Below are 40826 nucleotides of genomic sequence, written 5' to 3' on the forward strand. Positions count from 1 at the left end.
TGCTGCGCGACAAGAAGGCCTCGACGAGCTACATCCAGCGCCGGCTCCAGATCGGCTACAACCGCGCCGCCTCGCTCATGGAGCGCATGGAAAACGAGGGCATCGTCGGCCCCGCAAACCATGCCGGGAAACGCGAGATTCTGATCAACCATCTCGATCTGGACGATTGATGCCCGATCCCGCGGCGAAACCGAAAGGCGGCTCTCACGAGCCGCCTTTTTCTTGTTCGGGCGTGCCTTCGGATTACTGGATGACCTGCACGACCGTCCGGGTCTGCGGATCGACCAGCACGGTCCTGTCGTTCACGATCGTGTAGCTGTAATTGTCCCGAAGGCCGACGCTCGGGGGAACATCGTAGAGCCGCACGCGCGGCGGCAGCGGCTGGCCGACGACCACTTCCTCGGTGACCCGCATCGTTGGGCGGCGCTGGGCCACCACATAGGTGCGGACCCTGGTCGATTCCTCAGCCGAGAGAACGCCTCCCACGGCAGCCCCGGCGACGCCGCCGACCACCGCCCCGACAGGCCCGCCGATGACCGCGCCGGTCACGGCTCCGCCCGCAGCGCCCGTGGCGGCGCCGGTTTCAGTGCTGCTCTGGCAAGCGGCCAGGGGAAGAGCCAGAAGAGTCAGGATGGCGGCCGAATGGAGGACGTGATTGCGCATGGCGGATTCCTTTCCGGTTAGCACCATGCGAACGCGGGAAAGCTTGGCCGGTTCCCTTCCTGGCCCAACAGGCACGCTCCCCGGTCGAAAGGTGTGTGCAGGTGCGGCTTTTGTCCTTGCCGTTCCGGCCCTCAAATGCATCTCTCATGACAGGCGCAAAGCACGGGTTGGGAGGACAGGATGGCGGAACGTTCCAAGGTTGCGATCGTGACCGGGGCCGGAACGGGCGTGGGCAGGGCGATCAGCGCAGGGCTCCTGACGGCCGGCTACAGCGTCGTGATGGCCGGGCGCCGCCGGGAAGCCCTGGAAGCCGCGCAACGGGAGATCGCCGGGGCGGGTGCCTCCACGCTTCTGGTTCCGACCGACGTCACGAATCCGGCCTCCGTGGCGGCGCTCTTCGCCGCCACCCGGCAGGCCTTCGGACGGGTCGACCTTCTGGTCAACAATGCCGGAATGGGGGCTCCGGCGGTTCCGCTCGAGGACATTCCGTTCGAGCAGTGGCAACAGGTGGTGGCGACCAACCTGACCGGGACATTCCTGTGCACGCAGGAGGCCTTCCGGATCATGAAGGACCAGACCCCACGGGGCGGACGGATCATCAACAACGGTTCCGTCTCGGCCTACGCTCCGCGCCCGCTGTCGGCTCCCTATACGGCCACCAAGCATGCCGTTCTGGGCCTCACGAAGTCCACATCCCTCGACGGCCGGGCCTACGACATCGCCTGCGGGCAGATCGATATCGGGAACGCCGCCACCGACATGACGGCCCGCATGACCGAAGGCGTGCTCCAGCCCAACGGAACGCTCGCTCCGGAGCCGAGGATCGACCCCAAGCATGTGGCGGATGCCGTGGTCTACATGGCCGGATTGCCTCTGGACGCGAACGTGCTGACCATGACCGTCATGGCGACGAAGATGCCGTTCGTCGGCCGGGGGTGAGACACATTGCCGTGAAGGGGGTGGGCTCACCTGGGAAGTAAGCTCGACCGCCCCATCTGACCGGGGTGGCGCGGCCGATATCCGGCCCGCCGTACGGTTCCCATTCAGCTTGTCCCGGGCAGGATCGGAACCGGCAGTGCGGCTTGGCCTGAACGGCCGTGCCGGCCCCTTTGCGCGGGAGAGTGTTTTTCCGATGACGGCGGTGGAATGAGCGCGATCCTCGTCAAGATCTTTGCGACCGCCCTGACCCTGAGCCAGGTCCTCGTCGACCCGGACATGGTCAGGACGAGCTTCGATCCCGCGCGGGATCAGGAGCAGGTCACGCAGCTCCTCAAGGACGGATGCGCCCACATGCGCCGGGCCTTCGACATCGAGGACATCAACCTCGACGACCTCATCGCCACCGCGATGGACGATCCCCAGGCCATCGCGGGCGAGATGAAGGTGCTGCAGGGGTTGAGCTTCAACGACCTGCACGCGAGCTATCGCCAGTTCTGCAAGAACGAGAAGGTCGAGCCTCCGCCGGTCGATCTCGCCGAGGTGATCTCCACCTACAATGCGGCGGTCGCCGGGCTCCCCGACGCCGGAAAGCTGAAAGGCCTGAAGCTCCCCGGGGTGAGCGTCATCCTGGATGGAAACGGCAAGCGGTTCGCCGAGGTCTACGAGCCTGACCACCGGCGCGTCTGGGTTCCCCTGTCCGAGATCCCGAAAAGCGTCCAGCAGGCTTTCGTCTCGGCCGAGGACAAGCGCTTCTATCAGCACAAGGGCGTGGATGAGCGCGGCGTGATCCGCGCCTTCGTGGGCAATCTGGCCAATCCCGGCCGTCCGGCGGGCGGCTCCACGATCACCCAGCAGGTGGCGAAGAACCTGCTCGTCGGCGACGATGTGACTTACGATCGCAAGATGCGCGAGATGATCGTCGCCTCGCGCATCGAGCGCGTGCTCAGCAAGGCGGAGATCCTCGAGATCTATCTCAACTCGATCTATCTCGGCCGCTCGTCATGGGGCATCGAGATGGCGGCGCGGAGCTATTTCGGAAAGAGCGCCAAGGCGCTGTCCGTCTCGGAAGGGGCGCTGCTTGCGGGTCTCGCGAAAGGACCGAACTACTACAATCCCGACACGAAGCCGGACCGCGCCCAGGAGCGCATGGCCTACGTGCTCAGCCGCATGCAGGACGACGGATTTCTGAAGGCCGATCAGGTTCAGCAGGCCGTCGCGGCCCTGCCGTCGAGGGTCCCCTTCGAGCGCATCAAGCGGACGTCGGGCTTCTACTTCGTCGATCATGTCAGTCGGGATGCCCGCACGCTCGCCGACATCGATAGCCTGAGCGCGGGCGGTTACACGGTGCGAACCACCCTCAACCCGGCTCTGCAGCAGGCCACCGAGGCGGCCTTGCAGGAGGGGCTCGCCCGCTATGAGCTGAGCATCGGGCGGCAGCGCTACCAGGGGGCCGAGGCGAACCTCGCCGGGGCCATCAAGGCGCTCGAAGGCGTTCAGGATCCGGCGCCCGCCTGGAAGCGGGCGCTCGGGGCGGTGCGCCTGCCGCTCTACGACGTCCAATGGCCCGCGGCCGTCGTGATCGAGAAGGGGAAGGACCGGAAGACGGGCGCCAACGTCCTGCGCGTCGGTCTGGCGGACGGGCGCGTCCTGCCGCTGAACGCCTGGGAGGCGGCCCGTCGCGATCTCAAGCTCCATGACGTGGTGCGCGTCCAGGTCATCGAGCAGAAAGGCAAGGGCGCCGTTCGCGCCGATCTGCGAACCCCGCCGGCAGTGCAGGGCGGGGCGGTCGTCCTGGAGAACAAGACCGGCCGCATCCTCGCGATGGCCGGCGGCTTCTCCTACCCTTTGAGCCAGCTCAACCGGACAACGCAGGCGCAGCGGCAGCCGGGATCCGCCTTCAAGCCGCTGACCTATCTCGCCGCCTTGTCGAAGGGGCTGCAGCCCAACACGCTGATCTGGGATGCCCCGGTGACGCTGCCGCCCGTGGGCGGCGACGCCAACGCCCGAGGCGGCGCTTCCTGGAGCCCGAAAAACTTCGACGGCGGGGGCTCCGGCATCGTCACCCTGCGCCGGGCCCTCGAGAACTCGAAGAACCTGGTGACCGCGCGCCTCCTCGACGGCGGCATCGAATCCTCTCCGGAACAGAGCCTGAAACGGGTCTGCGAGCTTGCCATCGAGGCGCAGCTCTATCTGGAATGCACGCCGCATTATCCGTTCGTGCTCGGTGCGCAGCCGGTGCGGATGATCGATCTGGCGGCGTTCTATGCGGCCGTGGCCAACGAGGGGGCTATGCCGGTGCTCCATGCCATCGAGACCGTGGAGGAGAACGGGCGCACGGTCTACAGCCGGAAGGCCGGTGCGCTGGTCCGGCTCGGTTCCGCCGATCCCGCCGCCTTCTTCCAGCTCAAGTCGATGCTGCAGGGGGTGCTGGAGCGTGGAACGGCCCGCTCCCTGAAGGCGCTTGCACCTTACGCCGCAGGAAAGACCGGAACGTCCGACGATGAGAACGATGCCTGGTTCGTCGGCTTTACCAACGACGTCACCATCGCGGTCTGGGTCGGGCACGACAATGCTGACGGCAAGCGGCGGACCCTCGGGCGCGGACAGACGGGCGGCAAGGTCGCAGCTCCCATCTTCCAGTCCATCCTCCAGGCCGCGTGGGATCATCATGCGCCCAAGACCCCGCTCAGCCCGCCTTCGCCTCAGGCGGCCAAGCAGCTCATCGCCCTGCCGATCGACCTGAACACGGGCGACCGGCTGACCGACGGGCAGGGGCGGGGCTTCACGGAGTATTTCCGGCTGAACTGGTTCGGCCGGTTGAGCGAGACGCAGTTCCGTCTCGTGCCGCAATCGGAGGTCTATGCCTTCCGTCATCCCGATCCGTGGAGCGACGGGGAGGCGAATGGCGGGCCCGATTACCCCGAAGAGGGGCCCTATGCGCAGGGCCCCGGCTGGCTCGACAGCTTGCGGCAGAACGTTCCGTCACGCCGCCAGGCCGAGCCCGAGCGGGAGTTCCGCTGGTGGTGGGAGGACGAGGCTCCCCGGCGACCCCGGCGTGTGGATCCGGACTACTTCTGGCGTAACGGACAGGTTTACTGATGACATCGACGAAGCCTTTCGGACGGATGATGGCCGCCTTCGCGGCCCTTTTGTTCTCCGCCGGGGCCCTGTGGGCTCAGGAGTTCAAGATCGACGAGGTGCCGTCCGTAACGGCGGTCGCACCGGCAAGGCTGAAGCCCAGGACCATCCTGTTCAGCGATCATCGTGACGACAAGCTGGCCGATCCCGGCACGGGGCTGATCCGGTTCGAGGACTGGGCCCGCGAGCGGCCCATCCAGAAGCAGCTCTTGAGCCCGTTTCCGGACTATGCCGAGCCGGTCATCAGGGTCTCGGTCCATGGGATTGCGAAATCCTATACCGAGAAGCTCCACATGTATGTGGTGGAGGCACGCTTCCTGATCGACAAGGCGCCCGATGCCATCGATCTCGGGCGCTACACCCATCTCGACGTGCTCGAGAAGATCGACCCTTCCATCAAGCATCGCCGCATCACGGCGGACCAGGCTGCCCCGCAGGCCGATCCGCAATACGCGTACAGCCGCCGTCCCGGACGCCGCTGGTGCGAAGCCGAGGACAGCCTCTGCATCGAGTCCCGCTATCCGCTCGAGGGCAAGCTGCCGGTCGGGATCAGGCTCGCCAACAAGCTGGAGGAGGGCGGCAAGAAGATCTCGGAGTTCATGGAGTTCCAGACGGAAATCCGCACCCTCGGCCGGGACGAGATCGACCGGGGCGGCTTTGCCAGGCTCACCGGCCTGGATGCTCCCGTGGCCGGGGTTCTGGAGCAGACGATCTTCTACGTCAACCAGGTCATGCAGTTCGGCAAGCTGCTCACGGTCCTGCAGCCTTCGCCGGCCGATGCCGGCCAGACCGTGGCGACAATGTTCATGACCCTTGCGGTGGAGACCGACGTTCTGGAACGTAAGAAGGAGTTCGAGAACGTTCCCGTGCTGCGGAACCTGATCCCCGCCCAGGTTCTCATGGGCAAGAGCTCGTTCAATTCCGGCAACTCCATCAGCGCTGGGCTTCCCGACTATGTCCGCAACCGCATCCGCGCCCTTGCCGAGCAGTTCGAACGCTGAACCGACCCGCGCAGCCCATGAAAAAGCCCCGTTCCAAGCAGGCTGAACGGGGCTGCTAAGTGTGCGGAGGCGACAAGGGGTTGCGGGGAATGGTGCCTCCGTACCAAACCAAGCGTTTAGCTTGATCAATGTTCCTTGGGAAATGTCGAATTCGAAGCTTGGCAGGCATCAATTTTCCTTGATTGCGCCACGATCCGACGGCTCACTCGTCCTTTGGATTACCGGCAAAGGATGTGGTGGAACGCCGCAGGCCGGTAACAAACGGCCCCAGGCATTGTTGGAGGCCAGCAGTCAGCGTTTCTTCCTCCCGAACTTGCCTTCCCTGGCCCGCCCAGGGAAGGCTTTTTGTTGGAGCCCGGGGCTGTCGGGATCGATCATGCGACGATGCCCTTCCGTTCCCCTTCCTGCACTGTTATCTGCCTGAGCGTCCTGCCTGTCCCAGTCGCACCCGCCGAACCAGCGGACGACTCATGCCGAAGAGGTGTCGTTACATGGCCAAAGCCATCCACTCCATGATCCGGGTGCTCGACGAGCCGCGCTCCGTGGCGTTCTACGACACGGCATTCGGATTGAAGGTCGCGGAGCGCTTGGCGTTCGAGAGCTTCACGCTCGTCTATCTGAGCAACGAGGATGGAGAATTCGAACTGGAGCTGACGATCAATCACGACCGGACGGAACCCTATTCGCTCGGCGACGGGTATGGACACCTGGCCTTCTCCGTGGACGATCTGGAGGCGGAGCATGCCCGGTTCGCGGCGCTCGGCCTCGTTCCGACCCCGTTGAAGGAGCTGAGGCTCGAGGGTAGGCCTCCGGCGCGCTTCTTCTTCGTGCAGGATCCGGACGGGTACAAGATCGAGGTTCTGCAGCGCGGCGGGCGCTACAAGTAGTCGAACGTTTCCGTCGCTCCGCTTCCAAGAGAGGTCCCGTGGCCATCCGTCCCATCGTCCGTTTTCCCGATCACCGGCTGCGCCAGAAGGCGCAACCGGTCGGCACGGTCGACGAGGCGGTGCGGGAGCTCGCCCGGGATCTCGCTGACACGATGCGGGCCGCCCCCGGCATCGGCATCACGGCGCCGCATGTGGGGGTTCTCGCGCGGCTCGTGGTCATCCAGCTGGAATCCGATCCGGCGCCGCACATCTATATCGATCCGGACATCACGTGGGCCTCTCCGGAGAGGATCCGGCACGTGGAGGGCAGCGTCTCCATGCCGGGGGTGACCGATGAACTCGAGCGTCACGCACGGGTGCGGGTGCGCTACAGGGACCTCGACGGTTCGGAACGGGAAGAGGAGGCGGACGAGCTGATGGCGATCTGCCTCCAGCATGAAATCGACCAGCTCGACGGCGTCTTCTGGATCGACCGTCTGTCGAAATTGAAGCGGGACCGTCTGATCAAACGGTTCGAGAAGCTCCAGCGCATCAGAGCGTGATGGTGGAGTTGCTCTGAGAGTGGAGTTTGAAAGTCTTGTTCGAGATCTATCGTATCGAAACCGTCGCGTCGGAAGAGGCGGGCGGGGGAATCATCCGTCGAATCATGGTGCGCGTCGATTCCCTCGAAAAGGCCAAGGAACGCGCCTTGAAGGTGTTTTCCCTGGCGCGACGCCCGCAATCGCGCGATCCCGAGGTGGAAGCCGTGCGCGTTCTGAACGGCGCCGGGCACGAGGTCTTCTCGATTAGCACGAGAGACTAGAGCACCGTGCGAAAAAGTGGACCCGGTTTTTCGCGTCGAACGGTGCGCCAGCCAAGAGTGGAGCATCGGACAATCGGGATCACCGGGACGAGCCCGGTGATGACATGGAGGGTGACCATTGCAGTGGCGCGACCCTTCCCACGACCCTCCACACGTCATGGCCGGCCTTGTGCCGGCCATCCCGATGCGGAAAAGCGCCGCGCCTCTCGTATCGGGATCACCGGGACAAGCCCGGTGATGACGGGGTGGTGGATCGACCGGGCGATCAAGACAGGGTCCCGGACGATGCGCCGCTCAAAGGCTTGAGCATCGGGATCGATGCTCTTGGTTCCTGTTCCCGCAAAAGGCGTCCTGGGGATAACCCAAACACCATTTGACACTGCGCGCATTCACCGGTACTTGCGCGCCTCCATCGCGAAAATCGCTTCCTGCGAGCGCGCGATGCGAGGAAATGCGCGGGCGTAGCTCAGTCGGTTAGAGTGCCGGCCTGTCACGCCGGAGGTCGCGGGTTCGAGCCCCGTCGCCCGCGCCACTCTCCTCCCGCTGCCGGGATGGCAGCCTCCACCCCAGCGCAGAAGCACCTGAGCGTCGTAGCCCTCGGCCAGCGCATCGGACGGACCCAGAGGGCCGCCTTTCGGGGACGACAGGCGCCACGGAACCGTTCCATGTCGGCGCCGTGACAATGCCGCCCGAGCGGGGATAGCCACGGGACAGCCCGCGGAGGATCATGTATGGTTGGAGCATGAGCAACGATAATCCCGAGCTTCGCGTGCAGCTGTCCGACCAATGGCAGAAAGTCGCCATCGACTTGATCCGCAAGGGAATTCCGGCCGACATGGTCTTCGAGTCGCTGCTGACCGTCGGGCTCGCCGGTCATGTGGAGCTCCAGGGCAAGGACCAGACCGCCAGCAAGCTCGTTGCCATCGCCGAGCAGTTGTCGGAACAGGTCAGGCGGGAGAAGGAGGCGCTGCAGGAGGCCTCCGGGGCGACGAAGAACTAGCCAGACTTCGCAGCAGATTCAACTTACGGCTAAAGCGCCACTAAAATCGCACTTCAGGCGTTTTCCAGGTGCAACATCTGGAGTTATTGTTGCGTTAGCTCGGCGAAGTCCCCGAAGCAGCCCGAGCTGCTTCTCCGACCAACAGATACAATAGAGTCGTGCCCTCATGCAGCCGGCGCTCGACAGCAGCACCTTAGACCGTTTGATCGCCCTCGGACGGGAGCAGGGACATCTCACGAATCAGGATCTCGAGGCCAATCTTCCGATCGCCTCCATGAGTGCGGAGGAGATTGCCCTCATCGTGGTTCATCTGGAAGAGACCGGCGTTCCGGTCGAGCTCGACGACAGTCTCGCATCGCCCAATCCCAAGCCCAACCCGGCGCCCGTCAGAAGCGCCGAGATCATTCCGTTTCCGGATCGCGCCGCGGCCGCCCGGGTGAAGCGTCGGAACGCGCCTCTTCAGAAGGCCAGTCCGACGGCGTCTGAAGCCCCCAAAGCTGCACAGCCCGGGCGGGGGGCCACGCACTGGGCCGTCGCGATCTCGGGGCTCCTGGTCCTGGTGCTCCTGGTCGGCCTCGTCATGATGCTGGGCGTCTGATCTCACCACCCGTCAAAAGTTCCGCCTGAGCCTGCCCACCGACGACCGGAAGCGGTTTGACGGCGGGTCCGCTGAAATGCGTGACGCTGAGGTCATGCCGCGCGTCCGACGTGAAGCCGAGGTCGAGGAACGCCGTCCTCGGGTCGAAGAGGGACTTGGCTGCTGCGGTCGCGTCGTACCCGATGATGGCGTCGAGCTCGGGCGTGACCCTCGCGGCTGCCCGCGGAACGGTCGCCTCACCCGCGCCCATTGCGGTTGCCGCCATGGCGACAGCCGCCAGCTTGATCTCCGGTGGGCGCTGCGGCGGCAGGGGAACCGCCACGGCGAGTTCCTTGACGCTGTCCGGATCAGCCGAAGCCACCATCGTCGACGGGCCGGAGGCCTGCGTCTCCTGCTGCGGCGCCGGCGCGGCATTCTTGCGACCGAACAGACTGGCGAAGAGATTGCCGATGGAAGGACCGCCGCCGGCGGACGCCTGGGTGGCGAGGGCCGCGTTGCGCGGAAGGATCTCGGCTTTCGCCAGCTCGTAACCCGGAAGCGGCTTGCCATTCGAGGGAAGGTGCAGGGTCTTCCCGTCAGGGAACAGCTGAACCAGCTGCTGCTGCGTCATGCGCGGCCAGGCCCGGACGTTGCCGGTGTCCACATGGACGAAGGCGGAGGACGAGTAATAGCCTACGCCGCCGTATTGCATCTTCATCGCGATGGCGCGCAGGCGGGCCGTGTCCACGTCGGGCAGACGAATGTCCATCGCCTTGCCGAGCATGTGCTGGCTGTGCTCGGCGACCCCGCTCGACCGACGGCGCAAGGCGCCGTTGGTTTCCGGCGACCGGTAGGCGGAGATGATGTTGATGGGCTGTGACGAGCCGGATTCCCTGTACACTTCCCAAATGATGTCGAACAGGCGTGGGTCCATCTGCGCGGGCCTCTCCACGCGCCAGTCGCGGAGGAACCAGTTGAGTTGCTGCAGAGCGCCCGAGTCGTACTCCCCGTTGCGGCGGAAGGTGACGGTCAAGCTTTCCCGCGTATGCGTGTGATAGAAGGTGAGGGTGCGGTTCTCTCCGAACGCGGCGGCATCCTGAACGCGGGCCGTCGCCAGGAGAAGAAAGGACGCCGCGCCCAGGAGGCCGAGGGCCAGACAGGATGCGCCCGTCCTGACAGGCCGGTAGCTCCGTTCGGAGGCAGGGGCTGACCTGCATCCGCCAACCGATCGCTCGGATCGGGCGAGTAATCGCGCCATGGTTCGTTGGTTCCCGCGTCCCTTTAAGCGACGTGTGATCGTTAACCATGGCAAAAATAGGCGCGAAGCGTGCCTTTTTGCTTAATCGGGCAGGGCCGCCGTCTGATTTCGCTTCGGGCGTCCCGATGGCGACGACAGGACGACCACCTTCGTGCCCACGGGCGTGTGGTTGTACAGGTCGATCACGTCCTGGTTGATCATGCGGATGCAGCCCGATGAAACATTGGTGCCAATGGTCCAAGGCTCGAAGGTGCCGTGGATGCGGTAGAGCGTATCCTTGTTGCCCTGCCACAGGTACAGCGCCCGAGCGCCGAGCGGGTTGCCGGGGCCGCCGGGCATACCGGGACCGCCGGGCAGTTCCCCCATCTGCTCCTTGAGGTCCGGCTGTCGCCCGAACATCTCCTTGGGGGGATACCAGTCCGGCCATTCCTGCTTGTCCTTGATGACAGCGGTTCCGGACCAACTGAACCCCGACCGGCCGACGCCCACGCCGTAGCGCACGGCCATGCCGTCGCGCATGACGAGGTAGAGGTAGCGCGAACGCGGGTCCACCACGATGGTCCCGGGCGCCTCGGCCGTCTGGTACTCGACGACGCGCCGCAGGTAGGCCGGGTTGATCCTCGACAGTTCGATGCCCGGTACCGGGTAAAGGTCGTCGACGGGAGCGTACATGCGCTGGTAGGCGGACATGTCCCGCATCGACTGGGCGAGGCTGCGGTCGGTCGGCAGCCCGGTGCCGACGACGGCGGCTGAGGCTCCAAGCAGGAAGGTTCTGCGGCTGAGGTCCATTGTGCTCTCCCCGGCGGACTTAACTCGACAATAAGAAGACGCAGGACCATCCGTCTCGGTTTCATGGTAGCTGCTATGCTTCACGGGCAGAGTGAAGCCTGGCCGTTCACATTCGGGCGAGTACGGAGCAGGGGCAATTTGGTGTGATGATCGAGAACCTCCCATGGTCGTGGCTCGCGGGCGTAGGCCTGCTGGGCGTCCTGTTCGTTCTGGTTCTTCTCTGGACCCGCAAGCCGCGCTACCGGCGTGCTGCGATCATGACGGACAACGAGCGCGAGTTCTATCAGCGCCTTCTCGCCGCCTGCCCCGATTGTCAGGTCTGGCCGCAGGTCCCGATCCTGGCGCTCGTCCGTCCGGACGCGAAGGAAGGCAGCCGTGCCTTCTGGATGGCTTTCAAGAAAATTTCGAACACCCGCGTCGACTGGGTCGTCGTTCGGGACCTGGAGGTCGTGGCGGTCGTCGAACTCGACGACCGCTCCCATGACGCCCGCAGGGACGCCCAGCGCGACAAGGTCCTGAAATCCTGCGGCTACCGCGTGGTCCGCTTCAGCTCGAGCCGTAGGCCCGATCCCAGGCAGATCCAGGCGGCGGTTTTCCGGCCCGATTAGCGGCCCGAGGCCCGCATCGTGCTCCCTTGGTGCGCACCCAAGCTGGCGAACACTTCCTCCCGCAGGAGGTTCGGCTCGGACAAATAACGGGCCGAATGGTGGAACGGCGTGACCGACCTGACCTCCGCCTCCCGGGCGATCGATCCGGCGTCCCGGGCGGTCAAGTGCAGAGACGCGACGGCCAGGGGACGGTCGCACTCCAGGAAGACCGCTTCGATGAAGAGCTGATCGGCCCGGCGGGCGAGCCGAACGATTTTCTCGCGGTTTTCGGGATGCGGCGCCGCGTCGGTGACATAGGCGACGCTCTGGCCCGGCGCGATGCGCAGGGCCTGACCCTTCAGGTCAGCAAGGCGAATGCTCCCTCGGCCAGGGACGGCAACGGGATGATCGTCGGGCATGCCGAGGCGGATCGCCCGCTTGGCTTCGTTGAGCCAGGGGCCCGGCGGGAGATCGAGTTCGTTCAGGACGCCTCGCCACACATTCACCTGAAGGACCTCCCTCAGGGCGAAGGCGAGGGACGGGATGCCGTGATCGAGGGCGACGGCCTCGATCCTGAACTCGCCCTCCATCCAGGCGACGCCCTCCGGGAAAACGGGCGGCTCGACGTCCCGCCGGGCGAAGGCTTCACGGGCTTGGAACTCCGCCGCCTGAGTCACCCGGCGGCCGTCGTAGTCCATGGCGGTGAGGCGGAAATCGACCGAATTCTCGTCCAGAAGGTTCCAGGTGAAGCCGCGGATCCGATGTTCGACCTGCGCGGCGAAGCCTGGCGGTCCGATGAGGGTCAGAGGGCGCGGACGATGCAGGCAGAGCCGAAGCAGCCGGTCGAACCCGGCCATGTGGTCCACATGCGTGTGAGAGACGAAGACGTGGCTCACGCGCAGCAGTTCGCGGGAGGAGAGGGCGCTGACGTCGCCGAGATCGAAGAGGATCGCCCGGCGGCCGTAACGAAAATCCAGGTAGACGCCCGGATCGCTGAACGGATCGTTCACGAGGCGGGGTTGCACAAGCCAGCTCATCCGGTGCCAACGGGCCCGATCCGGGCATGTTCCGCAGTGAAAGGCCGGGTCCGCATGGAGCGGACCCGGCCCGGAATGATCACGACGCGGGAGCGCCCGACAAACGGATGAAGCGGGTCAGGCTTCATCCTCCACTTCGTCGGGATCGGTCACGTCGACCAGGAACATGATGTAGGGACCTTCGTCCTCGTCATCGTCATCCTCGTCCTCATCGAAATCCGCGTTTTCGAACTCGGTCTTCTCCTCATCGGTCGCCGGCCTAACGTTGAGGGTCGCGAAGCCGTCCCACAGGGGAGCTCCCTCGCTTTCCAGGACCTTGAGATCGTCCTTGAAGTCTTCGCTCATGAGGAGATCGCGGGCCTCGTCCTCTCCGGCATTGGTAATGGCGACAGGCTTGTCGCTAATCGTCAGCGTGAACATGATTCGTCCTTTCCATTCGCCCGCAAGGGATACCCACTAACGCACGACCCTGCACGTTCGTGGCAGGGATATGCACATGAAGCGACATGAAGATGACCGGGTGGAGGCCCGGTCCGTCGACGGAACCAAACGGGCCTACCGGCCCCCCTTCGTCTTCAGCCAGGCTTCCATTTCGGCGATCTCGCGCTCCTGTTCCCGGATGACGTCGGCGGCCCATTTCCGGATCTGCTCGTCCTTGGCGTGCTGAAGCGCCACCTTCGCCATGTCGATGGCGCCCTGGTGATGGGGAATCATGCCGCGCACGAAATCGACGTCCGGGTCACCGCTGAACGGGATGTCCATGTTCCGGTGCATGGTCTCGTTCGCCTGGCGGTAGCCTTGGGTGGAGGGCGCCTCTGCGGCCTGCGCTGGTGCTGTGGCGGGCTGCCCCGCGTGACCTCCATGGTGGCCTCCATGTGCGCCCTGCGCCCGCGCACCCGCGGGCAGGGCGCTCAGCAGGGCGGTCAGGACAAGAGAATAGGTTTTCATCGGTGTTGCTCGCGAAAAATGGGAACGCGTGGGAGGGGTGCAGCGCCCTGTCCTGGGCGCGCGATGGCCCAGGCTGCTCCGTGATCGTTCGGGCGTCAGGCATGCTGTTGCGAGAGAGGCCTGGCGGCGTAGCCGGCCCTGTGCAACGCTGCCAGGATCGCAGCTTCCTCGCGGTCCGTGGCGACCGCGACGACGCGGCTTTCCAGGTCGGCCTCAACCTGGGCTTGCGGATCGAGTGCTTGGAGAGCCTGCCTGATGCTCCTCAGGCAACCGCCGCACTGGATGTCCGGCACGTGAAAGTGATGCATGGTCGGGATCCTTTCTCGAGATCCCGACACTCTTGAACCTTTCCACGATGGCAAGGTCAAGCCGCCTAGCGCATCGGACGGAAAAGTGGCTCCACTTTTGGGATCGATTGCGATGCTCCCCTCTTGGCTGGCGCATCGTTCGACGCGGCCCTCTGGGTCCGCACGATGCGCCAAGGCGGTTATTCGGGCTATCTTCCCGTCAGCATAAAGGATGTGATTGCAGCAGCTTATCTTCTTCGAGTAGCTCTGTTATCGCGGATCGAGATGCAGAACTGGTCAGGAGCAGCCGACGGTGGTCGGGACGAGTCAGATGAAGGTTGTCACCCATAGCGGCACATTCCATGCCGACGATGTCTTCGCCTTCTCGATTTTGCGGGAAGCCCTGGGGATTTTCGATTTCACCCGGACCCGAGACACGGCCTTGATCGACGCCGCGGACCTCGTCTTCGATGTCGGCGGCGTCTACGATATCGCGCGCGGACGCTACGATCACCACATGCGGGATCTGCCGCGCCGGCCCGATGGGACGCCTTACAGCTCCGTGGGCCTGATCTGGCGCGACTTCGGGCGCAATGCCCTGCCGAACCTGGCTCCGGGGATCGATGAGGACCTGCTGGACGTGGTCTGGAAGGACATCGATACCGGCTTCGTTCTTGCCATCGACCAGGCCGACAACGGCGTCGCGTCGGTCAGTCAGGGTCACCTGTCGCTCCTGATCGAAGCCTTCAATCCCACCTGGGCCAGCGACCAATCCTATGACGATGCGTTCCTCGAGGCGGCCGATTTCGCCAGAGGGATCCTGGCCCGGGCTTGCCAGCAGGCGCATGCGGAAGCGCAGGCGCAGTCCTCCGTGCTCTCCGCCGCCCGGAGGACGCAGGACCCCCGGATCATCGTTCTCAATCGAAAGCTGCCTTGGGAGAAGGCCGTCTTCGAGGGGGGGTTGCGCGATCTTCTCTTCATCATATACCCGAATGAGGACGCCACATCCTGGTATTGCCGGACCGTTCCGCCGGAGCCTAATTCCTTCGGCCAGAGACTGTCCCTGCCGGAGGCGTGGCGGGGCTTGCAGGAAGAGGAATTTTCCCGCACCGCCGGGATCGCCGACGGCGTCTTCTGCCATCCTGGCGGGTTCATCTGCGGGGCGCGGTCGCAGGAATCCGCCGTCAGGCTGGCCGAGAAGGCGATCGCGGTCGGCCAATAGACGGGCTTGATCCGGAAGGGGCGGGACATGAAGCAGGTGCCGATCGTTTCTCATCCCGCCTACCAGGCCGCCCTGCCGGACGGTCATCGGTTTCCCATGCGAAAATACGGGCGTCTCGCCGAGGTGGTCGCGGATATGGGGCTTGCCCGGAACGGCTTCGTCGAACCGGAGGAGGCCCCAGCCGACCTGATCGCCCTGGCGCATGACCGCGCCTATGTGGATCAGGTCCTGTCCTGCTCCGTTCCCCGGGAGATCGAGCGGCGGATCGGCCTTCCCGTGAGCGAGAGCGTGGTGCGCCGTGCCCGTGCATCCGCCGGCGGGACACTGCTTGCCGGGAGGCTGGCGCTCCAGCACGGGCTTTCAGGGACGACGGCCGGCGGCAGCCATCATGGGCAGCGGGAGACGGGTGCGGGCTTCTGCGTCTTCAACGATGTCGCCATCGCGGCGAAGGCGCTCCATGCCGAGGGCGCGATCAAAACCGCGCTCGTCGTCGATCTCGACGTGCATCAGGGCGACGGCACGGCCGATTGCCTGCGCGACGAACCGGATCTCTTCACCTTCTCGATGCATGCGGAGAAGAACTATCCCGTGCGCAAGATTCCCAGCGACCTCGATATCGGGCTGCCCGATGCCCTCGAGGACGAGGCCTATCTGCAGGCTCTTCACGCCCATCTGCCGCGCCTGCTCGATGCCATCGAGCCGGACCTCGTGTTCTTCAACGCTGGGGTCGACCCGCACCGGGACGACAAGCTCGGCCGGCTCTGCCTTTCCGACGATGGGCTGCGCCGGCGCGACGCCTATGTGATTGAGCAGGCGCGCAGCCGCCGGATCCCGCTCGTCGCCGTGATCGGCGGAGGCTATTCCGCCGACATCGACCTCCTGGCTCGCCGGCACGCCATCGTGTTCGAGGCGATGGCGGCCTGGAGCGAGAAGGAATAATGCGGTCAGCGCGTCAGGGCTGAGGCAAGCTGCGCGGCCAGTGCCGCGTTGTTCTTCACCAGCGCGATGTTCGTGGCGAGGCTTCGACCGCCCGTCACCTTGAACAGGTGAGACAGAAGGAACGGCGTCACGGCCTTGCCGGTCACGCCGCGGTCCTTTGCTTCCGCGATGGCCGCGTCGATGAAGCTCTTCATCTCGCTTGCCGGAATTTCATCGGCGTCCGGAACCGGGTTGGCCACGAGGACGCCGCCCTCGAGACCGAGGGCCTCCTTGGTGCGGATGAGATCCGCCATGGCGTCCGGAGAATCGACCCGCAGGGGAACGGGCAGGGGGCTGGTCCGGCTCCAGAAGGCCGGGAAGCGGTCCGTCCGGTAGCCGATCACGGGCACGCCGCGGGTTTCGAGATATTCGAGGGTCCGCGGAAGATCGAGAATGGCCTTCGCGCCGGCGCAGACCACCGCCACAGGCGTTCGGGCCAACTCGTCCAGATCGGCCGAGATGTCCATGGTATCCTCGACGCCCTGGTGAACCCCGCCGATGCCGCCGGTGGCGAAGACCCGGATGCCGGCGAGCCTTGCGCAGATCATGGTCGCGGCCACGGTGGTGGCGCCATGCCGTCCCGACGAGACCGCATAGGGAAGATCGGCGCGGCTCAGCTTCATCACGTCCCCGGCCGTGCCGAGCCATTCGAGCTCCGCGTCCGACAGGCCGATCTTGATGCGCCCGTCGATGATCGCGATGGTGGCCGGGACGGCGCCGTTGTCGCGTACCACCGCCTCCACGTCGCGGGCCGTGGCCACGTTCTGCGGATGGGGCATCCCATGGGTAATGATGGTGGACTCGAGCGCGACGACCGCTCCGCCCGCGGCCAGCGTGGCCTGCACCTCGGGAGCGATGTCGAGAAAGCGCTTGGCGGTATCGTGCGTCATGAGGGCTCCCGTTCCACATCCGAACCGGCTCTAAGCGACAACGTGGATTCCAGCAAGGCGAACGACAGATCCGGCCGCACGCTCACCGGGCTTTCGACCGTCAGGGCCGCGGCGACCGCTCCGAGCCGCGCCGCTTGGTCCAAGGGCGCATCCTTGAGCATGGCCACGAGCGTCGCGGCGATCAGCGCATCCCCCGCTCCCGTGGCGTCGACGATCCCGGCCTTGATCGCAGGAACCTTCCGGATCCCGAAAGAATCCGCCGCGACGAGGCCCTTGCCCCCGAGGGTCAGGACGACCTGTTCCGCTCCCCGGGCGAGCAGGGCTTCCGCCGCGGATTCCGGCGCCACCTCAGGGCGGTTGAGATAGACCCGCGCTTCGTCTAGATTGAGGAAGAACACGCCGACTCCGCTCAGATCCGGCGGCAGGCGCATCACCTTCGGTGTCGAGACCGCATCGAGGGCGAGCATGAGGGCTCTTTGCCGTGCAAGCCCGATGAGATCGCTCAGGGTCTCGGCAGGCAGGTTGCAGTCGGCGAAGATCCAGGCTGATCCGAGTTCGGGCTCGGCCTCGTGCAGCAGGGCCGGCGTCAGGGTGTCGAAGATCGCCATATGGGCAAGTCCGACTGCCAGCTCCCCGTCGGGTTGCAGCACGGCCACGTATTCGGCGGTCGCGTGTGCGTCGGAGACGGTCACGCGCCGGGTGTCGATGCCGAGGCGCTCGAGGTCTTCGAGCAGGCCGTGCCCGTTGTCGTCGTCGCCCACGATCGACACCAGCGCGGCCTGGGTTCCGAGCCTGGCGATGGTCTCGGCGACATTGCGCGCGACGCCGCCGAACGAGCGCTCCGCCACGACCGGATTCGACGTGCCGGGACGGATGGTGGCCAAGGCGCGGTACTTGCGGTCCACGGCCGCTCCGCCGATGCAGACGACCCTGCTCATTCCCGGCTCCATGGCGTCGACTCATCCTCTTGCTGCCCGAACGGTATGCCGAAAGGGCGCCCGGGCCGCAATGGGACCGGGGCTTCCTTGCGCCTCCAGGCCGCACTTCCAAGCGGCCCTTCCAAGCGGCCCTTCCAAGCGGCCCTTCCAAGCCGCCCTTCGCAATGGTCGGGGCGAATTGCGCTGGATCAATGCCGGAACGGGTCGATCCGATAGGCTTCGGGCAGCATGGAGGCGGTCATGGATCCGGGAGCGGCGATCAAGCGATGGTGGGAGACCTGGAAGCAGCGGCATGAACTCGAGGCCCTCGACCGGGACCAGGGCGACGCGCTGGCCCGCGACATCGGAGTTTCGGCCGACATGCTGCCGATCCTCGCCGCGCGCGGTCCCGGCGCGGCGGAGAAACTGCCGCGCCTCATGGAGGCTCTGTCGCTCGATCCCGACCGGATCAGGCGCATCCACGCGGCCTTGATGCGCGACATGAGCCTGACCTGCTCGGGATGCACGGCGGCGGTCCGCTGCCGGCAGGATCTCGAGCACGAGCGAGCGCCCGCCCGCTACGACTCGTACTGCCCCAATGCCGCGACGCTGGTGGAGCTGCAGGAGGACGCTGCGTCCCAATCGACGCGACCCTGAGCCGAGATCCTCAAGGCGTGAGCGTGCCCTGGACCGCCTGGCCGAGCCCCTCCACGTGCCCCCGGAAATTCTCGCGCGTTCGCGGGTCGACCACGGCCACCGGGGCCGAGACCGCGAGGCCTGCCGCGGTGCCGACGGCGGCCGCGGCGCCCGCCGTGACCTGGATGATCCGGTCGCCGACGCCGACGCGGGAGTCGGTCAGGGTCTGGCCCTCGGCCAGCTCGCGCCCGATGATGCGCACGACCTCCGGGCTTTCGGCGAACTTCGAGTGGTTCAGGGGATCGCCCGTCCTGAGCTTCGACAGGTTCAGGACGGTGATGCCGGACGTCTCGAGCTCGCTGCGATAGGGCTCCTGATCGGGATCGATCGCCCCGAGCCGCACCGCATCGCCCCAGAGGCGCCGCGAGATCGCCAGGGCCCGGTCGTCCTGCGAGACGAAGAGGGTGAAGCCCGGGCGGGTTTTCCCCATGTCCACGACGGCCTCGCGGAACAGGTCGACGTCCACGTCCGGGGCGGCCAGCAGCACGTTGCGGATCTTGGGGGCGACGCGCCCGTCCCGGATCGCCATCTGGCGCAGGGCCTCCAGGGTGACCCAGTTGCCCATGGAATGGGCCAGGATCGAGATCTCCCCGACGGCCGGATCGGCCGCGAGGGTCCGCAGGGTGGTCTCCAGCGCGTTGCGGGAATAGGTGTTGCTCTCGCGGTCGTAGCCGTAGGCCAGGATGCTGCCGCGGGACGGCCAGGTGAACAGCACGGGGACGACGGGCGTGCCGGCATCGTGCACGATCTGGGCGAAGCGGAAGACCGCATCGTCGAAGCGGTTGTTGAAGCCGTGGATGAACACCAGCACGCGCCGCTGCGGCACGGTCCGCACCGTGCGGTGGAACCAGGCCGTCGCCTGCTTCCGGTCGACAAGATCGGCCTTGAGGGTCACGAAATCGGTCGCGGGATTGCCCGGGATCCGCTGCGGCCATTGCACCTCGCCCGGCGTGCGGTTGGCCGCGGGCGGGATGGAGACCGTGAACTCGGCGAAGGACAGTTCGGGGCCGCGGCCGCCCGAGAAGAAGTCCTGCGGGTCGCTGGCCCGCATCCGGGTCGTGGCGACCAGCATGTCCACCGTGCTGGCGCCCGGCACTGTCGCGGCCACGGGCAGGAGGGCGCCCTTGTTGCTGGCGCATCCGCCCAGGCCGAGAGCGACCGCGAGGGCCATGAAACGGCGGGCGCAGGAGGCGAGAGGGCGCGGATTGGCCCGCCGCACGCCCGTCCCGGGCGACGCGCCATCCGCCGGAACCGGACCGCCCCCCCATGCGGGGCCGCCCTCCAGGGTCGAGGCCATGACGCCGTCATCGTGTCCCGATCGTCGCATTCGCCCCGCTTTCCCGCTTGTTCCGCCCGAGCCCTATCTTCATCAGGTCGGCGTGCTTGTCGAGCACCGAAACAGCAGGCGTCGACTGATCCGGGCCGAGTCCCGCTCCCGTCCTCACCGGCCTTGTGCCTGTGATCTCGATACGGTGGAGCGCTGAGCTTTTCCGTATCGAGATGGCCGGCACAAGGCCGGCCATGACGTGAGAGGGTATCATCATCCGCTCACACCACCCTCCACGTCATCACCGGGCCTGTCCCGGTGATCTCGATTGTCTGAGGCGCGGTGCTTCTCCGTATCGGGATGGCCGGCACAAGGCCGGCCATGACGGGGGAGGGTGGCGGGAGGGGCGGAGAGCGGCCATGACGGGGGAGGGTGGACCAACAGGCGGAGGGTGGCCATGACGGGCGAAGATGGCCGACGGGCGGAGTCGCGGGAACGGCCGCGGGATGGCCGGGACGGACCCGGTGATGACGGGGCGGCTCGGAACGCGGAGCGGTGCCGGCCGCGAGGGACGGGCGTCCGTTCGGATCGAAGCTATGCTTTTTTCACCGAACGGACAGAATTCCTGACGGCATTAACGGAATAACGACAAATCGTGCCGGATGGTAACCGAGAGCGTCGCGTGGAATGAATCGAAGCCCGTTGTGCCGGATTATGTGATCATCTCTCTCAGCATCGTGGCGGCGGTGGCCGGGATCCTCGGCGCGATCTTCCTTTTCGTGCGCGGCTACAACGACGACCTCGCCCAGGCCGAGGCCGATCTGACGAATCTCGCTCTCGCGCTCCAGGAGCGGACGGACGGCGTCTTCCAATCCACCGAGAACGTTCTGCGCGACGTGGTCAGCCGCATTCCGCAAGCCTGCCTTCAGGCGCACGAGTTCGACGGCTTCGCCGCCGCGCAGACGACCAAGGCCACCTTGGTCGGCGCGTGCCACTCGCTGCCCCAGCTCGTCCGGATCGACCTCGTCAATGCCCGTGGAAGGATCGTCGGCTCCTCGACGCCGCGCCCCATGACCGATCCGATCTATGTGAAGGACACGTCCTATTACCGGGCGCTCGCCACCGAGCCGGCCCTGACCCTGTATCTCGGCGAGCCGATGCGAATCCGGGCGATGGACAAGAAGGTTCTCTCGCTCGCCCGCAAGATCCTGGACACCGACGGCAATTTTCTCGGCCTCGTCGTGGCCACGATCGACATCGGGCATTTCGAGCAGATCTTCAAGGATCACCTTCGCACTCATTCCCAGGCGATCACGCTCTATCGCCGCGACGGCATCATCCTGGCGCATTGTCCGGTCTCCGAGAGGGCGCTCGGCCGACGCGTGTGGAGGCCCAACACCCCGCTGCAGCGCCTGATTGGAAAGAACATCCCGACCCTCATCCGAGACGTCAGCTGGATCGACCGGAAGGAGCGCGTCATGGCTCTCCATCCGCTCGCCCATTATCCGGCCGGCCTCGCGGTCAGCAGGACGGTCGCGGAGCTGATGGCCGGACGGCGCCTCGAGAGCCGGGTGGTGGCATTCTTCGCCTATCTGATGGACATCGGGATCGAGGCCGCCACCCTGCTCGGCCTGCGGCATGTGCGGACCGGCATCCTGCGCGCGGCGAGCGAAAGCTACCTGTCGCGGCACGACGTGCTGACCAAGCTTCCCAACCGGCTCCAGTTCGTCGAGGACCTCAAGCGGACGTTCCTCGCCTCCCAGCGCTCGAGCACGGACTTCGCGCTGCACCTCGTCGATCTCAACCGCTTCAAGGACATCAACGACAGCTTCGGCCACGCGGTCGGCGACGAGATCGTCCAGGCCGTGGCGCGGCGCCTGCGCGAGCGCTTGAGGAAGACCGACCTCATCGCGCGCATCGGCGGCGACGAGTTCGCGATCATTCAGCGGCCGCTCCGCAACCGCCAGCAGGCCATCGATCTCGCCACGGCCATCCAGTCGGCCATGCGGATCCCGTGCACGGCCGGCAGCACGGAAATCGAAGTCGGGCTCTCCATCGGCATCGCCATCGCGTCGACCGACGGCAGGAGTTCCAACGAGATCCTGAAGGCCGCGGACATCGCGCTCTATGCGGCGAAGTCCGATTCCACCAGCAGCTACCGGATCTTCGATTCCGGCATCAAGGACGCGCGCGCGGAACGCCGCGCCCTCGAGGGCGCGCTCAAGGCCGCTCTGGAGAACAAGGAGCTCGACCTGTTCTACCAGCCGATCCTCGACCTCGCGACCAACCAGATGTGGGGTTGCGAGGCGCTGGCGCGCTGGAAGCACCCGACCAAGGGCATGATCTCGCCGCTGCAGTTCATCCCCACGGCCGAGGAATCAGGCCTCATCGGCCCGATGGGTGACTGGATTCTCGAGGAGGCGTGCACGACGGCCATGACCTGGCCGCAGCCGCTGATGGTCGCGATCAACCTCTCGCCTGTCCAGTTCCGCAGCCGGGATGTCGTGGCCAGCGTCCGCGCCGCCCTGGAAATCTCCGGCCTGCCGCCGCACCGCCTCGTCCTGGAGATCACGGAATCCGTCAAGCTCACCGAGGAAGCCACGGCGGCGCTCAGGAAGCTGAAGGCGCTCGGCGTCTCCATCGCGCTCGACGATTTCGGCACCGGCTACGCGTCGATGAGCTATCTCAGCAGCTTCCCGTTCGACAAGATCAAGATCGATCAGTCCTTCGTGCGCAACATGCTGACCTCCGCGGACAGCCGTGCGATCATCAAGGCGACCATCGGCCTCGCCAAGGACCTGAACATGAGCACGACGGCCGAAGGCGTCGAGACGGACGAGCAGCTCAATGCCCTGCGTCTCGCCGGCGCCTCCCAGGCCCAGGGCTACCTCATCGCCAAGCCCATGTCCCGCGAGGCCATTGCGTCCTTCATCGCGGACGCGCCGAAGCCGCAGGCGAGGAAGCGGGACGAGGCGTCCCGCGCCGTTGCGTAGCGGCCGCGCCATGCCGCTTATCGGGCCGTCCGGCCCAGCAGGGCGTTCATGAACGCGATGTGCTCATGGGCGGGCAAGGGCGTTCCGTCCGGTCCCTTCGGCCTGATCTCCTCGACGACGAGCGCCTCCGGATGCCGCGTCGGTGCCGCGGCAAGGTCGATCAGCAGCCGCTCCTCGCCGGTCCTGCAGGCGATCACGACGCCCCGTTCGTAGGCTTCGGCCGTACAGGCATGCCCGGCCTGCGCGAGGCCGGTCATGACGGATCGCAGCCGGCCGAAGGAATGCCATTCGTAGGGCTCCATCACCTCCACGATCATGTCGAGCGCCCAGAACGGATGCTGGCGCGGCGACAGAGTCTGGGCCCCGGCGCTCGCCGCGAAGACGGCCGCCGCAAGGAGCGGGACGAGGCGCAACGCCGTGGCGCCGGGCCGGTCGACGAACGGGCGGTTCGAGCGGGCAGGGCGATGCACGAGGCGGCGGCGCGGCGGGCGAGAAGGGGTGCGCACCACGTTGCCGGACCGGCCCCGCAAGACCATCGACTCTGCTCCTAAACGGTCCGCGACGCAGCCGACTCGTTCTCCTGGAAGAACGTTTTTCTTCATATTAGAGGCGCTGAGTAAGAAAATGCTCCGTAGAGAAGTGCGTTCTCGCTTGGTGAGAATGAATAGGCAAAAGTACCTCTATACCTCGTTCGTTAAAAAGAACATTCTCGTTGACAGTTCCGCTGAAGGACAGCACCCTGACCGTGCGGTTCGAACGAGATCCTCGCTGGGGCCGCCGCGGTGATTTGACGGTGTGCAGCTTGCGCCGCGTGATCAAACGCTAAAGCGCCACGGAGCCTGTATCGCCCCGTGGTCCTCAGTCTAACGCAAAGGATGCCCGGTCGTGCCTGCTCCATCCTCCCGAAAGCAACTTCTCTCCTGTCGTCGGCTCCTGCCCGGATGTTGCGGCTGTTGAAGCCGAGCTGACGCAGCTTCCCACGTCTGAGCGCGACCCCGCTGGCCATCCGGCCGGCGACAGGAGACCTTTGCCATGAACAGCACCACCAACGGCACAGCCCGCGTGATCGAGGTCGACGGCGTGACCGCCGGCATCGCGGTTCCGGAAGAAGGCGGATTTCGCTTCTTCTCGTCCGGGGGCGTCTTCGATGCCCTCGATGGGCGCCGGTTCCGCAGCCTCAGGCAGATCGCCGGGGCCGTCCACGACCGGTGGCGCCGGAGCATCCCGCCCGAATCTCGCGCGCCTCGCCCTCCGCCGGCGGACCCATCCGCCGATCGGCCGTTCGCCGTTCCAGGCCCGTTCCTACTGCCCGTCTGACAAGGAGATTGCCCCATGAGCCGGCCTCGCGTCGTCATCATTTCCGGAAACATCCGCCGCCCTTCGCGCAGCCGTGGCCTCGCCGAGGCACTCGGTGCAGAGGTGGGGCGCCGGGCGTCGATCGAGCTGAAGAGCTACGACATTCTCGATGCCGGCCCGGGCTTCGGCTCCGCGCTGGCGCGCAGCGAGCTGCCGCTGCCGGCGGCCCGCATCGTCGATGAAATCGAGGGTGCGGACGCGCTCATCGTCGGAACGCCGGTCTACAAGGGAGCCTATACGGGTCTTTTCAAGCACCTGATCGACTTCATCGCTCCCGAGCAATTGGCCGGCAAGCCGGTCGCGTTGACCGCGACGGGTGGAGGGGCCCGTCACGCGCTCGTCGTCGAGCATGCGCTCCGGCCTCTCTTCGGCTTCTTTGCCGCCCTGACCCTTCCGACGGCCGTCTATGCGTCGGATGCCGACTTCGAAGCGGCGGAGGACGGCGCCGGGTATGTCGTGACGGATGCGGGCATCCGTTCGCGATTGTGCGCCGCAGCCGACGAACTCGCGGGTCTTCTCGCGACGCATTCGCGCGGCGCGGAAATCCTGCGCCGCTCCGCCCGGGCCGTCCAATGACCTATCGCCTTGGCCTGCTCGACAAGAGCCCTCTCGCCGCCGGCGACATCGCCGAAGCCGCGCTCGCGCGAACCGTCGATTTCGCGCGCCGCGCGGAGGCGCTCGGATATCACCGGTTCTGGGTCGCAGAGCATCACGGTTTCCCTGGCCTCGGCAGTTCCGCGCCGGAACTCCTCGCCGCCTTTGTTCTCGCGCAGACGACGCGGATCCGCGTCGGATCGGGCGGCGTGCTCCTGCAGCATTACAGTCCCTACAAGGTGGCCGAGAGTTTCAATCTGCTGGCCGCCCTGGCACCCGGCCGCGTCGACCTCGGCGTCGGCAAGGCCCCGGGCGGCTTCCCGCAGACTACGAAGGCTCTGGCGAATGGACGCTCCGCGTCCGACTTCGCCGACGAGCTTGCGCTTCTCGAACTCTTCCTGACACAGGGGCCGCCGGAGGGGCATCCCCTTCATGGCGCCGCTGCGAAGCCCACCCCGACCTTCGCGCCCGAACGGTTCCTGCTCGGCGCGAGCCAGGAGAGCGCGCTTCTCGCGGCGAAGCACGGTTGGGCCTTCGTCTTTGCCGGCCACCTGAACGGCGACCGCAAGGCGATGACCGAGATCCTGGGAACCTACCGGCAGGCGAGCGGCGGTCAGGCGCCCGTTCTGGCTCTCGCCACCCTGGCGGCGCGCACGTCGGCGGAGGCCGAGCGCCAGGTGGCCGACCTGAAGATCGTGCGGGTCGAACTGGATACCGGGCAGAGCGTGAATCTCGGCACCGAGGAGCAGGCCGCGGAGTTCGCCCGCCAGGCGGGCGCCGCATCCTACCGCATCGAGGAGCGGCGTCCGCGCGTGGTCGCCGGCACTCCGGCGCAGGTGCACCGGGAGCTCGATCAACTCTCCCGCGAGTTCGGGATCCGCGAATTCATCCTCGACACGCCCGTCGCAAGCCCGGCGGAGCGGTTCAACTCCATCGAGCTTCTGGCCATCGGCGCCCCTGCGGCGGCTGCCTGATTTCACAAGGAGAACTCCATGTCGCGCAAGCACATCAGACTCGGCATCATGCTGCAGGGACCCGGCGGCCACATGAATGCATGGCGGCACGCGAGCGGCCCCGCCGATGCGAGCGTCAACTTCGACTTCTACCGTGCGACGGCCCTCAAGGCGGAAGAGAACGGCATCGCCTTCGCCTTCGTGGCGGACGGGCTCTACATCAACGAGAAGTCGATCCCGCACTTCCTCAATCGGTTCGAGCCTATCTCCGTGCTGTCGGCTCTCGCGGCCGTGACCTCGCGGATCGGTCTCGTCGGCACGGTCTCGACCTCGTACAGCGATCCGTTCACGATTGCCCGGCAATTCGCATCCCTCGATCTGATCAGCCAGGGCCGCGCCGGTTGGAACGCCGTGACATCGCCGCTGGAGGGCTCCGGCCTGAACTACGGCCGCCCGCACCCCGAGCATGCCCTTCGCTACGAGATCGCCAACGAGTATCTCGATGTCGCCAAGGGATTGTGGGATTCCTGGGACGACGACGCCTTCGTGCGGGACCGCGCCACCGGCGTGTTCTTCGACCGGGCGAAGCTTCACACGCTCGGTCACAAGGGCCGCTTCTTCTCGGTGGAGGGGCCGCTCAACATCGCGCGCTCGCCGCAGGGGCAGCCCGTGATCTTTCAGGCCGGATCGTCCGACGCCGGCATCGGCCTCGCCGGGCGGCACGCGGATGCGGTTTTCACGAACGGCACGAATCTGGAGGACGCCAAGCTGTTCCGGCGCCAGGTGCGGGCGAGCGCGGTGGCGCATGGCCGGCAGGCCGACGATGTGCTGGTGTTCCCGGGAATCGGACCTGTCGTCGGAGCGACGGAGGCGGAGGCCGAAGCCAAGTACCGGGCGATCCGTGATCTCGTCACCATCGACGAGGCTCTCCTCTATCTCGGGCGCTATTTCGATCACCACGACTTCAGCGCCTACCCGCTCGACGGGCCGTTCCCGGATCTCGGCGACATCGGCCGCAACAGTTTCCGGTCGACCACCGACCGCATCAAGGCGGAGGCGCGCGCCAAGGCGCTCACCTTGCGAGAGGTCGCGCTGGATGCCGCCACGCCTCGGACGGACTTCATCGGCACGCCCGACAGGATCGCGGACGAAATCATCCGTCGGGTGGACGAGAAGGCGGCCGACGGGTTCATCCTCGGCTTTCCGGTCATTGCCGAGGGCTTCGACGACTTTGTCCGTCACGTCATCCCCATCCTGGAAGAGCGGGGCGTCTACGATCGCACGCTCACGGGGCGGACCCTGCGCGATCATCTCGGGCTGCCGTTTCGCGAGAGCCGCTACGCCGCCGAGGGCGCGGCGCGGCACGAAGCGGTGGCGTCATGACCCTGCTGGCCGATCAAGAGGCGCCTCCCGCATCCGGTACGGAGGCCGCAATGGGGGAGGGTGTGGAACTCGATCCCTTCGTGGCGATCCGGCGCGATCTTCACCGCCACCCGGAGCTTGCCTTCAAGGAGCGGCGCACGAGTGAGCTCGTCGCCGATCATCTCGCCTCCTGGGGATACGAGGTGGCGCGGGGCTTGGCCGGAACGGGCCTCGTCGGATCGCTCCGGCGGGGATCCGGCGGGAAGCGCCTCGGGATCCGGGCCGACATGGATGCCCTGCCGGTCGAGGAGGCGACGGGACTGCCCTATGCCAGCAGGCATGAAGGAATCATGCATGCCTGCGGTCACGACGGGCACACGGCGATACTCCTCGCGGCCGCGAAGGCCGTGGCGGACGACATCGCGTTCTCCGGCGAGCTTCACCTGATCTTCCAGCCCGCCGAGGAGATCGGCGCCGGCGCGCGGCGCATGATCGCCGACGGATTGTTCGGGCGCTTTCCCTGCGACGCGGTGTTCGGGCTGCACAACTGGCCGGGGCTCGGCGCGGGACAGTTCGGCTTCATCGAGGGGCCGGCGATGGCGGCCGTGGATCAGGCTCGTGTCACCGTGATCGGGCAGGGCGGCCATGGGGCTTCCCCGCACGAGACCGTGGACCCGGTGGTCGCGGCAGCCTCCTTGATCACGGCGCTTCAGAGTGTCGTTTCGCGCGGCGTCGACCCGCTGGAGGCGGCGGTCGTCACGGTCGGGTCGATCCATGGCGGCACGGCGTCCAACATCATTCCCGACAGCGTGGACATGAAGCTGACCCTGCGCAGCTTCACGCCGGCGGTCCGCAGGATCCTGGAGAGCCGCGTCCCGGCTCTCGCCAGGGCGCAGGCCGAGAGCTTCGGCGCGCGGGCCGAGGTCGATTACCGGCGCGGGTTCCCGCCCGTCGTGAACCATCCGCGCGAGACCCGGCTGGCGCACGGGGTCGCCCTGGCCCAGTTCGGCCCGGAGAGAATCGCCGAAGCCTTCCGGCCGCGGACCGCGAGCGAGGACTTCGCCTTCTTCCTCGAAGAAAGGCCCGGGGCGTTCCTGTTCGTCGGCAACGGCGACAGCGCCGCCCTGCACAGCCCGCGATACGACTTCAACGACGCCATCCTGGCACCGGCAGCCGCCTATTGGGCCGGACTTGCCGGCGCCTTCCTCCAGTGAATCCGGAGCGATCTCATGACGGACACCTTCCTTTACACCTCCCCGGACGACGAGCGATCCCGCCCGCTCATCGAAGCTCTCACTCGGGAATACGCCACGCGCTACGGCACCTATTTCGGCGACGAGCCGGGTGCGGAGATGCGACGGTATCCGGCGGCCCTGTTTGCTCCCCCGGAGGGAAACTTCGTCCTGCTTCTGCGCAACGGGACCGCCGTCGCGGGTGGCGCGTTCAAGCGCTACGACGAGCACACCGCGGAACTGAAGCGAATCTGGACGCACGAGAAGGCCCGCCGGCAGGGCCTGGCGCGCCGTGTCGTGGAGGAGCTGGAGGCCCAGGCGCTCCGACAGGGCTACACCCGCATCTTCCTGACGACGGGATTTCGCCAGCCTGAGGCGAAGGGACTGTACCTGACCATGGGCTACACGCCGCGCTTCGACGTCACTCTGAATCCCGAGATCTACAAGATCCTGCCGTTCGAGAAGGAGCTGGTGCCGAAGGTGGTCACCCTCGCGAGCCGGCGTCAACGCGCGCCAGCCGCAACATCCGTGGCCTGAAGCCCGGTCCGACACGGAGGCACATTCATGACCCTGGTACCAGCCTTTAGGCAAGTCGATGTCGTGCCCGAAGGAATCCCCCTCGGCGGCAAGGCCCATCTCCGGATCGTCCCGGCGAAATACCCGGCCCGCACGGTCGGGACCGTCCTGTCCCTCGTCGTGATCTTCGCGATCCTGAACTCGGTGTTCTCCAACCCGCGCTGGGGCTGGGACGTCTTCGCGGAATGGTTCTTCGCCGAGCCCGTTCTGGCGGGTCTCGGGCGAACGCTCCTGCTGACGGCGCTGGGTGCCACGTTCGGCTTTCTCCTCGGCACGGGCCTGGCCCTTGCAAGGGTGTCCGGATCGCCGCTCCTGGCCTCCCTCTCGTGGGGATATGTCTGGCTCCTGCGGTCGATCCCCCTGATCGTCCTGCTGCTGATCCTCAACAATCTCGGCTATCTCTACGAGACGATCACGCTCGGCGTCCCGTTCACCGACATTTCGTTCTTCTCGTACCAGACGACCCAGCTGCTCACGCCGTTCGCCGCCGCCGTGATTGGCCTCACCCTCAATCAGGCGGCCTTCTGCTCCGAGATCATCCGTGGCGGCATCCTGTCGGTCGATCAGGGCCAGCTCGAGGCGGCCGCGGCGCTCGGACTGCCGAAGTCACGCCAGGCGACGCGGATCGTTCTGCCGCAGGCCATGCGGGCGATCCTGCCGACCGGGTTCAATGAGATCATCGGTTTGGCCAAGGGCACGTCGATGGTGTACATCCTGGCGCTGCCGGAACTGTTCTATACGATCCAGATCATCTACCGACGCAACCTGGAGGTCATTCCTCTGCTGATGGTGGCGACGGTCTGGTACCTGGTGATCCTGAGCGTTCTGTCGTTCATCCAGCACCATATCGAGAGACACTACTCCAAGGGCGCGCTCCGCAATCCGCCACCGTCGCTCCTGACGGCGGCCCTCAACCGGTTCTCGCGTCCGAGGCGCGCTGCGACAGCCGCGCAGGCTGCTCCCCGTTCGGCCGCCTCCGGTGCGCAGCGAGCGTCTTCCGCCAGCCTGGCGGCCCTTGTGGCAGCAGGCGGCGAGGTGAGCATCGAGGGCGTCAGCAAGAGCTTCGGCGCGCTCAAGGTTCTCGACGGGATCAGCCTCCACATTCCGGCCGGCAGCGTCACGGTCATCCTGGGGCAGTCCGGCTCCGGCAAGTCGACATTGCTGCGGGCGATCAACCACCTGGAGCGGGTCGACGACGGCTTCATCGCCATCGACGGAGAACTGATCGGCTACCGGCGGGAGGGCGACACCCTGTACGAACTGAAGGAACGCGAGATCCTGCAGCGCCGCGTCGATGTCGGCATGGTGTTCCAGAACTTCAACCTGTTCCCCCATCTCACCGCCCTCGAGAACGTCATTGAGGCACCGATCAGCGTTCGTGGCCGCACGCGGGACGAAGCGGTGGCCGAGGCTCACGAACTCCTCGCCCGCGTCGGATTGCGCGACAAGGCCGAGGCCTATCCGCGCCAACTGTCCGGCGGGCAGCAGCAGCGCGTCGCCATCGCCAGAGCTCTGGCCATGAAGCCGAAGGTTCTGCTCTTCGACGAGCCGACCTCGGCCCTCGACCCCGAACTTGTCGGCGAGGTGCTCGCCGTCATCAAGGAACTCGCGCGCTCCGGCACGACGCTCGTCATCGTGACGCACGAGATCGGATTTGCCCGTGAGGTCGCCGATCAGGTCGTCTTCATGGAGCAGGGGCGGATTCTCGAAGTCGGGACGCCCGAGCAGGTCTTCAACGCCTCGCAGCATCACCGCACCCGCGAGTTCCTCGCCAAGGTCCTCTGAGACAACCCAGGGAAAACATCATGATCGTCAGAACGTTGCTTGCAGCCCTTGCGCTGAGCCTTTCCGGAGCAATGGCTTCCGCTCAATCCATCGATCTCAGTCCCGAGCAGCCGGGGCGGCCGCGGGCGGAACGGAACGAGGCGGCGATCCGTCTCCTTTCGCCGAATGCCAAACTCGCCAAGGAGGGCGTGTTCACGGTGGCCATCGCAGCCGGCCGGCTCCCCTTCAGTGCCTACGCGACGGATACCAAGACCGTGATCGGATCCGATCCCGACATCGCGCGACTGGTCGCCGACAGCCTGGGCCTGACGCTGGACATCGTCCCTGTCGCCTGGGCGGATTGGCCCCTCGGCCTCGCGTCGGGCAAATACGACGCGGTCATCTCGAACGTGACGGTGACCGAGCAGCGCAAGGAGAAGTTCGACTTCTCGACCTATCGCAAGGACGAGCTCGGATTCTACGCGAAGGCGGACAGCAGCCTCAGCATCAAGGAGCCCAAGGACGTCGCGGGTCTGCGGGTGATCGTGGGGGCCAGCACCAACCAGGAGCAGATCCTGCTGCGATGGAACCAGCAGAACGTGGCGCAGGGGCTCAAGCCGGTGGACATCCAATACTACGACGACGACGTCGTGCGGGGACTGGCGATCCAGTCGGGGCGCGCCGACGCCTATCTCGGCCCCAACGCCTTGTCTGCTTTCGAAGCCGCCAAGGACGGCAAGACGAAGCTCGTCGGCACGTTCAGCGGCGGGTGGCCGCTCGTGGCCGAGATCGCCGTAACAACCCGCAAGGGGGCAGGCCTGGCCGAAGCGATCACGCAGGCGATCAACACGCAGATCCAGAACGGCAACTACGCCAAGGTGCTCGCACGCTGGAACTTGGTGCCGGAGGCTATCGAAAGGTCGCAGACGAACCCCCCCGGATTGCCGAAGACCTGAGCCCGCCAGCAGCACCAGGCATCACTCTATCAGACCGTACAAGCGAGGGACCATCATGATATCAAGACGTAGAGCCGTCGCGTCGCTGCTGGCCGCAGGAGCCCTGTCGGCCCTGACCGTCACAGCCGCGCTCGCCCAAGCCGCATTCGACCTGGGTCCGGAGCAGGCCGGCCGCATCAGGGCAGAGCGAGACGAGAACGCCATCAGGGCGATCCCGCAGGGTTTCAAGTTCGTCGCATCGGGAACGTTCACCGTCGCCATCAGCCCAAGCGGGCCGCCGCTCGCAACCTACGCGACGGATGCCAAGACGGTCGTGGGCGCGGATGCCGACTTCGCGCAGTTGATCGCAGACAGCCTCGGACTCAAGCTCGATCTCGTTCCGGTGGCCTGGGCCGATTGGCCCCTGGGGCTCACGTCGGGCAAATACGACGCGGTCATCTCCAATGTCGGCGTGACCGAGCAGCGCAAGGAAAAGTTCGATTTCTCGACCTATCGTCAGGGCCTGCACGGCTTCTACGTCAGGAGCGACAGTGCCATTGGCTCGATCAAGGAGCCGAAGGACGCTGCCGGATTGCGGATCATCGTCGGAGCCGGCACCAACCAGGAGCGGATCCTCCTGGAATGGAGTAAGCAGAATGTCGCCGGCGGATTGAAGCCGCTCGAACTGCAATACTATGATGATCAGCCGACGCAGCTTGTCGCCCTTGCGTCCGGTCGTGCCGATGTCATCGTGCAGCCTCACGCGCAGCTCGTCTTCATCGCGGCTCGGGACCGCAATATCCGCCGAACGGGAACGCTGAGCGCCGGCTGGCCGAACAAATCCGATGTAGCCATCGCCACGCGCAAGGGCAGCGGCCTCGTGGATGCGCTGACGCTCGCGACCAACACTCTGATCGCCAACGGCAAGTACGGAAAGGCGCTCGCCCGCTGGGCCCTGGAGGACGAGGCCCTGCCACGCTCGGAAACCAACCCGCCGGGCCTGCCGAAGTTCTGATCGACGGATGGGACAGCCAGCATGAACACTCGCCTTCCATCCATCGGCCATATCGGTTTCCTCGCGCCCGGCAACTACCCGGACGACGATCCATGGCATGGGCTGGAGCAGACGCTCCAGCTTTTCCAGTATGGCGAGCATCTGGGCTTCGACAGCGCCTGGGTTCGTCAACGGCATCTGGAGCCGGGAGTTTCGTCCGCAAGCACTTTCCTCGCCGCGGCGACGCAGCGGACATCCCGCATACAGCTCGGAAGCGCTGTTATCCCGATCGGCTATGAGAGCCCCTTTCGGCTTGCGGAAGACCTGTCGACGGTGGATGTCCTGTCGAAGGGACGGCTGAATGTCGGAATCAGCGCCGGGCGACCTCCGCACGCCGATCTGATGGCGCCCCTGGTTTTCGATGGGGACTGGCAAGGCAACGATTTCTCCCATGCGCGGGTGACACGCTTCATGGACAACCTGCGGGGTGGCCATCTCGGGGATGACGAGACGCGGATCGGGACGCCGTTCGGACCCCGGCGCCCGCGTCTGCAGCCACATGCCCGCGGGCTGATCGATCGGATCTGGTATGGGGGCGGCTCGCTGCATTCAGCCGAATGGGCTGGGCGCACGGGCGTCAATCTCCTGACGGGAAATGTCATCTCCGGTGAGGGAACGGACGATTTCTTCGTCGCGCAGGCCCGCCTGATCGAGACGTTCCGGCGCGCCTCCCCGGGATCGAGGCGCGTCGCGCTCGGCCGCGTGGTCGTCCCGACCGACGGCGCCGATCCGGTGAGCCGTCGGCGCTACGCGGAGTACGCAGCCGGTCGTTCCGCCCGGACGCTCTCGCCGCAGGGCGAACGCAGGACATTGTTCGCACGCGATCTCGTGGGGACGTCGGAGGAGATTCTCGAGCGGCTCTCCAACGATCCGATCGTGCCGCTCGTCAGCGAGTTCCGGCTCGAGCTTCCCTACGAGTTCGAGCAGGACGAGTACCGGCAGATCCTGTCCGACTTCGTCACCCTGATCGCGCCGGAACTCGGATGGGCCGGGCCGCCCGCCGTTCAGCCGAGCCCAGCGCTTCATGCGGTGTCCTGACCGGTGCCGCTCGAGGCCGTCGTGAATTCCCGAGCAGAGGCCGGGCCATCGACAGAGCGGGCGGCCCGCCGTGGTCCTTCGCGGGTTTCGATCCCTGTCCCGCTCCACCCACTCCCGGGTACCGATAGAACAGCATGGAATCGATGAACGACAAAGACGATCATCCGGCGGGCCTCGGCCCGAACACGCGGCTCAGCCGTGCCGGTTACAGCCCCTTCGATTATCACGGCTTCGTCAACCCGCCGATCGTCAGGGCCTCGACGGTGCTCTTCCCCGATGCCCGGACGATGGAAACGCATGGGCAGAAATACACCTATGGAACGCGCGGAACGCCAACGACCGATGCTCTCTGTCATGCCATCAACGAACTCGAGGGTGCGGCGGGCACGATCCTCCTGCCGTCGGGTCTCGCGGCCGTCACGGTGACGCTTCTGGCCTATCTCTCGGCCGGCGATCATGCGCTGATCGTCGATACCGTCTACGGCAATGTCCGCCATTTCTGCGACACGATGCTGGCCGGGTTCGGCGTGGAGGTCGAGTATTACGATCCCTCGCTCGGCGCCGGTATCGAGGCGCTGTTCAAGCCGAACACGAGGCTTGTCCATACGGAGTCGCCGGGTTCGAACACGTTCGAGATGCAGGACATCCCGGCCATCGCGACGGTCGCTCACCGGCACGGGGCCATCGTGACCATGGACAATACCTGGGCGACGCCCCTGAACTTCCGTCCGCTGGATTACGGCGTTGACGTTTCGATCCAGGCATCGACCAAGTATCCGGCCGGCCATGCCGACATTCTGATGGGGACGGCTTCCGCGAATGCCGCCGCCTGGAAGCGACTGAAGCAGGCGAACGGCGCGCTCGGGCTATGCGGCGCTCCGGACGATGCGTATCAGGTTCTCCGCGGCCTGCGGACGATGGGCGTGCGCCTCGAGCGTCATCAGGCGAGCGCCCTGGCGATCGCGGAATGGCTCGAGGCCTGCGACGACGTCGTGCGTGTGCTCCACCCGGCTCTTCCGAGCTTCCCTGGGCACCATCTCTGGAAGCGGGATTTCAAGGGTGCGGCGGGGGTTTTCTCCTTTGTTCTGGCCACCGGAGGGACGCATGACGTCCACGCGAAGGCCCGGTCCTTTCTGAATGGCCTCGAGCTATTCGGCCTTGGGTATTCATGGGGCGGATTTCAGAGCCTGGCGCTCCACGTGGACCTGGGCGAGCGCACCGTTCTGCGCGGGCCGGGCGAGGGCCCGGTCATTCGCCTGCAGATTGGCCTCGAGGACGTTGTCGACCTCAAGGCCGATCTTGCGAGGGGATTTGACGCCATGCGCCGAGTGTCGGGAGGATAGACCCTCCGGCGTCCCGCCCGGATCGGAAGGCGCCCCATTTCCGCCCCTATCGGGGCTCAACAGGTCCACACAAACTCAACAATAAGCAAGGGGCAACCGTGATGACCCGTTCGACGCACCACACTGATCGTGACGTGTTTCTGGAGTACGAAGGCATCAAGGTCTATCGCACGTACCAGTTCGACGATCCTGTCACCTACCAGCCTTCATCCCACATCTTCACCACCTCGCCCGATGGCGCATACGCGTCCGATCCCTTCCGGTTCGATATCAGGACCCTCACTGTTCCGGCGGCTTCGGCGTTCGAGGACCATGTGCGCGTCGGAGAGCAGGATGCCGTCACGACGGTCCTGGAGCAGGCGATCGACCGCGGCATGCTCGCGACACCCGAGGGCGGCATCGGTCGCCGGCCAGTCCAGGTCCATCGGCAGGCTTGGTAAGAGCGGGCTGACCAGCCTCCCATCCCGCTTTGGCCTGAAGCCAAGCCGCATGAGCGCGCCGTGCGAAAATTGGACCCGGTTTTTCGCCCTCAACGGTGCGCCGGCCAAGAGTGGAGCATCGGACAATCGGGATCACCGGGACGAGCCCGGTGATGACGTGAGAGGGTGGTGTGAGCGGATGATGACACCCTCCCCACGTCATGGCACCCTCCGCCCTTCCCGCCACCCTCACGTCATGGCCGGCCTTGTGCCGGCCATCCCGATCCGGTGAGGCGCGGCGCCCTACGGAAGCGGGATCACCGGCACAAGGCCGGTGATGACGTGGTGTGTGTGTGTGACCCGGTGCGAACACCCTCCCCACGTCATGGCCGGGCTTGTCCCGGCCATCCTGCGGCCTCACTGCCACCCTCCCCATGTCATGGCCGGCCTTGTGCCGGCCATCCCGATCGGAAGAGCGCGGCGCCTCTCGCATCGGGATCACCGGGACAAGCCCGGTGATGACGGGGTGGTGGATCGGCCGGGCGATCAAGACAGGGGCCCGAATGGTGCGCCGCTCGAGCCGGCCCTTTCTGCGGCGCAGCAACCCTTTCCCGGCCCGGGCGTTCCCCGACTGCGAGCAGAGCGGAGATTGCGGATGCGCATCGTGGAGACAGCAGCCGACCTGAACTCATCCGGCCGACATGGCCATGAGGGCGGTGATGGCGTGATGCCCGACCCGGTGCGCGATCGCGCTCCCGTAGCCTATCGGCCGGTTCGGGAGCCGGACGATGCCGGCCGGTGGAGCACAGGGGCCGCCGGCACGGCACCGCGCTGGCTCGCGCCGGCCCTTGCGAGCGCCGCCGCCCTGGCAGCCGCGGCCCTCTACAACCGCTGGCAGGCCCGGGAGGCCGAGCGTCGATACCCGCCGATCGGCCGCTTCCTCGAGGTGGACGGCGTGCGCCTGCACTACATCGACCGTGGGCGGGGCAGCCCGCTGGTGCTGATCCACGGCAACGGCACCATGATCCAGGATTTCACCGTCAGCGGCCTCGTGGACCGTCTGGCGGACCGGTACCGGGTCATCGTCATCGACCGCCCCGGCTACGGCTACAGCGCGCGGCCGCGCCGGCTCTGGACGCCCCGGGCCCATGCCCGGCTGTTCAGGAGCGCCCTGGCCCGACTGGGGGTCGAGCAGGCGGTGGTCTACGGACATTCCTGGGGCACCCTGGTCGCGGTGGCGCTCGCGCTGGAATCCCCCGACCTCGTTCGTGGTCTCGTCCTGGGATCGGGCTACTACTATCCGACCCTGCGGGCGGACACGTTCCTGCTCTCGCCGCCGGCCATTCCCCTGATCGGCGACGTCATGCGCTACACCGTCTCGCCGCCGGTGGCACGAGCGATCCTGCCCGGCATGATCAAGCGGGTGTTCCAGCCGGCGTCGGTGCCGGAGCGCTTCGAGCGCGAGTTCCCGAAGGCGCTGATGCTGCGGCCCGGGCAGCTTCGCGCGGCCGCCGAGGATGCCGCCCTGATGACGCCGTCGGCGATGGACCTGGAGCGGCATTATGCCGAGCTGAGGGTGCCCCTCGCGATCATCACCGGCGCCGACGATCAGATCGCCGATGTGGGCCGCCAATCGGCACGTCTGCACCGGGAGCTGCCGCACAGCGAGTTCATCGCCCTTCCGGGCCTGGGGCACATGATCCATCACCTGGCCCCGGGGGCCGTCGCCGACGCGATCGATCGCACGGCGCAGCGCTCGGCCCGGATGGGGGCCTTCTGATCCGGCAAGGATCGCTTCCGTCCGCACGGCCGGGCTTCGCCCCGCGACAGCGGCCGTTAACCGCGCGCTCACCATGTCGAGCGGAAGTCCCAGACCCTCGTGAACGCGGCCTTCCGGTTCGGAGTTAGCCAGCCGAACTCCCACAGGAAGGGCGTCGCATGAACCTGATCCCAACACGCTGGTCGAGAGCCTCCCAACCCAAGTACACAGGCTACGAGGCAGGTCCAACCTGCATTCTCGTGGTTGAAGATGATCTGATGATCGGCGCCGCGGCGGCGGGAGCCTTGGAGGATGCCGGGTTCATGGTGCTGACCGCCGCCAGCGCCGAAGAGGCGGAGGTCATCCTCAGCCAGGAGATGGTCGACGTCCTGTTCACGGACATCGACCTGGGTGGGCGCGACGGTTGCGACCTCGCCCACAGGGCGCTCAAGGCACAGCCTGGCCTTCCGGTCATCCTCGCCTCGGGGCGCTCGCGACGGTGCCACGGCGACCGCATCCCGGCCGGCGCGCGCTTCCTCCCCAAGCCGTACCGCCTGTCCCAGATGGTCGGCGAAGTGCATCGCGCCGCGCAGGGAAAAGCTGCTCCGTAACCGTCACGCCCTCATTCGCTCACATCGACATCCAGGAAGGAAACATCCATGCGCCGAGGTCTCGCCGTTCTCGCCGGATCCATTCTGATGACCACGTCCGCTCTCGCTCAGGCGCCCGCGGAGGTCGAGGCCTGTCGCCTCTCGGGACTGGCAGCCCTCAAGGAGCGATCGCCCACCCTCGAGCACCTGACCTTCGACATGGAGTCGCTGGCCATCTCCAAGGCCGCCACGCGGGTCGAAGATACGCCGATCCGCATGGTGGTCATGGGCGAGGCTTACCTCCAGCGCGAGAAGAGCGACAAGCCGAACCGCTTCGTGTGCCTCGTCAGCGACAAGGGCAAGGTGGTCCTGACCTTCTTCACCGAGCAATAGGGACGGACCCGCGGTGGCGACAGGGCCGACGCCCTGACCGCGGCCCGCGCCGCGGCGGGCGTCCCGTCAGGCCCGCGCGAGCACAAGGCAGTCGAGCACGGCGCCATAATGGAAGCCGGCCGCCACGAGGACGAAGGCGTGCCAGATCGCGTTCTGAAAGCGCAGGCTCTCCCACAGATGGAACACCACGCCGGTCGTGTAGAGGAGGCCCCCGATGGCGAGAAGCCAGAGGGTGGAGGCGGGGAGGGCGCCGAACACCGACTCGTATGCCATGACGCCGCTCCAGCCCAGCAGCAGGTAGAGCAGGACCGAAAGGCGGTCGAAACGCCCCGGGAACCGGAGCTTGAGGGTGATCCCGACCATGGAGGTGAGCCATATGCCGGCCAGCAGCACCAGGGATTCGGCGCTTGCCTTCATCTGGGTGATGAACGGCGTATAGGTGCCGGCGATCAGGAGGTAAATGGCCGAATGGTCGAACCGCCGCAGCATCCATTTGATGGGCGAGACCGGCCAGAGATTATAAAGCGCCGAGACGGTGAGCACCGTCAGAAGACCGATGCCGTAGATGAGAAGGGACGTGAACTCCCAGGCTCCGACGGCGGGAGCCGCCACGACGAGCAGGGCCGCGATCGAGACAGCCCCGATCGTCACGCCGATGACATGCACGATGCCATCGGCAATGATCTCCTTCACGTCATAGTCCCATTTCAAAGCCGTCATCCTCGGAAGACTGGTGCGGACCATGCCCGCAGAGCAGGACGTTCGTGCATGGCCGGGCCCAGCGGGCGGATCATCACGCCAAGATTGTAGTGCTGGCGGACTCCCGAGCCAGGGCCTGCGACAGCCTTGCCGCCCTGCCTTCTCCCGAGCCCCCTCGGCCGGTAGCGGCCTCCCAGGGGGATTGCACCCGCTCAAGCATCGGACCCAAAAGTGGACTTGCACTTTTGGGATCCGTCCGATGCTCTAAGAGGCCGGCGCGCTGGTGACCTAACGTTAATCTATGTTAATATGCCGCAGACCAAAGTGATGGGGCCGGCTTCGTTCGCCGTGCGGTGCCGGAGCGTTTCGTGGACCCTGCGAAGGAGCGCACGATGTCCGGAAAAGCCGTGTTTCCGTCTTCCGGCATCCCCATGCCGGGCTCCCAGGATGCGTCACCCGGCGGGCGGACGATTCCTCCGGGCTATATCCACCTTGGGGTGGCCAGGGAAATCGAACCGACGTTGCGCGAGTTCGGCCTTGATCCCGATCCGCTCATCCGCGAGGCCGGGCTCGACCCGCGCCTGTTCGACGATGGGGCGAACGTGATCCCGCACGCCGCCCTGGGCCGGCTGCTCTCCCTCAGCGTGGCCCGCACGAACTGCCCGCATTTCGGGCTGCTCGTCGGACAGCGCGCCACGATCCTGTCGCTCGGGCTGGTCGGCCGCCTGATGCAGCAATCGGAGACGGTGGGCGATGCCATGCGCGCGCTCGTCGCCAACCTGAGCATCCAGAACCGGGGCGCCGTGCCGTCGCTCACGATCGTCGGAGACACGGCCCTGTTCACCTTCTCGGTCTATCAGCCCGAGGCCAAGAGCGCCGGCCAGATCTCGGACGGGTCGCTGGCGGTGGCGGTCAATGCCCTGAGGGCCCTGTGCGGGTCCGACTGGAACCCGACCGAGGTCCTCCTGCCCCGGGCCGCACCGGCGGACCAGGAGCCTTTCCGCCGTCACTTCCGCGCGCCCGTCCGGTTCAACCAGGAGAGCGCCACGATCGTCTTCCCGGCCCGTGACCTGGAGATCCGGGTCGCCGGAGCCGATCCGGTCCTGCGAGCGATGCTGGAGCAGCGGATCCAGCAGATGAAGGGGGCTCCGGACTCCGCCTTCTCCGACGACATCCGGCGGCTGCTGCGGACCCGGCTGACCAGCAATCACTGCTCGGCCGACGACATCGCGCATCTCCTGGCCATGCATCGCCGCACCCTGAGCCGCCGCCTGAAGGACAGCGGCATGGGCTACCGGGCGATCACCAACGAGATCCGGTTCGAGATCGCCCGGCAATTGCTGACGGACACGCAGGTGCCGCTGTCCCAGATCGCCGCCGCCCTTGGCTATTCCGAGGCCAGCGCCTTCACCCGGGCCTTCCGGCGCTGGTCGGGCCAGACCCCCACCGCCTGGCGCGGCGATGGCCATTCTGGCTGATGCGCCGCCGGTAGCTTCGGGCCGTTCCGCGCCGCCCGCGGAGTGCCGGCCGGTGTGGCCGGCTCGAAGGGCAGGGACCCGGGACGATCACACGCTCCCGAAGGACCCGTTCGCGCTCATTTCATGCCGAAGGCAGCAACCAAGATCGGGACCTTCCGGGCCTGGCGAAGGATGGCGTTCGGGAGGGAGATACGATCCATGAAAAAGATCATCGCGTTCGCGCTCGTCCCCATCGTGGCCGCGGCCCCAGGTCTCGCGGCTCCGGGCATTACCACAAGCAGCGTCAATTTCCGCTCGGGTCCGGGAACGCAATACTCCTCCATTCGCACGCTTCCGGAAGGCACCGCGGTCGACATCGGCGATTGCGGGGATTCGGGCAGCTGGTGCGCCGTCACCGTCGGCGGT

At 66.4% G+C, this 40826-nt stretch carries 43 protein-coding genes and 1 tRNA gene; 32 read left to right on the forward strand and 12 right to left on the reverse strand.

Annotated elements, in window-relative coordinates:
- Window positions 1-170, forward strand: a 170-nt coding sequence (locus tag OCW50_RS27405) for a DNA translocase FtsK (RefSeq protein WP_262299805.1), incomplete at its 5' end; no start/stop codon positions are given.
- 73 nt (window positions 171-243) lie between these two features.
- On the opposite strand, the gene OCW50_RS27410 is transcribed toward OCW50_RS27405, so the two are convergent.
- On the reverse strand, window positions 244-663 hold the full coding sequence (locus OCW50_RS27410; protein WP_262267518.1) for a DUF1236 domain-containing protein: 420 nt from the start codon (window positions 661-663) through the stop codon (window positions 244-246).
- A gap of 180 nt (window positions 664-843) precedes the next feature.
- Here OCW50_RS27410 and OCW50_RS27415 point away from each other — a divergent pair, with 180 nt between their 5' ends.
- The 9 genes from OCW50_RS27415 (at window position 844) to OCW50_RS27455 (ending at window position 9028) form a co-directional block, all read left to right on the forward strand.
- Window positions 844-1602, forward strand: coding sequence for an SDR family oxidoreductase (locus OCW50_RS27415; RefSeq protein WP_262267519.1), 759 nt, complete (start codon window positions 844-846; stop codon window positions 1600-1602).
- A gap of 207 nt (window positions 1603-1809) precedes the next feature.
- A complete protein-coding gene (locus tag OCW50_RS27420; protein WP_262299776.1) occupies window positions 1810-4701 on the forward strand; it encodes a penicillin-binding protein 1A in 2892 nt (963 codons plus the stop codon).
- Window positions 4701-5741 carry a hypothetical protein gene (locus tag OCW50_RS27425; RefSeq protein ID WP_262299777.1) on the forward strand — a complete coding sequence of 347 codons (1041 nt, stop codon included), beginning with the start codon at window positions 4701-4703 and terminating at the stop codon, window positions 5739-5741. The genes OCW50_RS27420 and OCW50_RS27425 overlap by 1 nt, the downstream gene beginning before the upstream one ends.
- A gap of 491 nt (window positions 5742-6232) precedes the next feature.
- Window positions 6233-6628 (forward strand): VOC family protein, encoded by a 396-nt coding sequence (locus OCW50_RS27430; RefSeq protein ID WP_262267522.1) that lies wholly within the window; start codon window positions 6233-6235, stop codon window positions 6626-6628.
- A gap of 38 nt (window positions 6629-6666) precedes the next feature.
- Window positions 6667-7170: a peptide deformylase gene (locus tag OCW50_RS27435; RefSeq protein ID WP_262299778.1), complete on the forward strand. Its 504-nt coding sequence runs from the start codon at window positions 6667-6669 to the stop codon at window positions 7168-7170.
- 35 nt (window positions 7171-7205) lie between these two features.
- Complete coding sequence (locus OCW50_RS27440) at window positions 7206-7430, forward strand: hypothetical protein (RefSeq protein WP_262267524.1); 225 nt, start codon at window positions 7206-7208, stop codon at window positions 7428-7430.
- A 455-nt stretch (window positions 7431-7885) separates the two neighbouring features.
- Window positions 7886-7962 (forward strand) — tRNA-Asp (locus tag OCW50_RS27445).
- Window positions 7963-8172: 210 nt separating this feature from the next.
- Window positions 8173-8430, forward strand: coding sequence for a hypothetical protein (locus OCW50_RS27450; RefSeq protein WP_262267525.1), 258 nt, complete (start codon window positions 8173-8175; stop codon window positions 8428-8430).
- Between the two features lie 166 nt (window positions 8431-8596).
- Window positions 8597-9028 carry an RNA polymerase sigma factor region1.1 domain-containing protein gene (locus tag OCW50_RS27455; RefSeq protein WP_262299779.1) on the forward strand — a complete coding sequence of 144 codons (432 nt, stop codon included), beginning with the start codon at window positions 8597-8599 and terminating at the stop codon, window positions 9026-9028.
- On the opposite strand, the gene OCW50_RS27460 is transcribed toward OCW50_RS27455, so the two are convergent.
- Entirely contained in the window at window positions 9009-10265 is a 1257-nt protein-coding gene (locus OCW50_RS27460; RefSeq protein ID WP_262299780.1) for a peptidoglycan L,D-endopeptidase MepK, read from the reverse strand. The two genes, OCW50_RS27455 and OCW50_RS27460, sit on opposite strands and share 20 nt — an antisense overlap.
- Window positions 10266-10346: 81 nt before the next feature.
- Window positions 10347-11054 carry a L,D-transpeptidase gene (locus tag OCW50_RS27465; protein ID WP_262299781.1) on the reverse strand — a complete coding sequence of 236 codons (708 nt, stop codon included), beginning with the start codon at window positions 11052-11054 and terminating at the stop codon, window positions 10347-10349.
- Between the two features lie 146 nt (window positions 11055-11200).
- Here OCW50_RS27465 and OCW50_RS27470 point away from each other — a divergent pair, with 146 nt between their 5' ends.
- Window positions 11201-11662: a DUF2726 domain-containing protein gene (locus tag OCW50_RS27470; RefSeq protein WP_262267529.1), complete on the forward strand. Its 462-nt coding sequence runs from the start codon at window positions 11201-11203 to the stop codon at window positions 11660-11662.
- On the opposite strand, the gene OCW50_RS27475 is transcribed toward OCW50_RS27470, so the two are convergent.
- From OCW50_RS27475 to OCW50_RS27490, 4 genes are all read right to left on the reverse strand, one after another.
- On the reverse strand, window positions 11659-12666 hold the full coding sequence (locus tag OCW50_RS27475) for a ribonuclease Z (RefSeq protein ID WP_262299782.1): 1008 nt from the start codon (window positions 12664-12666) through the stop codon (window positions 11659-11661). The genes OCW50_RS27470 and OCW50_RS27475 overlap by 4 nt on opposite strands.
- A 129-nt stretch (window positions 12667-12795) precedes the next feature.
- A complete protein-coding gene (locus OCW50_RS27480) occupies window positions 12796-13098 on the reverse strand; it encodes a hypothetical protein (RefSeq protein ID WP_262267531.1) in 303 nt (100 codons plus the stop codon).
- Between the two features lie 135 nt (window positions 13099-13233).
- A complete protein-coding gene (gene copM / locus OCW50_RS27485; protein WP_262299783.1) occupies window positions 13234-13626 on the reverse strand; it encodes a CopM family metallochaperone in 393 nt (130 codons plus the stop codon).
- A 95-nt stretch (window positions 13627-13721) separates the two neighbouring features.
- Window positions 13722-13934, reverse strand: coding sequence for a heavy-metal-associated domain-containing protein (locus tag OCW50_RS27490; protein ID WP_262299784.1), 213 nt, complete (start codon window positions 13932-13934; stop codon window positions 13722-13724).
- Window positions 13935-14244: 310 nt separating this feature from the next.
- Between OCW50_RS27490 and OCW50_RS27495 the strand changes: the two genes are divergently transcribed.
- Window positions 14245-15135, forward strand: coding sequence for an MYG1 family protein (locus tag OCW50_RS27495; RefSeq protein ID WP_262299785.1), 891 nt, complete (start codon window positions 14245-14247; stop codon window positions 15133-15135).
- A gap of 27 nt (window positions 15136-15162) precedes the next feature.
- Window positions 15163-16074 (forward strand): histone deacetylase family protein, encoded by a 912-nt coding sequence (locus OCW50_RS27500; protein WP_262299786.1) that lies wholly within the window; start codon window positions 15163-15165, stop codon window positions 16072-16074.
- A gap of 5 nt (window positions 16075-16079) precedes the next feature.
- Here the strand turns inward: OCW50_RS27500 and OCW50_RS27505 are convergent, their stop codons facing one another.
- Window positions 16080-17003 (reverse strand): pseudouridine-5'-phosphate glycosidase, encoded by a 924-nt coding sequence (locus OCW50_RS27505; protein WP_262299787.1) that lies wholly within the window; start codon window positions 17001-17003, stop codon window positions 16080-16082.
- The gene (locus tag OCW50_RS27510; RefSeq protein ID WP_262299788.1) at window positions 17000-17941 is read right to left on the reverse strand and encodes a carbohydrate kinase family protein; all 942 of its coding nucleotides are present in this window, start codon (window positions 17939-17941) and stop codon (window positions 17000-17002) included. Before OCW50_RS27510 ends, OCW50_RS27505 begins: the two co-directional genes overlap by 4 nt.
- 240 nt (window positions 17942-18181) lie before the next feature.
- On the opposite strand from OCW50_RS27510, the gene OCW50_RS27515 reads away from it, so the two are divergent.
- Entirely contained in the window at window positions 18182-18577 is a 396-nt protein-coding gene (locus OCW50_RS27515) for a DUF6455 family protein (RefSeq protein WP_262299789.1), read from the forward strand.
- Window positions 18578-18587: 10 nt separating this feature from the next.
- Here OCW50_RS27515 and OCW50_RS27520 read toward each other — a convergent pair whose 3' ends face one another.
- Window positions 18588-19787, reverse strand: a complete 1200-nt coding sequence (locus OCW50_RS27520; RefSeq protein WP_262299806.1) for an alpha/beta hydrolase — start codon at window positions 19785-19787, stop codon at window positions 18588-18590.
- Window positions 19788-20587: 800 nt separating this feature from the next.
- Between OCW50_RS27520 and OCW50_RS27525 the strand changes: the two genes are divergently transcribed.
- Complete coding sequence (locus tag OCW50_RS27525) at window positions 20588-22876, forward strand: putative bifunctional diguanylate cyclase/phosphodiesterase (protein ID WP_262299790.1); 2289 nt, start codon at window positions 20588-20590, stop codon at window positions 22874-22876.
- A 17-nt stretch (window positions 22877-22893) separates the two neighbouring features.
- Here OCW50_RS27525 and OCW50_RS27530 read toward each other — a convergent pair whose 3' ends face one another.
- Window positions 22894-23412 carry a hypothetical protein gene (locus OCW50_RS27530; protein WP_262299791.1) on the reverse strand — a complete coding sequence of 173 codons (519 nt, stop codon included), beginning with the start codon at window positions 23410-23412 and terminating at the stop codon, window positions 22894-22896.
- A gap of 496 nt (window positions 23413-23908) precedes the next feature.
- Here OCW50_RS27530 and OCW50_RS27535 point away from each other — a divergent pair, with 496 nt between their 5' ends.
- From OCW50_RS27535 to OCW50_RS27610, 15 genes are all read left to right on the forward strand, one after another.
- The gene (locus OCW50_RS27535; protein WP_262267541.1) at window positions 23909-24193 is read left to right on the forward strand and encodes a hypothetical protein; all 285 of its coding nucleotides are present in this window, start codon (window positions 23909-23911) and stop codon (window positions 24191-24193) included.
- Between the two features lie 15 nt (window positions 24194-24208).
- On the forward strand, window positions 24209-24808 hold the full coding sequence (locus OCW50_RS27540) for an NAD(P)H-dependent oxidoreductase (protein ID WP_262299792.1): 600 nt from the start codon (window positions 24209-24211) through the stop codon (window positions 24806-24808).
- Entirely contained in the window at window positions 24805-25800 is a 996-nt protein-coding gene (locus OCW50_RS27545; RefSeq protein ID WP_262299793.1) for an MsnO8 family LLM class oxidoreductase, read from the forward strand. The genes OCW50_RS27540 and OCW50_RS27545 overlap by 4 nt, the downstream gene beginning before the upstream one ends.
- Window positions 25801-25818: 18 nt before the next feature.
- On the forward strand, window positions 25819-27162 hold the full coding sequence (locus OCW50_RS27550) for an LLM class flavin-dependent oxidoreductase (RefSeq protein ID WP_262299794.1): 1344 nt from the start codon (window positions 25819-25821) through the stop codon (window positions 27160-27162).
- 50 nt (window positions 27163-27212) lie between these two features.
- Entirely contained in the window at window positions 27213-28355 is a 1143-nt protein-coding gene (locus OCW50_RS27555) for a M20 aminoacylase family protein (RefSeq protein ID WP_262299795.1), read from the forward strand.
- A 15-nt stretch (window positions 28356-28370) separates the two neighbouring features.
- On the forward strand, window positions 28371-28910 hold the full coding sequence (locus OCW50_RS27560) for a GNAT family N-acetyltransferase (RefSeq protein ID WP_262299796.1): 540 nt from the start codon (window positions 28371-28373) through the stop codon (window positions 28908-28910).
- 27 nt (window positions 28911-28937) lie between these two features.
- Window positions 28938-30734, forward strand: coding sequence for an amino acid ABC transporter permease/ATP-binding protein (locus OCW50_RS33270; protein WP_315974483.1), 1797 nt, complete (start codon window positions 28938-28940; stop codon window positions 30732-30734).
- A 20-nt stretch (window positions 30735-30754) separates the two neighbouring features.
- Window positions 30755-31669, forward strand: coding sequence for an ABC transporter substrate-binding protein (locus tag OCW50_RS27575; RefSeq protein WP_262299797.1), 915 nt, complete (start codon window positions 30755-30757; stop codon window positions 31667-31669).
- A gap of 55 nt (window positions 31670-31724) precedes the next feature.
- Window positions 31725-32663, forward strand: coding sequence for an ABC transporter substrate-binding protein (locus OCW50_RS27580; protein WP_262299798.1), 939 nt, complete (start codon window positions 31725-31727; stop codon window positions 32661-32663).
- A 21-nt stretch (window positions 32664-32684) separates the two neighbouring features.
- Window positions 32685-33740, forward strand: coding sequence for an LLM class flavin-dependent oxidoreductase (locus tag OCW50_RS27585; protein WP_262299799.1), 1056 nt, complete (start codon window positions 32685-32687; stop codon window positions 33738-33740).
- A gap of 143 nt (window positions 33741-33883) precedes the next feature.
- Window positions 33884-35083, forward strand: coding sequence for a cystathionine beta-lyase (locus OCW50_RS27590; RefSeq protein WP_262299800.1), 1200 nt, complete (start codon window positions 33884-33886; stop codon window positions 35081-35083).
- A gap of 101 nt (window positions 35084-35184) precedes the next feature.
- Window positions 35185-35523, forward strand: coding sequence for a hypothetical protein (locus OCW50_RS27595; RefSeq protein ID WP_262267550.1), 339 nt, complete (start codon window positions 35185-35187; stop codon window positions 35521-35523).
- 634 nt (window positions 35524-36157) lie between these two features.
- Entirely contained in the window at window positions 36158-37282 is a 1125-nt protein-coding gene (locus OCW50_RS27600) for an alpha/beta fold hydrolase (protein WP_262299801.1), read from the forward strand.
- 158 nt (window positions 37283-37440) lie between these two features.
- Window positions 37441-37872: a response regulator gene (locus tag OCW50_RS27605; RefSeq protein WP_262299802.1), complete on the forward strand. Its 432-nt coding sequence runs from the start codon at window positions 37441-37443 to the stop codon at window positions 37870-37872.
- Between the two features lie 48 nt (window positions 37873-37920).
- Window positions 37921-38244, forward strand: a complete 324-nt coding sequence (locus tag OCW50_RS27610) for a hypothetical protein (RefSeq protein ID WP_262267552.1) — start codon at window positions 37921-37923, stop codon at window positions 38242-38244.
- A 66-nt stretch (window positions 38245-38310) separates the two neighbouring features.
- On the opposite strand, the gene trhA is transcribed toward OCW50_RS27610, so the two are convergent.
- Window positions 38311-38964, reverse strand: coding sequence for a PAQR family membrane homeostasis protein TrhA (gene trhA / locus OCW50_RS27615; RefSeq protein ID WP_262299803.1), 654 nt, complete (start codon window positions 38962-38964; stop codon window positions 38311-38313).
- A 371-nt stretch (window positions 38965-39335) separates the two neighbouring features.
- Between trhA and OCW50_RS27620 the strand changes: the two genes are divergently transcribed.
- Complete coding sequence (locus OCW50_RS27620) at window positions 39336-40421, forward strand: AraC family transcriptional regulator (protein ID WP_315974484.1); 1086 nt, start codon at window positions 39336-39338, stop codon at window positions 40419-40421.
- A 198-nt stretch (window positions 40422-40619) separates the two neighbouring features.
- Window positions 40620-40826 (forward strand): SH3 domain-containing protein (locus OCW50_RS27625; protein ID WP_262299804.1); only part of this gene is annotated, 207 nt, incomplete at its 3' end.

The organism is Microvirga sesbaniae (genome assembly GCF_025460805.1).
Taxonomy (GTDB): domain Bacteria; phylum Pseudomonadota; class Alphaproteobacteria; order Rhizobiales; family Beijerinckiaceae; genus Microvirga; species Microvirga sesbaniae.

What these genes read in the sequence shown, in the direction of transcription:
- OCW50_RS27620 (WP_315974484.1), top strand. Translation starts at nt 39,336, where the DNA reads ATGTCCGGAAAAGCCGTGTTTCCGTCTTCCGGCATCCCCATGCCGGGC.
- OCW50_RS27515 (WP_262299789.1), top strand. Translation starts at nt 18,182, where the DNA reads ATGGATCCGGGAGCGGCGATCAAGCGATGGTGGGAGACCTGGAAGCAG.
- OCW50_RS27550 (WP_262299794.1), top strand. Translation starts at nt 25,819, where the DNA reads ATGTCGCGCAAGCACATCAGACTCGGCATCATGCTGCAGGGACCCGGC.
- OCW50_RS27470 (WP_262267529.1), top strand. Translation starts at nt 11,201, where the DNA reads ATGATCGAGAACCTCCCATGGTCGTGGCTCGCGGGCGTAGGCCTGCTG.
- OCW50_RS27425 (WP_262299777.1), top strand. Translation starts at nt 4,701, where the DNA reads ATGACATCGACGAAGCCTTTCGGACGGATGATGGCCGCCTTCGCGGCC.
- OCW50_RS27520 (WP_262299806.1), bottom strand. Translation starts at nt 19,787, where the DNA reads ATGGCCCTCGCGGTCGCTCTCGGCCTGGGCGGATGCGCCAGCAACAAG.
- OCW50_RS27535 (WP_262267541.1), top strand. Translation starts at nt 23,909, where the DNA reads ATGAACAGCACCACCAACGGCACAGCCCGCGTGATCGAGGTCGACGGC.
- OCW50_RS27580 (WP_262299798.1), top strand. Translation starts at nt 31,725, where the DNA reads ATGATATCAAGACGTAGAGCCGTCGCGTCGCTGCTGGCCGCAGGAGCC.
- OCW50_RS27560 (WP_262299796.1), top strand. Translation starts at nt 28,371, where the DNA reads ATGACGGACACCTTCCTTTACACCTCCCCGGACGACGAGCGATCCCGC.
- OCW50_RS27455 (WP_262299779.1), top strand. Translation starts at nt 8,597, where the DNA reads ATGCAGCCGGCGCTCGACAGCAGCACCTTAGACCGTTTGATCGCCCTC.
- OCW50_RS27415 (WP_262267519.1), top strand. Translation starts at nt 844, where the DNA reads ATGGCGGAACGTTCCAAGGTTGCGATCGTGACCGGGGCCGGAACGGGC.
- OCW50_RS27555 (WP_262299795.1), top strand. Translation starts at nt 27,213, where the DNA reads ATGGGGGAGGGTGTGGAACTCGATCCCTTCGTGGCGATCCGGCGCGAT.
- OCW50_RS27465 (WP_262299781.1), bottom strand. Translation starts at nt 11,054, where the DNA reads ATGGACCTCAGCCGCAGAACCTTCCTGCTTGGAGCCTCAGCCGCCGTC.
- OCW50_RS33270 (WP_315974483.1), top strand. Translation starts at nt 28,938, where the DNA reads ATGACCCTGGTACCAGCCTTTAGGCAAGTCGATGTCGTGCCCGAAGGA.
- OCW50_RS27490 (WP_262299784.1), bottom strand. Translation starts at nt 13,934, where the DNA reads ATGCATCACTTTCACGTGCCGGACATCCAGTGCGGCGGTTGCCTGAGG.
- OCW50_RS27540 (WP_262299792.1), top strand. Translation starts at nt 24,209, where the DNA reads ATGAGCCGGCCTCGCGTCGTCATCATTTCCGGAAACATCCGCCGCCCT.
- OCW50_RS27545 (WP_262299793.1), top strand. Translation starts at nt 24,805, where the DNA reads ATGACCTATCGCCTTGGCCTGCTCGACAAGAGCCCTCTCGCCGCCGGC.
- OCW50_RS27605 (WP_262299802.1), top strand. Translation starts at nt 37,441, where the DNA reads ATGAACCTGATCCCAACACGCTGGTCGAGAGCCTCCCAACCCAAGTAC.
- OCW50_RS27590 (WP_262299800.1), top strand. Translation starts at nt 33,884, where the DNA reads ATGAACGACAAAGACGATCATCCGGCGGGCCTCGGCCCGAACACGCGG.
- OCW50_RS27460 (WP_262299780.1), bottom strand. Translation starts at nt 10,265, where the DNA reads ATGGCGCGATTACTCGCCCGATCCGAGCGATCGGTTGGCGGATGCAGG.
- OCW50_RS27420 (WP_262299776.1), top strand. Translation starts at nt 1,810, where the DNA reads ATGAGCGCGATCCTCGTCAAGATCTTTGCGACCGCCCTGACCCTGAGC.
- OCW50_RS27510 (WP_262299788.1), bottom strand. Translation starts at nt 17,941, where the DNA reads ATGAGCAGGGTCGTCTGCATCGGCGGAGCGGCCGTGGACCGCAAGTAC.
- OCW50_RS27505 (WP_262299787.1), bottom strand. Translation starts at nt 17,003, where the DNA reads ATGACGCACGATACCGCCAAGCGCTTTCTCGACATCGCTCCCGAGGTG.
- OCW50_RS27500 (WP_262299786.1), top strand. Translation starts at nt 15,163, where the DNA reads ATGAAGCAGGTGCCGATCGTTTCTCATCCCGCCTACCAGGCCGCCCTG.
- OCW50_RS27610 (WP_262267552.1), top strand. Translation starts at nt 37,921, where the DNA reads ATGCGCCGAGGTCTCGCCGTTCTCGCCGGATCCATTCTGATGACCACG.
- OCW50_RS27600 (WP_262299801.1), top strand. Translation starts at nt 36,158, where the DNA reads ATGCGCATCGTGGAGACAGCAGCCGACCTGAACTCATCCGGCCGACAT.
- OCW50_RS27410 (WP_262267518.1), bottom strand. Translation starts at nt 663, where the DNA reads ATGCGCAATCACGTCCTCCATTCGGCCGCCATCCTGACTCTTCTGGCT.
- trhA (WP_262299803.1), bottom strand. Translation starts at nt 38,964, where the DNA reads ATGACGGCTTTGAAATGGGACTATGACGTGAAGGAGATCATTGCCGAT.
- OCW50_RS27530 (WP_262299791.1), bottom strand. Translation starts at nt 23,412, where the DNA reads ATGGTCTTGCGGGGCCGGTCCGGCAACGTGGTGCGCACCCCTTCTCGC.
- OCW50_RS27430 (WP_262267522.1), top strand. Translation starts at nt 6,233, where the DNA reads ATGGCCAAAGCCATCCACTCCATGATCCGGGTGCTCGACGAGCCGCGC.
- OCW50_RS27585 (WP_262299799.1), top strand. Translation starts at nt 32,685, where the DNA reads ATGAACACTCGCCTTCCATCCATCGGCCATATCGGTTTCCTCGCGCCC.
- OCW50_RS27575 (WP_262299797.1), top strand. Translation starts at nt 30,755, where the DNA reads ATGATCGTCAGAACGTTGCTTGCAGCCCTTGCGCTGAGCCTTTCCGGA.
- copM (WP_262299783.1), bottom strand. Translation starts at nt 13,626, where the DNA reads ATGAAAACCTATTCTCTTGTCCTGACCGCCCTGCTGAGCGCCCTGCCC.
- OCW50_RS27480 (WP_262267531.1), bottom strand. Translation starts at nt 13,098, where the DNA reads ATGTTCACGCTGACGATTAGCGACAAGCCTGTCGCCATTACCAATGCC.
- OCW50_RS27450 (WP_262267525.1), top strand. Translation starts at nt 8,173, where the DNA reads ATGAGCAACGATAATCCCGAGCTTCGCGTGCAGCTGTCCGACCAATGG.
- OCW50_RS27495 (WP_262299785.1), top strand. Translation starts at nt 14,245, where the DNA reads ATGAAGGTTGTCACCCATAGCGGCACATTCCATGCCGACGATGTCTTC.
- OCW50_RS27595 (WP_262267550.1), top strand. Translation starts at nt 35,185, where the DNA reads ATGACCCGTTCGACGCACCACACTGATCGTGACGTGTTTCTGGAGTAC.